The following is a 57671-nucleotide window of genomic DNA, read 5'->3' on the forward strand; positions in this document are numbered from 1 at the left end:
CACGAAAGAATAACAGTCAGACATATGTAAAGGAGAATGGCTGTATGAATCGTTTGTTTCTTGTAATTGTCGCAATCGGTGTTCCGCTATCGGTGATTGGCAGTTTTCTTCATTTCCCGCAGGTCATCATGTTTGCCGTTTATTGTATCGCCATTATTGGTCTTGCTAGTTTTATGGGAAGAGCCACAGAAAGTCTTGCCATCATTGCGGGACCTAGAATTGGCGGACTTTTAAACGCCACATTCGGAAATGCAGTGGAATTAATCATATCGTTTTTTGCCTTAAAGCAAGGACTGACGGCCATCGTACTTGCTTCTTTAACAGGATCAGTCATCGGAAATTTACTGCTTGTGGCGGGGCTGTCTTTTTTTGTTGGCGGATTAAAATATAAGCGCCAAGTGTTCAATGTCCATGATGCAAGGCACAATTCAGGCTTGCTCATGTTTGCCATCATTGTAGCGTTTGTCGTTCCAGAAGTGTTTTCGGTGGAGATGGCAGAGAATAAACAGTTTGTTTTAAGCATTGGGATCAGCATTGTGATGATTTTGCTTTATGTTGCGGCGCTGTATTTCAAACTAGTCAGCCACCGCGGTGTCTATGTTGCCAAGCAGGAGAGCGGGCAAGGTGAAGCGGAGACGGAAGAAGAAACACCTGAATGGTCTGGGAAATTTGCCACCGTAATTTTGCTGCTTTCGACGATCGCAGTTGCGTACATTTCAGAGCGCCTTGTTCATACATTTGATACGGTAGGAGAACAGTTTGGCTGGAGTGAGCTGTTTATCGGTGTCATTATTGTGGCCATCGTCGGCAACGCCGCAGAACATGCCTCAGCTGTCATCATGGCGTATAAAAACAAAATGGATGTAGCAGTGGAAATTGCCTTTGGCTCCACACTTCAGGTTGCCATGATGGTCGCGCCAATCCTTGTCATCAGCTCGCTATTTTTTGATAAGCAGATGCCGCTCATTTTCTCCTTGCCAGAGCTCATTGCAATGGCATCCTCTGTGCTGCTCACGGTGATTTTATCAAATGATGGGGATACAAACTGGTTTGAAGGCGCCACATTACTCGCTGCCTATTTTATTATGGCGATTGGATTTTTCCTTTTATAATCTTTTGTGGATAAGGGACGTCTTTGCGGAAAATACTATGGAAAAATGAATGAGAAAGAGTGATGATATGAAAAAGATGCTCCGCATCATGTTTGTTGTTCTCTTATCCTTAAGTTTTCTATACAGCTTTCCTGCGGAGGCGGCAAAGCCATTTAAAGTGCCATCCTCTGTCGCCAGTATCTCCAAGGAGAATACGTATCCAAACGCGTCACAGGATCAGCCGCTGCTCCAGCCGAGCGAGCTGACGGCTGAATTGTTCAAAACAACAAGTGTACCGATCGAGAATACTCATTTGATTAAAATGCTGAATGAATCCAGCATTTCAGGGACGCCATTAGCTGTTGGATACCGTGCGACCATTTTCCTCGGGAGATGGGCGCTGAGCTACGATTCAAACGAAACGGTCGCCAACTGGGAATACAAAAAAGTGAATACGAACCACATTGATAACAGAGGCGGCAACAAAACAGCCATTGGAAAATATGTTCAAAAGCAGCAAGTGAAGGTAAGCGGCGGGCTCACAGCAAAAGTGCCGAACCCAGAAGATGTGAAAACATTGATGATGCAAAAAGCGATTCAAAAAACAAAGCTGCCCCTCGCTTTTGACACCGTGATTGGTGCAGGAACAAAACGAGATCAGTCATACCACGTCTCTCCGAAAAAAGCAGCATCGCTTCATGCCTATGCACCAGCGATTAACGAAAAAGGTAAGGTCACATACGGTGAAGTGTACCTTGTGCTAAAAGGAAATAAACGAAAACTCGTCGTAAAAAACGTGACCTCACAAGGAATCGGCGCTTGGATACCTGTTCAGGATCACCTGACGTTTGGGTTTCAAGGGATGAATTAAACAAACAAAGCCTCTTTCATGATGAAAGAGGCTTTGTTTATAAATTGTTAATATTTATTTTACTCCTCATTGAAATAGCTAAAGTCAATTTTTTTTAAAATAAATTTCTCCCTTAGATTAACACCTATATCGTAATCAATCATTAATTTTGCTAATCGTTCACCATCAATTAGGATAATTTTTTTACTTTGTAGTCTATCTGCATAATCAATTGCATTTTTAGTAAAATGAGAAGTAGTTATAAAAACACCTTTTTTTGCGCCCATGTCATCCAGAGCACCTGAAAAGCTTTGAACAAGTTCTCTACCTATAGAATTATCCCATCGTTTTGCTTGTAAATAAATATTATCTAAGCCAAGTTTGTCTTCTTTTATAACACCATCAATACCACCATCGTTAGTTTTACCAGTAATTTTCCCGTCGCCATAACCCATAGCCATAAGTAGTTCAACTATTATATATTCGAGCTTTCTCCAATGTGCTTTTTTAATCTGTTGCAAGAGTGATTGTGCCAGTTCTTTCCTTAACTCACCTGACTTTTCTGACATAATTTCAAATGGATCAATTACTTCTTCAATGTCTTCTAATTCTTCTTCCATTTCTTTTTGATTATCATCTAACAAATCTAAACCTGTTGATGTTATTTGGTATGTAGCTTGACTAATTTCTTCTATATAGTTTGAATTTTTAAGACTGTATCTAGCACTACGTATTCTTGTAATAAAAATTGAATCTTTACTGTTTTCGTAGGATCGAGATCTTTGTTCTTCAGTTAAATTAAACAACTTAGTTAATTCATCTGTTATATAACTAGAGGTATAGGGTTTACGATCTTTTATTACGTTAAGAAATGTTATGATGATTTTTTTAGTAGATGGAATATCATTTGTACTAGAACTAAAACTATTAATTAAATCTTTAATATCTGTATCCTTCTTAGGAAAGCCTTTATCAATAAATAATTCTTGCATTTCTTTCATTGAAAATATTTCACTGAGTTGCTTAATTCTTTTTAAAGCGTCCACTGATTGTTGAGTGAAAGAAATTGAATTACCTCGTTTGACACTTGGAATATATTCTTGGAAAAAATTAATCCAACGTCTTCCGCCACTTTCTGACCAGCCTACAGCTTCGGATAACTTCGTTTTCGTTAAATATTCCATTAAGCACCTCGTTGTTTATTTTTATTAAAATTATACATTATTTCCTTTAATTTCTGTTATTTATTTTAAAAAAACAGACCTTTAAAAGGTCTGTCTCAATTTCCTTATTCCCCTAAATCCACATTATGATAAACCTGCTGCACGTCTTCAAGCTCTTCTAAAACATCGATCAGCTTTTCAAATTGTGCTTTTGATTCATCATCTAATGTCACTTCGTTTTGAGGGAGCATTGTGATTTCAGCGACAGTGAATTCTTCTACGCCGGCTTGTTTGAATGCTTCTTGTACTTGATGGAATTGATCTGGTTCAGCGTACACGATCACCGTTTCATCTTCTTCCATGATGTCACGTACATCAACGTCTGCTTCCATTAAAAGCTCAAGCGTTTCTTCTTCACTTTTTCCTTCGACACCGATGACAGCTGTTTCGTCGAACATGTAGGCAACAGAGCCGCTTACGCCCATGTTTCCACCGTTTTTCCCAAATGCTGCTCGAACATCTGAAGCTGTACGGTTTACGTTATTGGTGAGGGCATCAACGATGACCATTGATCCGTTTGGACCAAATCCTTCGTAGCGCAGCTCATCGAAGTTCTCTTCCGCACCGCCTTTGGCTTTTTCAATGGCACGGTCCACAATATGTTTTGGGACACTATATGTTTTTGCACGTTCTAGGACAAAACGAAGTGCTTGGTTTGATTCTGGATTTGGCTCACCTTGTTTGGCAGCCACATAGATTTCACGCCCGAATTTTGCGTAAATACGACTTGTACTAGCATCCTTTGATGCTTTCTTTTCTTTAATGTTGTTCCACTTACGACCCATCTTATTCACTCTCTTTCACTTAGAAAATACACAGTATGAGGGTCCCCATGCTGCATGAAATCATTCTGCTATCTATTATACATGAATCAGTCAAGAGGATAGAAGTAAGAGGGCTGAAATGAAAAGAATTGTTAGCGAATGTTCAAGTGTTCCAAGTTTCTCGCAAGCCCGAGTCAGCCCGGCAACTTGTATATAAAAAAATAACCCCATCATAAATGAGGTTATTTTGCAGGCTGAGGGTAAGCGAGATCCTCAAGCAATTTGACATCATGCTGATAAAGTTGTTTGATCATTTCTTTTCGCACAGCAAGGGCGGCTTCGAAGTATTTTTCGTCTTCGACCATTCCCTTTACTGTGATTTCAATCCCGCGATTCAGCTTATTCAAGCCCATAATTCCATGAACCTGAAAGGGTTCAATGGCGTTTTGGAATTCATCTTTTTTAAGAAAATCATGATGCATTTGATTTAAATTGTCACATGCTGATTCAAGTGCTTGAAAGGCGATATCAGGGTTTTGATTCGCGCTAATTAACACAGATTCCGTAATCCGCATGTAGTGCATGTTATAGTTTTGGATTTGACGGATATCTCCGTTAGAAATGGTTAACAGCTTGCCGCTCCATTCTCTAATTTGCAGAGAGCGGAGACCAATCTCTTCAATGGTTCCATTAAAGAGGTTATTCACCGTCACATAATCCCCTTTATGAATCTGACGTTCATAGATAAGAAAAACGCCTGCTAAAATATCACGAATCAGCGTCTGTGCGCCAAAACCGATGACGATCCCAGCGACACCAGCACCCGCAAGAATTTTCCCAAAGTCATGAAAGAACAGAGAAATGACATAGAGCACAAAGCAAATCGAAGCGGTGTATTGCGTGACCGATTTGACCAAGCTCTCGATCGTTTTCTTCTTCTTGTCCTCTATAAACTCAGTTCGTTTAAAGAAAATTTGAAGGGCTTTGTTAATCATAAAGACGGCAAGCCAAAGAACGAGTCCAACAAGGAGAATTTCAATATATTTATTTTTGACCACTGTCAGAAATGTATCGTCCATCTATCGGTTACCCCCTGGCTGTACGAGAAGTAAAATCAACATCTTGATAATAGCTGTTTTTCACTAGAACATTCGGACCGAGGCACTGCACGCTTGGGCAATGACAATTCAGTTCTTTTGCTAATTTTGTGTTCATCCAGCGTGTATAGGCTGATTGCAATGTATCAGTTGCAATGTTTCCAAGCGGCGGTGTATCGCCAAAGTCTGTCACAATAATATTCCCATCAAAAATATTCACATTCAACCGTGAACGTCCATCAGGGTCATTTCGTACCGTGACATTTTTCTCCTGGCGCAATCGGTTGAGGAGTCGCTGGTCTTCTTCATCTGTGCTGCATGAATAAAACGGCAGGGTGCCAAACAGCATCCAGGTGTTTTGATCACGAATATCAAGCAGCTGATGAATCGCATCCCGCATTTGCGGAAGCGTCAATGATTCAAGGGCGCTGGCGAAATCGCTTGGATACATCGGGTGAACTTCGTGGCGCTGGCATTTCATTTCCTCGACGATTTGCCGGTGGATGTGTTCGATATATGGAAGCGTACGCTTATTCAGCATGGTTTCAGCGGATACGGTTACGCCCGCTTTGACAAGTGCCTGACTATTTTCAATCATGCGGTTAAATAATTTCTCGCGCTGCTCAAAGGTTGGTTTTCGATCCATCATGGCAAAGCCGACTGTTGCAAACTCTTCGACAGTGCCCCAGTTATGTGAAATGTGAAGGACATCTAAGTATGGAATAATTTCTTCATACCGGGCCAAATCAAGGGTTAAATTTGAATTGATCTGTGTACGGACGCCGCGTTCATGGGCATACTTTAATAAAGGGACGACATATTCCCGTACAGATTTAAGAGAAAGCATGGGCTCTCCGCCTGTAATACTAAGTGAGCGCAGAAGCGGAACTTCATCTAAACGGCGAAGTAACAAATCAATCGGCAGCGCATTCGGATCCTTAGGCTGTAAGGTATAGCCGACCGCACAATGCTCGCATCTCATGTTACACAGTGTTGTTGTCGTAAATTCAATATTTGTCAGCTTCATTTCTCCGTAATCCTGCACATCGAGATAGGCTTCCCAGGGGTCGTATGCAGGTGTAATCGGACGAAGTGCTGTTTTTTGGTTCATGGTATCTATCTCCTTTTCATTCGGGCAAACGTAGACCCGCCAACAGTTAATTTTAAGCCTCATCACGGTTATACGCAAGGGGGACACAATTGATTTGCAAGGGAAAAAAAGATAAGCTATAAACAAATGCTAAAGGGAGTGTATCGATGGGTAAGGCAGCAGACAGCAAAGAGCAGCAGGTTGATTATTTAAAGAACCGATTAGATATGTTTATGAATGTGATTGATTCATTAGATCCCGAATCAACAGACGTTGAGGATATAGACAGACTGCTCCAGATGATTGATGACCTGGAAGCGAAATATGAACGGTTTAAAAACGATTGGAAGGAAGAATAGCTCGCGCGATGCGGGCTTTTTTCTTTAAATTGGCAGGTGAATCGGTGTATGAGTCTTGGTCTTATTCTGCACAATAGAAGAAAAACCGGGAAGTGACGTAAATGAAAAAATACATGCTGATCTGTTTATGTGCGCTTTTTGTTTCCATGCCTCTCTCAGAAGCGGAAGCCGTGTCTAATAAGCCCATCCACTGGGGATTTGCGAAAAGTAAAGAGCACAGGCCGCCAGATGCGGGCAAAGAATTAACGGCACTCTTAAAAAAGTATGATGCGTTCTATTTAGGCAACACGAAAAAGAAAGAGATTTATTTTACCTTTGACAATGGCTATGAAAATGGGTACACGCCCAAGATCTTAGACGTGCTGAAAAAACATCAAGTACCAGGCACCTTTTTTGTGACAGGTCACTTTGTAAAGGACCAGCCCGGGCTTGTCAAACGTATGGCAGAAGAAGGTCATATCATTGGCAACCATTCCTATCATCATCCAGATTTAACAACAAAGAGCACGAAAGAAATCAAAGAAGAACTGGACCGTGTCAATGAAGCTGTGTACAAAATCACAGGAAAACAAGATAACCTCTATCTTCGTCCGCCGCGCGGTGTGTTCAGTGAACGGGTATTAAAAGAAACAAAACAGCTCGGCTACCAAACCGTTTTCTGGTCAGTGGCGTTTGTGGACTGGCATATCCATCATCAAAAAGGAAAACAGTATGCTTACGATCAAATGATGAAGCAGGCGCACCCAGGAGCCATTTACTTACTTCATACCGTCTCAAGAGACAATGCCGAAGCGCTGGATGATGCCATCACCGCTCTGAAAAAACAAGGATATTCCTTTAAAAGTCTAGACGATCTCATGCTTGAAAAAGTATGGCATCTGCCACAGCTATAGAAAGAAGCCTGCAGAAGACCTGCAGGCTTTTTAATTATCCCTCTCTGATTTTACGCTGAAACAAAAGAGGATGATGACGTGAAAAAGAGTCAATCAAGCCCTCCCCGAAAACTGTGATGCTTTGCTCCCAAGGATGTCCTAGCAGTCCCCAATCCATTTCTTTTGATAAAAAGAAATAGTAATCCCCATTAGGGAGAACAGGAATTTTCCATTCTCCAAATTCATCTTTTTCAAACAAGCCATATGGTGTGATCCAGGGTAGCATTCGTGCTGCCAATCAAGTGCCAGCATATATTCGTCCGTTCCGGTGATATTCTCCTGAAAAGAGAGCAGTGCCTTTTTTTCAAGATCTTCATCTGTATGTAGAAGAGAAGAGTCCTCAAAATAAGCAGAGATATCATATGTGATGTAAGGAGAGGGTGCTTGAAAAGCAGGAAAGCGAGAGATGCTTGGTTTAAATTTGAACTCTCGAGCAAATGTCTTCCAGGCGAATTTTAATTCTTTGTCTTTCAGTGGAATCCAGTTTTCCATATGATCTTCCTCCCAAGCACTTCTCTCAAAACACTATTTAAAAATCCTAAACCACCCTTTATGTTTAAACCACAAAAGCATCCCCGAGACGAGGAGACCCATGAAAATCAGCACGCCAAAATAGCCATATTTCCAATGTAATTCAGGCATGTTGTCAAAGTTCATTCCGTACACCCCAACAATAAAGGTCAGTGGAATAAAAATGGTCGACACAATGGTCAATGTCATCATGATCGCATTCATCCGGTTGGAATTCAGCGTCTGATAGCTGTCTCGTAAATCGGCTGTCATATCACGGTTTGACTCAACAATTTCGGTTAGTTTTAATAGATGATCATAAATATCATTAAAATACGCTTGACGGTTTGTATCGCTCTTCATCATATTCGTGTTCACAATACGATATAAAAGGTCCCTCATCGGGATAATCGTTCTTCGCAGTTTGAGTAAATCTGAACGAATCCCGAATACTTCGTTCATCAACGTGCCATACGTTTTATGCCCTTCTTCATCCTCAATTTCATTCAGCCTGTCTTCAATTTGATAAATAATAGGGAAATAATCATCAACAAGCTGATCAATCAGCATGTAGGCAATATGCTCAGGTCCGCTGTTTCTCGCTTTATCAGACCCTTTGAGCTTTCGAATCACACGTTCAACGTACGGCGCTTCCTTCAAATGAAAGGTCACGATATAGTTTTCACCAACAAACAGATCGACTTCCTCAGAACGAAGCGTTTTTTGATTAAGGGCATGCAGCACGAAAAACAAATACCCTTCATAAAAATCAAGCTTGGGCCGCTGTAAATAATGAAAACAATCTTCAATCGCAAGCGGATGGAAATGAAAATATTCCTTTAAAAGCGCTGCTTCCTTTTCCGTTGGCGCATGAAAATCAATCCAATACCAGGCGATATCGGGGCTTGAAAGCTGCTGCAATGTTGCATGTTCAATCAAGTCGCCGTTTTTTGTCACTGCAAGTTTTCTCAGCATGTGCACCCCTCCAGACTTGCATTATATCATGAAGCAGCACCGGTGAACTTATACGTTTTCTTCATAAAAAAAGCCGATCTCATTTTTGAGATCGGTTCAATGTGCGTGTATGATTGATGGATAAAACCGAGAATTAAGGACGACGGAAGTTGACGAAACCACCATTACGGTCGAACCAGCCTCTAAATGCCCAGTTGATGTAGCCGCCGTCACCTTTGTTTGTGAAAGATCCATTTTCGAATACCCAGACTCCGTACGTAATACTTCCGTATTTCACAGTAGCAAACGTTTTGACGCCGTTGAAACGAGTCTCATAACCTTGGCTTAAGTTAAATACCATGACATTGTATTTTGCGCCAGCAGCATAGAAAGCAGACTCCATTAATCCTTTGACAAAGCCTTCACGGTTTGTGTTAGCATTTGCAGCATTGATTAATGCATTTGCAATACCAAGTACATCAAAGTTAATATTAACGTTTCCTGCAGTTGTAGATGCTTTACCTTCAGCAGCTTTGTTTAAGACAGTTTGCTGAAGTGTAGTAGAAACAGGTGCTGAAGTTTTTGGCTCAGCAGCGTCAGCGAATACTGGCAGTGTCGAAGAAACAGCAGTGGCAAGGGCAACAGAAAGAATTGTTTTTTTCATTGGTCGGATCTCCTTTGTTTTTAAATTTTGGGTCTTCTTTTTTGTAAAATGTGAAACTAAGTGAAGCCGGTCATCAATGAGGTAAATATGTTCCTGCAAGATAAAACAAATGATTGCCTAATCCGCTAATTTCTTTGTTCACCTCCTTGATATGTCATAATTATACAAATATTTCTGGAATGGAAGATATCACCCAGAGGTTCTATTTCTAATTTAAGGAAAATGAGCCTAAAATGTTGAAGGATGCTGTCGAATTTTAGCTGAATTCGACTAAAAACTTTCATCTATCCAAAAGGAGAATGACCACAAATAAGGAAGATATAACTGATAAATTCTTGTACTCTTTATGTTTAAAAGTATTCAATCTAGAGAATCATTCATGCAAAATGAAACAATCACATCTGCGTATGTTTGCAGAAAGGAAGAGAACATGTATGTGGGAAAAACAGCTTGCAGTAGAGCCGCCGTATCATTTCGATCAAGTGCTTAGACGCTTATCAAGTGATCCATTAAAAGCAGTCGATTTGAGTCAAAGAGAAATCAAAGTGTCGATCAGATTAGAGCAAAAACCGTACGTGGTCATCGTTCAAGCTACTGGAACAAAGGATGCGCCTATGTTTCGGGTGCGGGCAAACGGCCCAGAGGAACCCCTTCTTTCTGAGGTGAAACGGATATTTGGCATGGAGCATCAATTACACATGATTCAAGACCATTTTTCTCAAACCAATCTAGCGCCCATTTTTGAGCAGCATATCGGAACGCCGCTCATGCTGGATTTTCATTTATATCATTGTTTAATGAAATGTATCATTCATCAGCAGCTTAATCTTTCGTTTGCTTACGAGCTCACGAAACGATTTGTCCATACGTACGGCGAGCAAATAGAAGGTGTATGGTTTGATCCTTTACCAGAAACCATTGCCTCTCTTGAAACAGATGATTTGAGAAAGCTTCAATTTAGTCAGCGAAAAGCAGAATATGTCATCGATGTATCGAAACGAATTGTGAGCGGCTCACTTTGTTTGGAGGAATTACACGATTTATCTGATTTGGAGGTGGAAGAGCGATTGCTTCCGATTAGAGGGATTGGACCTTGGACAGTTCAAAATGTGCTTATGAATGGGCTTGGAAGACCAAATCTTTTTCCGATGGCAGATATCGGCATTCAAAACGCAATCAAACGTCACTTTGACCTGCCTGAAAAACCGACAAAAGAAGAGATGGCAGCGCTAAGCAAGGAATGGACCCCATATTTAAGCTACGCTTCTTTATATTTATGGAGAAGCATTGAGACAGATAAATAAATGAAAGGCATTTTCTCTCTTTGTCTAAGACGTGGTATACTAATGAGATGGAATAAAATGAAGACAACCTATTAAGGTTTTAAATAGAACGGAGAGAATAAAGTGAAAGAAAAACAGCAAGGTGCCCTTTTGCAAAAGGGACAGCAGTTCCCACTTACCATTAAACGCCTTGGCATTAATGGTGAAGGGGTCGGTTATTTTAAAAAGCAAGTGGTCTTTGTTCCAGGTGCGCTTCCAGGTGAGGAAGTGGTGGTTGAAGCAACGAATGTCCAAGCAAAATATGCAGAAGGTACAGTGAGGAAAGTGCGAAAGCGCTCCGAGCATCGAGTCAAACCGCCATGCCCAGTATACGAACAGTGCGGCGGCTGTCAGCTTCAGCATTTGGCGTATGAGCAGCAGCTAAATGAAAAGCGTGATATTGTCATTCAATCAATGGAGCGCCATACAAAGCTAGCGGTTGAAAAGCTTGATATTCGGCCAACGATCGGTATGGAAGATCCGTGGCATTACCGAAACAAAAGTCAGTTCCAAGTAGGACGTTCTCACAGCGGAGACATCATTGCAGGACTTTATGGACTAAATTCCCATAAGCTTGTACCGATCAAGGAATGTATCGTGCAGCATCCAAAAACGAACAAAACAACAGGCGTTGTCCGCAAAATTTTAGAGAAATTCGGCGTATCGGTCTACAATGAACGGACAAGAAAAGGTGACGTACGCTCGATTGTCGTGCGTGTCGGCTTTGAAACAGGTGAAGTACAAGTCGTTCTTGTCACATCAAAACCTGAATTTCCAAAGAAAAAAGAAATCGCAGAAGCCATTCAAAAACGTCTGCCTGAAGTGACGTCCATTATGCACAATATCAATGGAGAAAAAACATCAGTCATCTTCGGCCATAAAACATCTCACCTAGCTGGCAATATGGTCATTCAAGAATTTTTAGGAGACGTCTCCTTTGAATTGAGTGCTCGTGCTTTCTTCCAATTGAATCCAAAGCAGACGCTAAAGCTTTACGATGAAGCGAAAAAAGCGGCCAAACTGACTGGAAAAGAAAAGGTTGTCGATGCGTATTGCGGTGTTGGGACCATTGGGATGTGGCTCTCAGATGGCGCCAAAGAAGTACGAGGAATGGATGTCATCAAAGAATCGATTGATGATGCCAAGAAAAATGCCAAAAAACACGGCATGAAAAACGCGACCTATGTGACAGGAACAGCTGAACATTGGCTGCCAAAATGGGTCAAAGAAGGCTTCCGTCCTGACGTCATCGTCGTCGACCCGCCAAGAACAGGCTGCGAACGCACCTTCTTAGACACCGTCAAACAAGTCAAACCAAAACGCTTTGTCTACGTCTCTTGCAACCCATCCACACTAGCAAAAGACCTTCAATACATGTCAAAAGACTACAAGATCGAATACATGCAGCCAGTTGATATGTTTCCGCATACCGCGCATGTGGAGTGTGTGGTGTCTTTATCTCTTAAATAAAAAGGAAATAACAGCTATGATGGACCGAAACCAGCAATAGAAAAGGCAGTATCTAAATGATAAAAACCCTTCCAACAGGAGGGGTTTTACTTTAACTAACAATCTATTTTTCCTATTCGGGTTCTTATTGTACTTAGTTCTCTATAGTGAGACACCCATCATGTACTCTCGATTCTCAAAACAACTTATGTCTCACGCAATTATCAGCTGGATGAATATAAAATCAAGGTCTTCGGCAAGGTGCTCTTTAAATATAATTTTAAGTATTTTAATGGGAGTGATTCAATATGAGACTGAAAGAACATGAAAAATAACAACTTTATACATTCGTAAGAGGCCCGCCAAATATTTAATCATTAAACTCAAAATGATAATTGGAGGGATTATGATGAATGCCAAACAGTTTTCTTCATTTATAAAACAAGCAGATGAACCTTTTGTTGGGTGGGATTTCTCATTCATATCTGAAACTGGAAGAATGAAAAGTGAGCTGCTTTCATGGTCATATGGTAGTATAGCTACTTCTCTTGTTCAAAATGCAAAATCAATGCTGGACATGGGAACAGGTGGTGGAGAGTTTTTATCAAAATTAAGACCTTTTCCAACGTCAGTTTATGCTACAGAAGGTTACTTGCCTAATGTACCTATCGCAAAAGAACGATTAACACCCTTAGGAGTGAAGGTAGTTCAAATTTCTAATGATGGAAATCTTCCGTTTGAGACTGGAAAATTTGATCTTATCATCAATCAACATGAGTCATTTTCATCTAAAGAGGTGAGAAGAATTATCTCGAAAGAAGGTATTTTTCTAACTCAACAAGTCGGTGGACTCGATTGCATAGAGATTAATGAGAATCTAAGGGTACCAATAAATAAAGATTTTATTGATTGGAACTTAAAGAAAGCTTTAAACGAAATACAGGAGAATCATTTTGAGGTGTTGAAAAGTGCAGAAGAGTTCCCTATTCAAAGATTTTATGATATCGGAGCATTGGTGTATTATCTGAAAGCAATTTCTTGGCAAGTGCCAGGTTTTGAAATAAGTAATTTCAAGGATGAATTATACACCATTCATAAAATCATTGAACAAAAGGGTTATTTTGACGCAAAACAACACAGATTTATTATATTAGCTAAAGCAGTTTAGTTGGAAATGGAGCCTTTGATATATTTGAAGGCTCCAGCCTAATTTTGAATAGATGCCACCATGAAACAAAAGATGAAAAATAATAAAACGTACGATTCAGTTGATCATATGTTTCCTTTTATTATTGTCGGGCTTGAAAGCATTCTAAAAATAGAGGAGGATAACGATGAGCCAATTTGATAGTCTAACAAAATACATACCGATGCTCCGCGAGGATCATATCGGAGAATGGGTGATCGATCAAGAAAATGATGGAACAGCTGAACGCCCAATCCAGATGCCTTTTGTGCATTATTCCGAAACGGTCCAACGCTTTATCGAAGATATCTATACCTTTGCAGAACAACATCAAGAGCTGGAGCTTATCCGCTACAGAGAAATCCTCAAAGAAAATGGCATTGAAGGTGGATTGAACGAAATCGAGAATGTGGACCTCTCACATTTAAATGCGCAGTGTGTATTTGCTCTCATCATGGGAGTGGTGAGTGCTGAGCGGTTTTGCGATGGTGCCATATTCGATTCTTTTAAAAGTGGAGCCATCTTAAAATGGATTGAAAGATTGAAAAACCTAGATGTATGACATCTAGGTTTTTTTATTTTTGAAACGAGATTACGAGCATGTGAATTGCTCCACTTCTTGACGAAATAGATCAAGCAGCAGCTGCTTGGTGTTTTCCAGAGAGAGATGGCGTTCCTTATGAGTTAAGATTCCTATTGGGATAAAAGGGTCTTCCATTTCAATTGGAACTTTCACAAATTCGTCTGACAATAGAGTAGAAGAAAGAACAACTCCGACAGAGGGGAATTTTTTTAGAAATGATGGAATCGCTGAAATCTGGCTGATGGTGTAAGTGAACGGCTCCACATTTATTCTTGAGAGTTCCTTTTGTAATTTTATGTGATATAAACAACTTTCCCCGCCAATAATCAAAGGCTGTTCATAAAGATCCTTGATCAATGAAATCGGTCCAACTTGATCTGCCTGCTGTTTTGCGATAATAAAAGACATTTCCTCCTTGTACAACTCCTCAAACGGAAGTGTATTCATCACTGGTTCCCCTGAAATGGCAAAATCGAGCTCTCCCTTGAGCAGAAGCTTGTGAAGAAAGTCTGTATTACCAATGATAAAGTGGCATGTGATATTCGGTTTTTGCCTCCTGAATGTTTGAAGGACGGAAGGAAGAATAGTAGCAGCAATTGGTTCTATGACGCCTATATTCAAGGTTCCGATTTCTTCTTTTTGGAGTTTTTGTGATTGCTCTAATACAAAATGCCAATGGAGTATCAGCTGATCAATCTCTTTGGCAAACAATTGTCCTGAAGGGGTTAATTCAGCCTCCCATCCTCTTACAAACAATTGAAATCCTAACTCCTTCTCTAATCGTTTGATCTGATTCGTTATGGTTGACTGTGCATAATTCAATTTTTGAGCGGCTTTTGAGAATGTCCCTTCCTGAATGATGGCTTGAAATGCTTTTAACTCTTTTAAGTCCATTTCTAATAATCTCCATTCATTTTATGAATACAATTTTATATATTATTCAATTATATAAAACAAGTATTAGGATGTAAAATGAATGTAGATAGAAAAAAGGAGATGACATTCATGCCATTTGTAAAAGTCAGCTATATGGAAAATGCGTACGATACAGAAAGCTTAGCTTCTGTTAGTCAAACGATCATGAAGGCTCTGATGAAAGAATTTCAAGTTCCTAAAAAAGACTACTTTCAGGTATTCAGTTCACATAAGAAAGAAGAATTTTTTTATGATCCCCATTATCTTCTTCGTCATGAAAGAGATCATCGTCTTTTATATATCCAAATTACATGTGGTGCAGGAAGAACCGAGGAGCAGAAGCAGTCTTTATATAAGGAAATAGCTGAACAGTTGTATTGCCAGCTTCATATCCCGAAAGAAAATGTATTCATTATGCTGTATGAGACAGGGGTGGAGAATTGGTCCTTTGGAGAAGGACTTGCGCAGATGATCAAGTAACAGAACGAATGAAAGGGGAAATAGCTATGCATCAACCAATCAAGCCAACTGTAAAATTCACTCTCGGAGATTTTGCCCCAGCATTTGTTGAGTATTCAGAAAAAGTTCTCTTTGGAGATTTGTGGAGAAGAGAGGAACTTTCTCTTAGAGATCGCAGTATGATTACAGTCTCAGCTTTAGTAAGTACGGGCAGCCTGAATCAGCTGGAATACCATTTACATCTTGCCAAAGAAAATGGTGTCACGAAGAACGAATTGATTGAAGTCATCACTCATCTTAGTTTTTATATCGGATGGCCTAAAGCAGCTTCAGCACTAGAAGCGGCTAAACATATTTTGGAGGACGAATAAAGTTCATCAAACAACGTGCCCTATTTGAAATAGGGCTTTTTATATGCAATAAATTGAATTTTAAAATCTTCTGTTGACTTTCCCCTTTACTGAAAGGTTTATACTTTGATCAGATTAACAAATCGGAGGAGATGCAGGATGTTCAAAATCGGTGATTTTTCTATGTTAAGTAAAGTCCCTGTCAAAACCTTAAGGTATTATGACCAGATTGATTTATTAAAGCCTAAGCAGATCGATCAAGATTCCGGATACCGGTATTATTCAGCTGAGCAGCTGCTTGAGGTTAATCGAATTTTTCTGTACAAGGAATTAGGTTTTACGTTAAAGCAAATGGGTCAGCTTTTTCGTGAAGATATTTCTGTCGAGCAGATTCAGGGGATGTTTCTCTTGAAAGAGAGTGAGATTCAGCAATTGATCGAGAGAGAACAGCAGAAATTAGCCCGTATTAAGGAGCGAATGCACCTCATCAAACGAGAGGGGTGTGTTGAAAAAGCGCAGGAGGTCATCATCAAATCGGTTGAAAGCAAACGCATCATGTCTTTTCAATCCAACGGAACTGTTGACGAAATCCCAACATTCTTTCAAACGTTTCATCATTTGTTACATAAACATCCGCAAGACTTGAACTCGGAGCCGCAAATCTTGCTGTGGAGGGAATCACCTGCTCAAGAAAGTGAGTTCGAATTTGAGGTTGGGTATTCCGCGAAAGCGATAAGGGGCTCTCTGCCTCAGGGCATCACAATACGCACATTACCAGCTGAAGAAACCATGGCGACGCTCTTATTTCATTCAGATTCTCCATTTGCACAATCTGCTTGTGTTGATCTGGCGACATGGATCGAACATAACGGATACCGCGTGAAAGAAGATCAGCCGGGCAGAGAGATTTATTACCCATTGTCTGAAAATGAAGAAGGAAGACTCATTGAAATTCAAATTCCTATAAAAAATGAAGTCAAATCGTAAACAATGCCCAAAGGAGAAACGTCACGATGAAAAATAAAGCCGTTGTCTATTTACTTGCTTTAGCAGCCTTTTTAATTGGAACGATCGAATATATCATTACAGGCATTATTCAAATGGTCGCAGATGATTTACAGGTCACGACATCTGCTGCTGGTTTATTGGTCACATCATTAGCGCTCTCAGCAGCAATCGGCGCGCCGATTGTCATTGCACTGACCATCAATATCGACCGCAGAAAAATATTATCATGGATGCTGATCATTTTTACTTTAAGTAATATCATCACAAGTGTCAGCCATTCGTTTGAAATGGTGCTGATGACTAGGGTTTTACAAGGAATTAGTGGGGGAACGGCTATTGTGGTGGCAATGGCTGTGGCTACTCGTCTTGTCGAACGAGAAAAAAGAGGAACAGCGATTGGCATCATCTTAATGGGATTAAGCAGTTCCTTAGTTTTAGGTGTGCCAATCGGGACATTTCTAAGCAGTATGATTGGATGGAAAGCATTATTTGCAGCCATTGGATTGATCACGCTCATTCCGCTGATAGTTGTGTATAGGCGCATCCCTTCTATGAAAGAACAAGAACCGGTGACGCTAGGTATGCAATTATCGATATTAAAAGATAAGAGAATTTTGCTTGCAGTGGCAGTTACACTCTTTTATGTAGGCGGATATTCCACTTTATTTACCTATTTAACGCCATTCCTGCAAGAATCAGCAAACCTTAGCATCACAGAAATCAGCGGCATTTTATTGCTAGCGGGAATATGCAGCTTTTTGGGCTCCAGTCTTGGAGGGGTTGCAGCAGATAAAAAAGGCCCAATATTCACGATTTTCTCCGGAATTATTCTGCAAATCATCATGCTGATGCTGCTGGCATTTGTGTCAGGGAATCTCGTGGTCATGGTGGCGGTGATCATGATATGGATGATTGCTACATGGAGCACATCGCCAGCTCAGCAGCTGTATCTCGTCACACTTGTACCCAAATCTCCTGATATCGCATTAAGTGTCAATACATCGTTTATTCAATTCGGATTTGCTTTAGGCTCGGGTTTAGGAGGTCTTGTATTGAGCAGGACATCTATACTGCACCTGAGCTGGATCAGCGCTGGAACGGTTCTTCTCGCTTTACTCATGACCATCTTGATGGTGGCGTTTGACCGAATCTCTCAGCAGAAGAGTTTGAAGGTGATGGAGCAAGGAAGGTAACATGATTCGGTTCACTAGTAATCACACAAATTCAGTTTTGTATTGTGGGAACTACTTATTTAGGGTAGTTCCTTGGCCCATTTCGTGGGCTTTTTTTTATAAAAATTCTTATCTCTGCACTTCTGCTTTATTACTTCTGTAAATACCTGATCTCCTTGTCATACTTTTGAATGAAATTGACTCGATAGAATTGACGCAAGCACCATGAATAGGTGAAGATGATATAAACTGTAAGATAAAGGGAGACGAATAATGATACATATCATATTTGGGGCGGCAGCTGCGGGTAGTTTAAAACAAGCAATACGTGAAATGAAGCAAGATCAAATAGATGATATCATCGCTTATGATGATATTTATTCGATTGGACCACTTCTACATTTACACGAACATAAAGGACAAGCGAACCGTATAGAGTGGCTGCGTAACGTGATGTCAAATGAATTTGGCTATTTTGATGACATGGTCAACGATCAGTACAGAATGCTTCAGCAAATTAAAGAAATAAAAGCTGGCAGTCGTATTCTCATCTGGACAGGCAGTAATGCACATGAGCAAATTGGTTTGCGATATGCCGTCTATTTATTAAAAGAAAAAAGGGTTGAATTGTCTGTAATCAATATAACGACAGCATTTGATCAGCTGTTCAATACAAATACAAGAAGAATGATCCTTCGACATTCCGGAGAAATCGCTTCTGAAAAATTTAAAATTTTGTATGAGAGTAAAGAGCATATTCACCCAGTGACAAAAGAAGAGAGAGAAAGATTACAAAATGAATGGCTTTCACTTGCTAAAGAAAATCATACGCTGCGGATATGGAAAAAAGGACAAACGATCAGCGTACCAGAAGATGAATTTGATGCTTATTTAGTGAAAATGGCTAAGCGGCTTCATCAGTCCGCGCCAGAAGAGGAGTACATCGTAACTCCACGCTTAATAGGAGAAGTCATTGGTCATTTAGATCAGTATATCGGCGATGATTTTATTGAATATCGACTGAAGACATTAATTGATCAAGGGATTTTTGACATGAAAGGAAAACGAACTTCCATGCGTTATTACTCGTTTAAACTGACAGAGTTCGGTCAGAACTTCAAAAAATGGGTGTGCTGTCAAGAGTTTGTGGATCATCCCTTTGTGAAAATTGAAGGAGATTACGGTGGTGAACCTTTTTATTGCGGGCATTGTCAATGTCATTTAGAAAGAGATGATGTACCAGTAAGCGATACCCTTTTCTCAAAGATTTGGAATTGGAATATACAGTATGGCCGCTGGTTTGACGAAGAGACCGATGATTTGCTGCCAAATGGTGTAGACATGGAAAGGAAGTTCAATCAAGAAGGAGAGCGTATCACTGAAGAAGTGAAACGAGCCTTATCTCCTGCGTTTCAAATTGAATACAGCCCAAGTGAATACGCTCAATATTATATTTAAAGAATGAATTTTCTTATCACTGCACAAAATAAAGCTTTACACAATCCATCATCATCATGTAAGATATGGAGAAATTAAAAGCGAAGAAAAGGACATGAGCAATTTTTACTGGTTACCAGAGAGGGAAGTCACGCTGAAATCTTCCTAACGCAGGAAAGTTGTCTTACCACCTTTGAGCTGTATTGGGGAAATTACAGTATCCAATATCGTCTACGCCACGTTACGGCACCAGAGCCATAAAGCGAATACGCATTATGGGAATTTGGGTGGAACCACGGATCACACATTCGTCCCTCTATGAGGGATGGGTGTGTTTTTTTGTACACTCATATAGGATTATTGCTTTGAAAAGGACATGAGCAGCTTTTATCGGTTACCAGAGAGGGAAGTCACGCTGAAATCTTCCTAACGCAGAAAAGCTGTCTTACCACCTTTGAGCTGTATTGGGGAAAATTGCAGTATCCAATACCGTCAATGCCACGTTACGGCACCAGAGCCATAAAGCGAATACGCGTTATGGGAACTTGGGTGGAACCACGGATTACACATTCGTCCCTTTACGCGGGATGGATGTGTTTTTTTATTTCAAAAAATAGGAAAGGTGTGTCGGTTATGAGAGAAAACATGGTGAAGATTCAATTTCCGGATGGAAAGATAAAGGAGTTTCCCGCAGGTACGACTGTCGCAGATGTTGCCTCCCATATTAGTCCGAGCTTAAGAAAAAAAGCAGTGGCGGGTAAGATCAATGATCAAATGGTTGATTTAAGTGAAAAGCTATACAGCGATGCTCGGCTGTCTATTGTCACACTTGATTCAAAAGAAGGGCTTGAAGTGATGCGCCATACATCTGCCCACGTATTAGCCCAGGCTGTGAAAAGGTTATATGACAATGTCACATTGGGGATCGGACCGGTCATTGAAAACGGATTTTACTATGATATGAAGCTCGATCAATCATTAAGCGTAGAGGATTTAGCAGAAATTGAAAAAGAGATGAAAAACATCATAAATGAGAATCATCCTATCCAAAGAAAAGAAGTCTCTTACAAAGAAGCTGAAGCGCTGTTTGCACATGATCCATATAAGCTGGATATTTTAAAAGATTTACCCTCTCAAGAAGCCATCACAGTTTATCAGCAAGGAGAATTTGTAGATTTATGCCGCGGGCCGCATGTACCTTCTACAGGGTACTTAAAGGCATTTAAACTAACACGTGTTGCAGGGGCTTATTGGCGGGGAGACAGTCATCAGGATGTCTTGCAGCGAGTGTATGGTGTAGCGTTTCAGCATCCAAATCATCTAGCTGATTATCTTCATTTCATGGAAGAAGCAAATAAACGTGATCACCGGAAATTAGGGAAACAGTTATCCCTCTTTATGTTTTCAGAAGAAGCGCCAGGCATGCCGTTTTATTTACCAAAAGGTCAGATTGTCAGAAATGAATTAATGGCCTTTTCAAGAGAAGTGCGAGGAAAAGCGCAATACGAAGAAGTGAGTACACCGTTTATGATGAACCAGGAGCTTTGGGAAAAGTCAGGGCACTGGGATCATTATCATGAAAATATGTATTTCTCAGAAGTAGACCATACAAGCTTCGCTTTAAAACCGATGAACTGTCCAGGGCATATGCTCATGTTTAAAAACAGCTTATATTCCTACAGAGACCTTCCGATTAGAATGGCTGAGTTTGGTCAGGTGCATCGTCATGAATTTAGCGGAGCGTTAAATGGTTTGTTCAGGGTCAGAACATTTTGCCAAGATGATGCTCACATTTTTTTAAGAGAAGATCAAATCGAAGCTGAAATCAAACGGATTTTCCAATTAGTTGATCATGTGTATCGGACATTTGGGTTTGAGTATTCCGTCGAGCTATCCACTCGTCCAGAAAAAGCCTTAGGGGATGATGCCATTTGGGAAATATCCGAAACAGCACTAAAAAATGTGCTTGATCGTCTAAAGGTCGACTACCAGCTAAATGAAGGAGATGGGGCATTTTATGGCCCGAAGATCGATTTTCATATTAAAGATGCCCTGCAGCGGAGCCATCAGTGCGCCACAATTCAGCTGGATTTTCAAATGCCTGAGAAATTTGATTTAACATATATCAATGAAAAAAATGAAAAGGTACGGCCAGTTGTGATTCACAGCGCCATTTTTGGTTCTCTAGATCGTTTCCTAGGTATTCTCATCGAGCATTTTGCAGGCGCTTTCCCATTATGGCTAGCACCAGTACAAGTACAAATCATCCCTGTCTCAACTGTTCACCTTGATCACTGCTTAGAGGTGCAGCAGCAATTAAGGAGTATCGGAATAAGAGCCACAATCGATGAGCGGGATGAAAAACTTGGCTATAAAATGAGAGAAGCACAAATGCAAAAAATCCCTTATATTGCAGTCATCGGCGATAAAGAAAGGCAAGAAAAAACACTGAATATTAGACAGCACGGAGAAAAGACGTCAAAAAAGCTGTCTATTGAGGACTTTAAACACATGGCAGCTCAGCAAATCAAAGACAGATCGGCTGCTCAGATATGATGTGATGATTTTATGAAGAAGGATCAGACGTTCATTGAATGATGGGCGTCTTTTCATTTGCGAAAAAAGCCGAATTGACAGTAGAAAGGGAAAATATTGAAACATTTCTTTGTTAAAACCGTAATAAAGATAGGCGTTCAACAGAAACCTTTAAAACGGAGAGGAGTATAGCATGGAACAAGCAGCACTGAAAAAGATGAGATCGAAACAAGTAGTTACCTCTAATTTACTATTCGGCATGGTGATCTTGATTTTTTTTATTTTGATTCAAAATGTTGAAATTCAATTTACATATTTCTTTCTTTGTTTAGGAATCTTCATGCTCCTTCAAGGTATTTACGGCTTGATTAAAAAAGGATCAACAAAGTCTATCATTCCCATATTTGAGCAGGTAGCCATTTATGAAAAAGAGAAATTGGGAAAAGAGTGGGAGAAAGAACAAAGAGTGGAGAATATTTGGAAATTGATATTGAGCGGGCTAATGTTCTTCCAATCATTTAGTTTTCAAACGATGCAAGATCCATTTTTTCATATAGAACCTAATTTTCTCATTTTCTTATTTGTTATGGCTCTAGCCATTATCAATATAAGCATGCTTTTTCGCTTTAGAAAAATTGACCGGTCGACTGAAGGCGAATTAACAGGCTATACAAAAGAGTCAAATATAATGGCAATAGCTTTAGGGTTCTTAACTGTAATCAGCATCTTCATCTTTATCGTCATTTTTCTTCTTCCATAAAACATCATCATTTTGAGGTGAAACAAATGAATGCAAACATTCAACAATTGATCGATCAGACAAAGACGAAATTTGGTTTAGATCTTTACTATCTAAAAAGACACAGTTTTTATCGCTACGTCAATATGTTCAATGAAACGGTTTATACATTGAATATGGAATGGTTTCCCTCTCATGAAGCTGAACCCGAGGATGATGATTTAAATCCGGACGGCACAGCTGTGATTGACGTGAACTTGAATACAGGACAGGTTGAAACGGTTATTTTTGTCATGGACAAAACCTTCGCGAAGAATGGTGTCACGTTTGAACGCCCTTATCCAGCTCATGTCATTCAATGGATCGAACAAGAAACAGGGTTGATCTGTGGTGAGCATTTTCACATGCATGAGAAGGAAAAAGGGGAACTTTTTTTCGAAGAAGCAATAGATGGTGTGAAAGTGACGCCTTCAGGCAGAATCGAAGTGAAATGGGATGAACATGGGCATCTCATTCACTTTACACATCATAGGCCATTTATGGCAAAAAAACGACTTAGAGCTGAAGAATATGTGCTTTCCATTGATAGGATCGAGAATTTAGCCCAGCAGCAAGTGCAGCGGTTTGATTGGCCTGCCTTTGAGCAGAATCGAATCCGCCCGATTTATGCGTTAGAAGAAATCTATGTAAAAAACGATGGAACAGGAACGATACCGTTTGAAATTGGGCGTGAAGAAACGAATAGTATACACATGCACCAGGTCATGGAGTGGAATGAACCGTTAAACAAAGCCTTTGAAAAAAAGGAAATTGATATAAACGAGGACATTACTGCTGAACAAGCCTTCTCACTGGAGCCTTCACCAGATACATTCCCGATCTCAAAAGAAGAGCAGGCTGATTGTATCAAAGCGGTTCGAACCTTTTTGGCGCAAAAATATTCAAAGGATACAGGGAAGTGGGTGCTAAAAACACTCCACCGCGATCATGGCTACATCGAAGCGATATTAAAAACGAATGAGCAAGAAGGCTGTGGTTTTATGGATAAGATCAAGGTCTTCATTGATGCCAGCACTTTTGAAGCCATTAATTACATAGATAAAAAAGAGATGTTTCAAGTATGCGGGATACTCAATCCATCTCAAACAGCTAGTGAAATCACCATATCTCAGAAAGAAGCCTTTGAAACATTGAGAGAACGCCTCGAACTTACACCCATCTACGTCTATGACGATGTGCAAAAACAATATGTTTTATGCGGAAAGCTCGACTGTCATGAAGGTGTTGATGCAGTGAGCGGTGAAGTGTTCTCTTTGACAGACCTTTCATAACTTCTAAAAGAACAGTGAGCAGCTGTTCTTTTTTGCTCCATCTACCTCTTTTTTGAAGAAAAATGGAATTTTGTAGAAGGAAGTTGTCGTTTCATCACGAAAGAAACAGATAAGAATATGATCATAGGTCCATCGGTTGAAATTCGTATTTCATATAGTAAACGTCATACATAATGAAAAACCATTGCAGTAAAGTTGATCTACAAATCTTTTAGAAGAAAAAATGAAATCATGTCTCTAGTAGTAAGCGAAACTAGACGGACTAAGATCATAGGATGAGTTGAACATGTTTTTTTTAGGTAAGCTTAAAGCCATAAATAGAAGAAAGTGAGGATATCTACCTTGAGTACATTGGAAGTGTTTCGTCAGTTTTTGGTTGACCATTATCCTGCGTTACAAGATGAGCTTTGGCTAAAAGATGTTGATACCCTTCGAATCTCTCCTATTCTTCATCCTTTTCTGAAAAGCAAGCTGCCAGAAGGAATCGAAAAATTCACTTGTGTTCTATTCACGCAGCAGACAGATCAAACCGCTGCACCGCTCAAAGTCTACCTTTTATTAGATGAATATGAGCAATCGCTTTACGCCATTGATTTGATGAATGAACAAATAGCGCTTCATTAATACAGAAGCAAAAAAGCTGCTTGAGAGCTCCTCAGCAGCTTTTCTTGTGAATATTAGTTTGTCATATCAACCAATCTTGAGTGCAAGTTGTCCACTTCTTTCTTTGTTGGAAAAGAGCTGATCAGCAGCGTAGACCGTCCTAATTGATTAGGAAGTTCAGTATCGGTCACAACCATATCAATCCCAAGTTGATCCATTGTCAGTTCATTTAATGTATTTTCTGGACTTGTGAAAATATGAATGAGAGGAGGCAATCTTAATTTAATTAAATCCGCAATAAACAAACTATGATTATAACCTAATGTTGAAATGACAAAAATGTTCAACACGTTTCTCCGATCCATTTCCAAATGAACAAGCCCCCTCCAGTTAGAAGTAATGATACGAATCAATTCTCGTTCATTTTTCACAAAAGACGCAAGTATATCGTCTGTTTTTAACTCTTGGATGATATGAGTAATCCTCGAATAGAAGTAAGGAAGCTGTTTTTTTACCTCTGATAAATACCTCGATTTCTTTTTGAAAAGGAATCCATCTCTTACGGTAATTTCCCTAGAATACACATAATATTGGAGCAGAATCAGTGTCATCGCCTTGCGATTAGCCACCTCTTGATGAAAAATCAACTCCAATTGATTGATAAAGGAATGAATGGCTTCGAAGAGGTGTGGTGTATGCGATTGAAAGAACGTCAATTTTTCTTCGACAGTTTCAATTGATTTATAATGGCCAATAGCTGGCTCAATCAATAGTAAAAAGACAAATTCGTGACGATCCAACGTAACACCAAAAGTGTCCTTTGTCATTTGGCAAACGTGTTCTTCTAAGTTTTTGATTTGTTTATAGATACCTTTAGCTGTAGATGTTTGTTTTTCCTGATCCATTGAGTACCTATAATTGCGTCGTATGGTAAAATTTTTCCTCACTCGGTGTATGGAAACGGCGAGCCATAGGCAAAATTTATCTATAGCCACATCAGGAAGATTGACTTCGAGCACCTGAAATAGCTTTTGTAAAAAATCAACTGCATCTTGCTTTTGAATATCTTCGAATGGCCAAAGCCTGCTTCCATACACTTCAAACAAAAATTCCACAAAAAATTGACGAATCTCCTTCTCATTTCCATGGAACTGCATACTATCTGGTCGTAACTCAATGTCATACGAGATAAGAAGCGAATTGATTTTATGAATGGTGTTATACAATGTGGATCTACTGATATTCAGCGTGTCCATCCATTCATAGAAAGACCTGTTTTGTTCAAAGAAAACGCCGTCAATCAATCGAATTTCAATCGTATCTTTTAGAATTTCTTTGATATAGTAGTCGACTCGTATCGTCTGTGTATAACAAATGGATATGCCTTGTCTTGGCTTTATGTGGATTAACGGCTCTCCGTTCTCTGTTTGGAACGACTTCATTTGTTCTAAATCGCTTTGAATGGCACGAACGGAACCGATATTTTCATTCGATATCTCTTGAAGGCTCCACCACTTATCTTTTGATACAAGCAGTTTTAAAATTTTTATCCATCTCTTTGATTTATTATCAATGAGCTCCATTAAACAACTAACTCCTTCCCTTGGCTTGCCTCTATATGATGAAGTTCACTTAAAGAACATTTGATTTTCTAAATAGGCATAAAATGATTTTAATGTTTAGGCTAAATCGTTTTGTCTTCACTTTTCATGATAAAAGAGAAAAAAATTAGACGAAAACAAATGTTATTCCCTGATTCTCCATATATTTCTTTTAAAAGGTGATAAGTAAGCCATGAATCCTATAAAAATGGATCATTTTAGATATTTAAGTTTATTTTTTTGCTGATGAAACGGTAAATGTAAGAATAAAACGCAGCAGCTTTTTGATTACCATATGAAAGGGAGTAGAAAGGAAGGCGATTTATATAATGCTGAACTGACGCACCTTACATACGATATGATACATGCTTGTTTCATATGAACGAACCATATGTGAATACATGCTTATATATGCATGTACACATCATTTATTGTTCATTCCAGTATAAATATAAAAATTCACATTTAATCTTTTCACGATCCTCTCACTATTCCCCATTTCTATAGACCCCAATCCAGTTACTCAATCCACTACTCATGATGACCTTTCAAGCTCATGATTGATCAACTCATTTTATTCATAGGGTCTTAAGGTGCAATTTTTAGAAAATATTGATCAGAAGCGGAGTGATTGATCTGACAGTATACAAATGATTTTTTTATCGTTGTTGAAAATTAATTTTAGAAAAGGGTGGATGTATTGAAAAGAATATTGTCGCTGGCACTCATTACAGTGCTAGTCATACAGTCTAGTATATTAGGAGTCTTGCCTTTAGCAGGGGCACAAGCAAAAGAAATTCAAGAAAACATTTATGGGGATATTGAATTTGCTGATAGCGAAGGCAATAAGTTATCAAGCATGGAAGATCAGCAAGTAAGAAAGGCCACTGTGCATTGGTCTATAAAAGGAATTGATCTAAAAAAACAATATCCGTATGTTCTCACTCTTCCTTCAGCCATCCAGGTAGAGAAGGAGCAGAAGGAACCCATTACTGTGGGTGACATACCTGTTGGCGAGTATACCGTTTCAAAACAAAATGAAGTGACGGTGAAATTTAAAGAAGATGTTGAGATCGATCCAAATTTAGAAGGATCAATTGACATCGATGTCACCAGTATAACTCAGCAAGAAGAGAAAACAAAGCAAAATGAGGGTGAAGAAAGCCTTCCAAAAGATGACTCAATCTCATCTGAGAAAGATAAAGCTTCTAACAATCAAGAAGCCGCTCAAACGAAACAAAACGATGAAGATGAATTACTAAAAAACAAAGTGAGCGTGTCTAAGCGTGCAGGGCTGCAAAGTGTTTCAAAACAAATGCAGATACAAGAAAATCTCCTCACTGATGCGAAATTAATCTTTGAAGATCAGGAAGGAAATTCAGTTGAAAAGCCTGATATTAACTCGCTGATTTCCATTAACTATGAGTGGGCCATCCCGAACGGTCATAGCTATAATGGCGGGGATGAATTCCATTTCAAGGTTCCAGAGGAATTAGTGATTTATGAAAAAATCGATCGTCTTGAGATGAAATTTAATCAGGCAACCATTGGTTATTTTTCTGTAGATGAAAGCGGAAATGCCTCCATCGAGTTCACCGATTTTATTAAACAATATTCAAATATTCATGGAACACTTCAAGTGTGGACGCAATTAGATAAAAAAACTGTCATTACTGAAGAAAAAGAAGTGGTCATTACCCCGATTGAAGGAAAGGATAAAATATCAATCCCGATTCAATACATTCCAAATGGCCCAAACGTCTCTAAAAAGGGAGAACCAAATCGATCTTACAATGCTGAAACCATTCAATGGACAGTAGATTTTAATATGGATTTAGAAGATGTGAAACAAGCGAAACTGTTAGATCCGATTCAAGAAGGTCAAGCGTTAAAAAAAGATTCAATCAAGCTTTATCGTATTGATACAAAGCTAAATGGTGAAACATCGATTGGTCAGCTGCTTGACGAAAACCACTACACAATTGGCCAAACAGCAGATGGTCAAGATTTCACGATTGAATTTAAAGATGACGTGCATCTAGCTTACCGTTTAATGTATGAAACGGATATTACGAATCAGGATCAATCTGCGTTTCGTAATAAAGCGTCCCTTGTTTCTGGTGATAAAGTGATCAGTTCAGCAGAAGGAACAGTGAATGTGACAAGAGGCAGTCCTTTAAATAAAAAAGCCGCGCAATACGACCCAGTCACACAAACAATTACATGGGAAATTCGTTATAACTATAACGAAAAAAAGCTGGCTCAAAAGGATGCTTTGTTAGAAGACTTCTTTAACGGCACACAGGCGCTGATATCTGATTCCATTCAAGTCAAAGAAGTCACAATTGATCAAAATGGCAACGAAGCAGGAACAAAAGCGTTTGAAAATTATGTGGTTCAACCTCAAAAAAAGGATGAACAAAACGGGTTTACCTTGCAATTCAATCAAGATATTCAATCGGCTTATCTCATCACCTATCAAACAAAAGCAACCGAGCGGATTTTTGAAGCTGAAGAGATTATCAATACGGTAACAGCTGGCAAAGAGAGCAAACAAGGGAAGCAAACAATTGACCAGCAAATCCTAACGAAAAATCATGGAACACCGAATTACAAGACCAAGACCATTCCATGGCGTATCACCTTCAACAAAGATCAACAAACGATGAACAATGTGATATTAAAAGATACGTTTACAAACGAAGGATTGACGCTGCAAAAAGATAGTTTAAAAGTGACGACAGGTAATACAGTGCTTGAAGAAGGCACAGATTATCAAATCGTTGAACATGCAAATGGATTTGATATTCAATTTACGAAAGAAATAAAGACAGAACATACCGTCACATATACAACGTCTTTTGATTATGAAAAAAGAGCAGATAAAGACCAAAAGAACCTGCGTAATCATGTAAAGCTCGAATGGGTAAATGAAGATGGCAAGGATTTGACGAAGGAAAATCAGTCTGTCTTCACGCCTGACACATACACGCAGTCAAATGGCTTCAAAAACGGAACTTATAATGCAAAGAAAAAAGAGATCACATGGAATATCGGTGTGAACTATAACTTGAAACATCTAGAAGAGGCGAGAATCGAGGATTTCATTCAAGGAAACCAGCGTTTGCTTAAAGATTCAATCATCGTCTATTCGCTTGATTTACAAGGCGGGGAAAATGGAGCAGAAGAAAAAGAGGTATTAGCGAAAGAACATTATGACGTCAAATTCCTTGAAAATGAAAAGGGAGAAACAGGCTTCGAAGTGATTTTCAAAAAAGCCATTGATTCTCCATACAAAATCACGTATCAAACAAGTGTTGAAGGAATGGATTTAGTACAGAAAACTTACGAAAATAAAGCGACCCTTTATGATGGGCAGACAAAAGAATCTGATGTGAATGCAGTGGTGTCCATTCCAAATGGGGGGAAATACACGAGCAAATCAGGAAATCAGCAAGGGAAAGTCATTGATTGGAAACTGAATATCAATTTTGGTCAATCAACAGTCCAAGATGCGACGATTATAGATCATCCAAGCAGTAACCAAGCCATAATAGAAAACTCATTTCATCTCTATTCGACGACAATAGATGAAAAGGGGCAAGTGACAAAAGCAGAAGAGCTGGAAAATGGGAAGGATTATGAGCTAGACCTTGAATTTGATCCAGATTCTTTTCAAATTAAATTTAAAGAAGAAATCACAAGACCATATATTTTAGAATACCAATCTCTCATTTTAGATAAAGTGGGAAGTACACTTCAAAACGAAGTAACGTTTAGAGGTGAAAATGTAAAAGAAATCAAAAAGGAATCCGAAGCTTCAATTGTGGTGAAACGCACCGCTGGCATGGGAGATGGCGCAGGATCGATTGGTGCTTTAACCGTTAAAAAGGTAGATGCGAGTAGTGGAAAAGCGCTAAAAGGAGCAAGCTTCTCTCTGACAGATGCTGCGAGCGGCATCGTCATTGGTACAAAGACAACAGATGAAGAAGGATCTCTTCGATTTGATCGTCTTCTGTATGGTGATTATATCGTGACAGAAGAGAAAGCACCTGATGGTTATATTAAAACGAAGGATCCGATCCATGTAACGATTGATCAGCCTTACGAATCTGGAGATCAAGCGAAAACAGGAAATAGCATGACGGTGCAGAACCAAGAAATCCGCCAGCATGTCAAGTTAACGAAAAAAGACAAAGAGACGGGTGCAGCATTAGAGAATGCAGAATTTGAACTGAAAAATGAATCTGGAGAGACCGTCCAAACCGATTTGAAAACAGACGAAAAAGGAGAAATCCTTTTCAAACATCTTGAGCCAGGTTCCTATTATTTTGTTGAGACAAACGCACCGAAAGGTTATCAATTAAATCAGCAAAAATGGCCGTTCACCATTAAAGAAAATCAAACAGAAACAACGACTGTCACCGCAGTAAATGACATCATCAAAGGCTCAGCAGAATTGAGCAAAATAGGTGAAGGCGGAGAGCGACTAGAAGGTGCACAGTTCAAGCTCTTAGATCAAGACGGGCATGAGTTAAAAGATTCGCTTGTCACAGGAGAAAATGGCAAGATCACGATAAACGAACTAAGGCCGGGTACGTATCAGCTCGTTGAAACAAAAGCACCAGATGGTTATGTATTAGATGAAACGCCAATCAAATTTGAAGTACCACTTGATCCAAAGGAACCAGTCGTCATTTCGCAAAAGAACCTATATGAGACAAGTGCATTAGAAGTGTTAAAAGAAGGGGAAGATGGCAAGAAGCTTCAAGGTGTTCGATTTGAAGTCTTGGATCAAAATGACGAAGTTGTGCGTAAAGATTTGACAACAGATGAAGATGGGAAGATTTTGGTCGACAACCTCAAACCGGGCAAATATCAGCTCGTGGAGACAGAGAGTGTTGATGGTTACCAAAAGAATAATAAACCTTATCCTTTTACCATCGAAGTCGCACAAAAAACACCAGCAGAGATCAAAGTGATCAATGATCTCAAAACTGGAGATGTCCAGCTCACGAAGCTCGGTGAAAAGAATGAAGTGCTTGAAGGAGCAGAATTTAAGCTTGTAGATGCAAATGGAAAAGAGATAAAAACAGGTCTCGTCACTGATCAGAACGGGAAGATCATCGTCAACGATCTGAAACCTGGAACCTATCAGTTTGTTGAAACGAAGGCTCCATTCGGTCATGAGCTCGACGAAACACCTGTCACTTTTGCTATTCCATTTAATCCTGAGAAGCTGGTTAGTGTGACAAAAGAAAATAGTCGCACTACAGGCGGAGTGCTGTTGCACAAAAAAGGCGAAGATGGGAAATCATTAGAAGGGGTTGTCTTTGATCTATCTGATGATAAAGGAAAGATAGTGGCAGGAGGAGAAGGAATCACAACCAATCAGGATGGAAAGATCACCTTCACAGGGCTAAAACCTGGAACCTATCAATTTGTTGAAAGAAAGAGTCTTGAAGGCTATGAATTGAGTGCGAAACCACTTGTCTTTGAAGTTGAATTAGGTCAAAAAGAGTTGATTCAAGTGGAGGCAATCAATCAGCTTAAGAAAGGTTCTGTAGAACTCACAAAAATAGGGGAAGAAAAAGAAAGATTGAAAGGCGCAGAATTTACCCTTTTCAATGACGATGGTAAAGAATTGATGTCAGGTTTAACAACCAACGAGAAAGGCATCATCACTGTCAACGATTTGAAACCAGGCGCTTACCAATTGGTTGAAACGAAGGCTCCTTTTGGACATAAACTAGATGCAGAACCAGTAGACTTTAAGATTGATTTCAATCCAAAACAACTGGTGAAAGTGACAAAAGAAAATATTCGGACGACAAGTGCTGTGCAGCTTCAGAAAAAAGGAGAAGATGGTCAGTTACTCCATGGAGTGACCTTCGATCTGCTTGATGAGCACGATCAACGTATAAAGAAAGACTTAAAGACAGACAAAAATGGTCAACTAACAGTCGATCAACTGAAGCCAGGAACCTATCAATTTGTCGAAACAGCAAGCATTGCCGGCTATGAACTGGATCAGACACCTGTCTCATTTAGGATTCGTTTAGGTCAAGACAAACCAGCAAAAGTAGAAATGATTAACAAACAGACGCCGGGAGCAGTGGAACTGACCAAAGTGGATGATGAGGGACATACGCTGGAAAATGCAGAGTTTGCTCTTCTGAGTAAAGAAGGGAAAACGTTGAAGAAATCACTTGTAACGGATCAAAAAGGAAAGCTTCTCATCAATGATTTAAAACCGGGACAATATCAATTCGTTGAAACGAAAGCACCTCATGGCTATCAATTGGATGATAAGCCGATCCTGTTCACAATTGAGAAAAATCAGCAGAAGCCGCTTCAATTAACAGCGAAGAATCACTTGATCTTAGGAAGTCTGCGTATCATAAAGGTAGACCAGCAGACAGATAGAACCTTAAAAGGGGCATCCTTTGACATTCGTACAAAAGCCGGGAAAACCATAAAATCTGTGACAACAGGAAAAGACGGAGAAGCCATTGTCAAAGGGCTTAAACCTGGAGAGTATCTACTCACAGAGACGAAAGCACCGGATGGTTATGTAGCTTTAAAGAAGCCGCTCGCTTTTACAATTCAAATGGGCGAAGTGGAGATCAAGACAATGATTGTGAAAAATGCACCAGTGAAGAATGAAGAGGACCACACGAATCCTCCAGCCTCAGATAAAGGGGATCAGCATCCGCCTCATGGCTCAAACGGTGAGCTGCCAAAGACTGGTGAAGAATGGCTGCGTTATTTGATGTATGCAGGGATTTTACTAGTAGCTTCTGGAACTGTTCTTCTTGTTGTCAGAAGAAGAACCATTCAGTAAAAGGAAGGAACGAGTGTATTGATGAAAAAAAGAACCTTATTAGGCAGCTTTTTGGTGGTCACGGGGCTGATGCTCATCTCCGTTCCTTTTCTATATGAGTGGCGAACTTCTCAAGAGACAGCAGCAATGGAACAGGCATTAAAGATGATTAAAGAAAATGACAGTGATGCCCTATCTTCTATTCCACATTTAACTGTGTCAGAAGAAGACCTGCGAGATGTGATGGAGCTAGAGATCCCGTCAATTGATTTAAACGAAAAAGTGCTTCCTGTTACATCAAAAGAAAATTTAGGTATAGCACTGACTCAAATTAAATCTCATCAAATGCCAGGTGAAGGGAATTTCACGATTGCAGGGCATAGAGGGTATAGAGGCGATCGTCTTTTCCGTCAGCTGCCAGAGGTGCCTAAAGGAGAAAAAGTTGTCTTACATCATCAAGCTGAAACATACGAATATAAAATTGTCAGCTCAGCTACGATTGAACCGACAGATGTGGATGTACTAAAGGATCGCGGGAAAAATGAACTGACATTGATCACCTGTACACTTGATGGTCAGAAACGATTTGTCTTAAAAGGAATACGAATCAACGCTTCAAAGGGTGAGCAGCCATCGGATGTATAACACCAACATAATAAATGATGGATGCGATGGAAAAGCAGCGCTCACGACCGATATGTTACACCAATTGTTATCAGAGCATTATCCAACTTTAAAAAACGAACGTTGGGAAGTTGATGTAGATACAATTCGGGCTTCACCTATTCTTCACCCTTTATTAAAAAGAAAGCTGCCAGTTGGTATTGAAAAATTCACCTGTGTTTTGTTCACGCAGCAGACAGCAGCTTTTGGAGAGCCTTTGATTGTGTACTTTTTATTGGATGAGAAGAGCGAATCGATTTACGCAATGGATCTCTTGCTCGAGCAGCAAGACACCCATTAAACGAGAAATAAATTAGCGGGTTCGATTTTAAGGTGGAAAAATAAAATCAGTTATATCATGAGGACTCTAATTCGTATATGAATTAGAGTTGTTTTATTTGTTTATATATAGTCGTTTTACTAACTTTATTATCTACTAAGAAGTCCGCTGCCCAGCAGATAATCTCCAATGTTTAGATGATAAAGATTTTATAAAATGGATTGAAAACAGAGGTCATAATCACGATTGGCGACCAAAGAAGATCATCTAGTTTTTATCCTTTCCCTGTTTCTTCAGAAGGAATATCAGAAAGTGCTAAAGATAATCATGTGTTGACTCCAAAATACTGATAAAATTTATTTAGATATTCCTTAATTATAGGTGTGGAGGTAAAAGCTTGCGAAAAGAAGACCCCCAATATATTTTTCATCATGATAAACGACCAGAAGTTGTTCATGATTTAGCCGATGTAGATGAAAATTCCACTGAGTTGTTAATCACAGGAAAAACAAAAAATATTGAAAGGTTGAAATCTTTTTCTAACCTGACGAAATTGTGGATTTACAAAGTGAACCAAAAGGAGTTCAATACGATCTTAAGCTTAGTTAATCCCAAAATGCTCTTTGTGCATGAACTGAGAGTAGAAGATTTATCAATCATCAGTTCTGTTAAAGATGTTGAGGTATTGGCACTTGAATGGAATACAAAGGCACAAAGTTTATGGGATTTATCAAAAAACACGTTTTTAAAATCTTTATCCATAACAGATTTTTCAAAGTTGAATGACATAGCCCCTTTGCAAAAAAATACTGGTTTAGAATTTCTACAATTGTCAGGCGGGATTTGGAATACATTAAATATAAATACTCTTCAACCTTTAAGATACCTCAAGAATTTAACATATCTGTGCTTATCAAATATAAAAGTGAAGGACGAGTCTTTAGAGCCGATATCGGAATTAGAGGGACTCAAGGAACTTGAAATTTCGAACCAATTCCCGACAGAAGAATATGCCAGGTTATCCGTAACTCTCCCAAATACGAAGTGTGATCGTTTTGCACCATACATCTTTTTATCAAGTCCTATTGTAGATAAAGATGTGATGGTGATTGGAAAGCGAAAACCGAAATTAAATTCAAAAGTTGATGGGGAAAAGTTGCAAAAATACGAAGAACAATTTAAAGCGTACCAAGAAAAGTTTATAAAATAACTTAAAAAGCAATGGAAAATCAATTCCATTGCTTTTTGTAGGGCTAATACCATCATAAACTTTTTCTATCTTGTGATTCAATTATGCAAACAACTTCAGCCCAACCACACCAATCACAATCAGCAGCAAGCTGAGTATACGAATCATGTTTTTCGGCTCTTTAAATAGAATCATATTAAACAAGACAGAGCCCGCAGTTCCAAGCCCGATCCAGACCGTATAGGCGACGGATACTTGAACGGATGAGAACGAGGCGTATAAAAACAAAAAGGATAAGGAAAACCCGCCGACAAATAAAATGCCTGTCGTGATTTGCTTTTTCTTACTAAACATATTGAGGCCTATGGTTCCGCCGATTTCGCAGGCAGAGGCCAACAGTACAAAAAACCAGCCCATTTATACCGCTTCTCCTTTCTGCTCATGGGCATCTCCATCAGACACTTTCAGTCCAATAATCCCGAGAATTAAAATACCCATAAATAAGAGCTTTTCTAATGAAAACGAACCGCCGAACAGCGCATAATCCATCAAAGATGTCCCTATCGTTCCAACTCCGGCAAACACGGCGTACACGGTCCCTGTCGGCAGCTTCTCGCAGGCCTTCATTAAAAAATAAAAATCAACTGGGATCAGGCAGATAATGATCGCCCATTCCCACAGAGCATCGGCTCTATTTAAACCAAACACCCAAAGTAATTCGAATAAACAAGTGAGTGCAACATACATCCAGCTTTTTTTCATCGTATTTCCTCCTAAAACTTAAAAATGACGATTCGTCATTTTGAAACCAAAAAAGAGCGTACAGCGAGTGCTGTACTCAGATTGTCGACAAAGGGCTAAAATGAACTTTATTTTAGCCCTTTGTCTTCTTTTCAGCGTGATAGAAAACCTTTGAAGTCTAGGAAAGACGGCTACTTTTGCGGAGCGAATTTGACATTCGTGAGCACCAGCGCGCAGGACTGACAAAGAATGCGAGGGTTTGTCTACACGCTGCGTACAGCAAGTGCTGTACTAAGTTAAGGTGTCTCTATGCCAAGCGCGTAAAGAAGAAATTGCTTCACCTCTCGCTTTTGAATCAGAACCTCTTCTGTATCTGTTTCGGTAAACAAGTACATTTGCTCAGCAGACGATTCGAGTAAACCGATAATGAATTTAGCTGCATATTGACAGTTCAAATTCGCACGGACTCTTTTGTCCTGCTTTGCTTTTTCTAGAAAAGCAGCGACCCATTTGTAAATCGGCTCATAAATATCTTCCCATTCCTTTAAATGCTCGGTGGCGGCTAAGCCTGAGTAGGTCAGGGCAAGGACATCACGGTATTGTCTTGTAAAAGCAAAGATGAATTCAACAAGCGCATCTGCTTGATCGAGAACATCTGCATGCTGAGTTAATTCCTTTTCGATTGCAGGCACCATCTGTGCGATAAGATGTTCTGCGATTGCAGGCATGACGGAAAGCTTTGAAGGAAAATATAAATAAAACGTTCCTTGCGCTACTCCTGCTGCTTTCACAATATCCGAAATGGTCGTCTTTTCGATGCCTTTTTCTTTAAACGCATCAATCGCAGCAAGCATAATCTTTTCTCGTTTCGACATATCATCACCGACCTTAAATGACTGAATGTCATTCATTTTAGCGGGGGAATGACGATTTGTCAATATGGTTTTCTCTTCATTGAATGTGAGAATAAGTGATGAATAGATGCGGGCAAGCCTGAATAAGCTGTAAATATGGTCAAGCATCATCATGTGAGAAAGGGGCAGCTCTCTGTATGACTTCCAGTGCTATGTTTTCCATTGCTTATTTTCTCCTGCTCGTCCCGCTCTATTTACATATGAGGTACAGACAGGCAAAAAAGCACAATCGTTTTATCTATTTGCGGACAGAATTGGTCTTAGCCATTCTGTTTATTTATACGAATGTTTTATTATATTTGACGGTCTTTCCAAATCGTTTTTCCGCCCCAAGAGATCAGGTGAGTGTCAACCTCATACCTTTGCAGTCCATTTATCAAAATCTTCACGCCTACCATCACGGCTATCCAAATCTTGTCTTTTTAAACTTAGCAGGCAACATATTGTTATTTGTACCACTCGGGTTTTTTCTCTATCAAGCCTTTCGAACCATGCGCTGGCAAAAGGCGGTTCTTGGGGGCTTTCTCCTGTCAACCATAATCGAATTGCTCCAATGGATGTTCTCGCAATCTGGTATCATTACAAGAAGCAGCGATATTGATGATATTCTTTTAAATACGCTTGGCACAGCGCTAGGCTGTATCATGTATCAGATCTATCGAAAAAGGAAGGAGAAATTTGAGTGAAGCGAGTTTGTATCATTCCATGTGGCGCGAAGAAAATTTGGGATGTCGATCCAGAAGCAGGGAGCCAGCCAGCGAACCATGTCTATTTAAGTCCCCTGCATCAGCGTACGAAAAGCTATGCTCAAACGTTCTTTTCAGACTGGATGATCTTATCAGCGAAGCACGGCTTCTTAAAGGCAGATGATATCATTCACGAAAATTATGATGTGGCTTTTGGTACACCGAATGCTGACCAGATCACACGAGAAGAACTGAGCCAGCAATTTCATCAAAAAAATCTTTTCGCATATGATGAACTGGTGGTACTAGGTGGAAAGAAATATCGAAAAGTGATCGATCCTTTATTACAGCCTCATCAAAAAGCAAATTATCCGCTGGCTCCATATAAAGGAATTGGCTATATGCTTCAGGCGTTACATCAAGCAGTGGAATCAAAAATAGAACTTCCGCCGCATATTTAACACATTCACATCTACCGGTAAGCAGGGTTTTGATCATTAAAAAGAGAATAATTGAAATAGCGATGCTGATTGTTTCATATCTTTTCAGCAGCCACTAGCATGTCCGTATCGCTCGGGTGAAGTGGCTCAATGAAAAAGGGAGGCGTATGAACATGACAACCATCTATTTAGCTGGTGATTCGACCGTTTCATCTTATCCAGATCGTCCTGTTCAAGGAGGATGGGGAGAGTTTTTACACCGCTATACAGCGCACGGCACGAGCGTCGAGAACCGTGCCATTGGTGGAAGAAGCTCAAAAACATTCATTGAAGAAGGACGCCTTGATGACATATTGGCTGACATTCAGCCAGGAGACTGGCTTTTCACACAAATGGGGCACAATGATGCTTCCAAGGAAAAGCCTGAGCGGCATACAGATCCTTTCACGACGTATAAAAGCTACCTGTCTCAATATATTCATGGAGCAAGAGCAAAAGGGGCAACACCACTTTTATTAACGCCAGTCGGACGTTTTCATGAAAAAGACGGAGAATTTATCAATGATTTTCCTGATTACTGTGCCGCTATGAAAGAATTAGCCGATGAAGAAGAAGTTCTTCTCGTCGATTTAAATACCGCAAGCCTTCAGTTTTATCAAATTTCCGGTATAGAGAAAACGACCTCTTACTTTATGCTGTCAACAGGCATTGAGGATCGCACGCATTTTACAAAAGAAGGCGCAGATGCGATTGCAAGACTTGTTTCTCTTGAATTAAAAGACCTTGGTTTAACCATTGTGTGATGGATGACAGGACGAGTGAGCGCTCGTCCTGTTCTTTTTTTGAAGAAAGCTATTGATTCCCTTCACTAGAGTAGACTACAATAGGTATATATGATAATGAGAATCAATATCACTGAAAAATAGATCATTCGATGGAAAACTGGAGGGACTCAAATGACAGATCAGCTTGAATTGTTTGACGTCACCATTATTGGCGGCGGGCCAGCAGGCATGTACACCGCCTTTTATAGTGGGATGCGGGACTTAAAGACGAAGGTACTTGAGTACAACGAAAGCCTTGGCGGGAAAATCCTTCTGTATCCTGAAAAGGTCATTTGGGATGTCGGCGGTTTGCCGCCAACAAGAGGAGAACAGCTGATACAGCAGCTGGAAACACAGGCGAAAACATTTGAACCAGAGATTGCACTGAATCAAAAAATCACGTCATTTGAGCGAGATGAACATAATCACATCATACTGACGGCTGAAAATGGTGATCGTCATTTGACAAAGACCCTCATATTAGCGATGGGTCACGGCATTCCAGTTCAGCGGAAACTTGAAATCGAGGATGCAGACCGCTATGAAGTGACAAACCTTTATTACACTGTCCAGGAGCTTAAGACATTTGCAGGGAAGCGGGTTGTGATTTCTGGAGGCGGCGACTCAGCGGTTGACTGGGCCAATGCCCTTGCACCAATTGCTGAAAGTGTCACCGTCGTGCATCGCCGTGACATGTTTGGCGGACATGAGAAAAACGTCGCCAACATGAAGGCAACTTGCAAACGAATTTTAACCCCGCATGAACTAACAGAGCTGCATGGTCAAGGCGACAAAATTGATGCTGTCACCATTCAAAACATAGAGACAGGAGAAAAAGAACGAATCGAAACAGATGCTGTGATTGTCAATCACGGGATGAAAGGCGATTTAAGCGTGTTATCAGAATGGGGCCTCAAGCAAGGTGAATGGGGACTGATCGAGGTCAATGAAAAAATGGAAACCAATTTACCGGGCGTCTATGCGGTAGGCGACTTGTGTACACATAAAAGCAAGGTCCGCTTAATTGCCGGCACGTTTGTTGATGGAGTCAATGCACTGAATAGCGCAAAGCTTTACATCGAACCAGAAGCTGAAAAAGTGGCATACGTTTCCTCTCATAACGAACGCTTTAAGGAGAAAAACAAAGAATTGCAAACGGCTGGAGCTCGTTGAAGCATTCAAATAACATAGCAAAGTGCTGCCCGTATGTGGCAGCACTTTTTATATGGGTCCATTAATTGCGAGGCGCAAATAACATCACACTGACTCCAGCCAAACAGATCAAAGCCCCCATCCAGTCATATAGATCAGGTGTTTTTCGATCGACCCACCAGCCCCACAATACAGCAAGAATGACAAAAACACCGCCATAGGCAGCATAAACCCGTCCGAAAGTCGGGAACTGCTGGAAGGTTGGAATGACGCCATATGCAACCAAGATGAGGCTGCCGGCGATCCCGAAGCTGACAGGTTTTGCTTCACGCAGCCAAAGCCATACCAAATAGCCGCCGCCAATTTCTGCTAAGCCTGCTAATAAAAAAAGAACAATCGTCACCATCATATACGGACACTCCAATTTCTCCAATTTACACCCTATTATGACATGGGGAAAGAATGCGTTCTACCTCAATTAAATTGAGAGGGAGATGAGAGTTTACTAAAATCAACTGATGAGAGAGTGGTCACACATGGATTCGGTGATCCAAATGGTCTGTTATGTCGTAAAGTAAGTACATTCTCATGAGGAGCACACTTCCTATTTCAACGCTCTTTTTTTCTCCTTGAAAAAAGAGTAAAGTACAAGGTAGGCTTATTTCAGCAAATCGAGTGATAAGCAATACGTGAAGGATTTCATGATGGATGCGCATGCTCTTTCTCATGAAAAAGGAAGGAGATGACCATGGACACATTGCAAGATTTTGAGCTGTATCACAAGATCAAATATGATCGTCACAAGCCCTCGCTTGAAGTGCTGTACGATCGCTATGAACGTGTGCTATATTCGTTTATTTATAAAATGACTGGCAACCGTGAGCTCGCGGAGGAAGTACTTCAAGAGGTCTTCATCAAGCTCTGGCGCGGCATAGGAGAATATCATACGGATAAAGGGAAGTTCTCCTCGTGGTTATTCATGATGTCACGCAACACGGCCATTGATCTCATAAGAAAGAACCGGAATGAAACGGCTTTGGAAGATGAGCATATTGAATATTTAGCCGATCATCAAGAAGATGTATCAAAAGAAGTGGAATGGAACGAGGAAAAACAGAACATACGTGAAGCAGTATCTACATTGTCAAAAGAACAGCAAACCATTATAGAAGATGTTTATTTTAAAGGGATGACACAAAAGAGCATCGCCGAAAAGCTGGGCATCCCTATTGGTACGGTAAAGGGAAGGGTTCGATTGTCACTGAAGCATTTGCGATCGAAACTGTCGCGCGGTGGAAAGGAGGAAGAGGCTTGAATCAGTGTAAACATCAAGTAATTGATTATTTTAATGGGCATTTACAAGGAGAAGAAAAAACGCAATTTGAAGCGCACATCAAGCACTGCTCAGCTTGCAAAGAAGAGCTTGAAGAATTGACATCGCTCATGTCTGACATTCCATTTCTAGCCGAAGACCAAATACCTCCGGCAGGGATGAAAGACCGTATTTTATCCCAGGTGTTTGAAGAAGAGACAGTCGAAGAAAAGAATAGCCATATAAAAGAGCTCAAGGCTGCACCTGAGCCAAACGAAATCAAACCGCTGCAAAAGAAACGAAACCAGTGGCTCTTACCGCTCGTTGCGGCACTGCTTCTCATATCTGCAGCTGGAAATGTGTATTTCTTATCGAATGGAAAAGAACAGGCGGAAGAACCTGTCAGGGTTGTTGCCACAAAATCACTGGCATCGGCCGCATCACCAAAAACGACGGGTGCTTTTTCAGTGATAGAGCATAACGGCAAAAAAGAACTTGTGGTGAGTGCAGACGGCTTAAAGGGTCAGCTTGATTCATCTGCTGTTTATCAAGTGTGGCTCATTAAAGGAGATCAGCCGGTTCCAGCCGGTGCCTTTAAAACAGATAACAAAGGGGAAGGAACCGTCACCTATGCGTTATCTGAAAAAGAAGCAAGCGAATCATGGGATACCGTGGCTGTGACCCTTGAACCAAAAAAGGATAACAAGCTCCCACAAGGTCCTGTCGTACTAAGCGCTGCTTTTTAAGCTTGATTCATGAAAAGGATGCCTTCTTGGGGCATCCTTTTTTTGATAGCGAAGGGGAACATTTTGGCAATTAAAACGTAGTACATATGGAGGTGAAACAGATGAAAACATCTATAGAAAAAGACCTATTTCTCTTATCAGTCAGACACGCATTGATTGCCTGTTATTTTTTAGTGTTTCCGTTCGTTGCACAAGTCCTTTATACCCCGTCACCTTTATTGACGGCCCTCATCGCTCTTTTTATGATTCATAACATAACAGAAAGTATCATTTGGCTCTACAAATCGAGAAAGATTAGAAAGCACCAGTCTGGTGATTTATCAAAACGCGGGCATGTCTTTAGCCAGCTCGTGCAAAGAGTTGAACAGCTCCTTATCCTCAGTTTTGTCATTGTATTGATCAATGAATGGATACAAGGAAGGGCGGATCTATCTACACTCTCATTCACTCTTTTTCTATTGATCATCGTTTTTCTACAGCACGTCCAGTTTTACTACGTTCAGCTATTTTTTAAATCCAACAGCTGGTTCACTTATGTTCCTTCTTTGCAAAAAGCACGTCCTTCCTACATGGCGAGGGAGCGAAAGGCCCTGAAAAGGTTATAAATGTGCCATCACTCGTTTGATCCAGCCATAAACATCAGAAAATTATGATAAAATGTGGAAAGAAAGAATAGAGAAAGGGAGTGCGAGCGAGTGAAAGCAGTTGGACTATTGGAGTATTTGCCGATTGAGCATGAGCAAAGCCTGATGGATCAGGAGGTCGAAAAGCCTAAGGCGTCTGGAAGGGATGTACTCGTGAAGATAGAGGCTGTGTCAGTGAATCCAGTTGATACAAAGGTGAGATCACCGAAGGATCAGAAGGAAGAAAAACTGAAAATTCTTGGCTTCGATGCAAGCGGTACGGTTGTTGAAGTGGGCGAAGCGTGTACATTGTTTCAGCCAGGTGATCACGTATACTATGCGGGAGATATTACGCGTCAAGGGTCGAATAGTGAATATCAGCTTGTGGATGAACGTATTGTGGCGAAAAAGCCTGCCAATCTGTCCTTTGCAGAAGCAGCCGCGATGCCCCTTACAACAATTACGGCTTATGAGGCTTTATTTGACCGGATGCATATGAAGCGGAATGCTGAAGGTTCAACCTTGCTGATCATTGGTGGTGCAGGCGGTGTTGGGTCTATCGCCATTCAACTAGCCAAATTAGCGAAGGCAAACGTGATCGCTACCGCATCAAGACCAGAAACAAAAGAGTGGTGTCTGTCATTAGGTGCCGATCATATCATTGATCATCACCAGCCGCTTTTAGCGCAGCTCGAGGAAAAAGGAATCGGCGAAGTGGATTTTATTTTATGCTTAAATGATACAGATGGACATTTCAAAGGCATGGCAGAAGCGATAAAACCGCAAGGCACGATCTGTACCATTGTCGAAAACGAACACAACCTAGACATTCAATTACTCAAAAATAAAAGTGCGGCATTTGTATGGGAATTCATGTTCACACGCCCTATGTATGAAACAGCGGACATGATCAAACAGCATGAGCTTTTGACAGAGGCGGGTGAGTTATTTGAGCAGGGAAAAATAACGCATACCTTAACAAAGGTTCTCAGTCCGATCAATGCTGCTAACTTAAAGCAGGCACATCAAACGCTTGAGCAAGGAAAGATGATTGGAAAATTTGTACTTGAAGGATTTGAGAGAGGAGAGAGCGTATGACGTCATTACAATATCCGATTGGCTTATATGAACCGGTTGAAACAAAAACGAAAGCACAGCTTGAAGCATGGATTGATGAGCTGGCTGCAATCCCCGAAGAGTATGAAGCGGTGACCGCACCGCTGACAGATGCTCAGCTTGATACACCTTATCGGCCGGGAGGATGGACTGTTCGTCAGCTCATTCACCACGTAGCAGACAGCCATCTAAATGCATACTTACGATTCAAGCTTGCTCTCACAGAAGATACACCTGACATACGTCCATATGATCAGGAGGGATTTGCCTCACTTCCTGACAGCAAGGCGCCCATCAGTTTATCCCAGCCTTTGATCAGCAGTTTGCATCGCAGGTGGGTCACTTTACTGCGGGGAATGTCAGAGGATGACTTCAACGCTTCTTATTATCATCCATCCGATCAACAAACGGTATCCTTATATGATGCAGCAGGAATGTACGTCTGGCATTCAAAGCATCACCTTGCCCATATCACGGAATTAATCAAAAGAAATCAGTGGAATTAAAGGAGTAAACGCATGTCTGGAAGAAGAATTGTCGGCGCCATGTTTATCTGTATGGCGGCATTGTTTTATATAGCGAAATATGCTCTTTTGGAGATACGCTATAGTAACAGCTTAGGCTCAGAAAGAACGATTGAGGAACTTGAACAGCTGATTCCTGGCGGTACGTGGATCATCATTTTTTTCCTCATCATTGGCTTAGCCTATCTTTTATGGGATGACAGGGAAGTCATTCGTAAAAATCTTTTCACACCAGATCGACAAGTAGAAGAAACAAAAAAGACGGACAACAAGTGACCGTCTTTTTCCCTTTTCATGTTTAGCCGCGTTCAGGACGCAGTGCTTTTTCTAAGATAGCAAGGCCTTCATTGACTTTTTCTTTTTCCTCGTCATTGAGCCGCTGCAGGGAATTTTTGATTTTTTCGTGTCCTTTTTGATAAATACTTCTGAAAATATTTTTCGCTTCCTCTGTCAGTTCTACGACAATGATTCTCCGGTCACGCTCAGAGTGCTTTCGCACGACAAAGTTAGACTGTTCTAACCGGTCAAGCAGACCTGTCATATTGGACAAAGAAGCGCCCATTTTTTCAGCGATTTCGGATACTTTGAGAGAGCCATGGTTATTGAGCAGCATGAGCACCTTCATTTGAGGCATACTCATATCAAGCTTCATCCATTCAGAAACATCTCCAAGACCTGCAGCTGTGAGCACTTTCATATAAAGAACCCATGTCTTTTTTTCTTCTGGAGATAGAATCTCTTCTTTTAATACGGTGGTGTCATGAATATTATATTCCACGCTTGTTCACTTCCTTTAAGCGGCTCTTTTTCTTTATATTACTGATTTTTACTTCTAATTGAAAGGTTCGTCAAGCTTTTGAATGTTAAACTGCATGAATCAAGTGGTATTTGTTGTATAATAATGTTCAGTTGAAATAATGAAGCAACCTAGAAAGTTGGGAAAAACATGTGGAACAAAAAAACGGGTATGACGATCTTAAAAATGCTTTTTCCGATCGTCATTATCCTTGTCTTGATTTTTGTCGCGAAGCAGGAGCTGAGCGGACTTTCCATTAAAAAGACGTTTTATATTATTGACAGCTTGAACCGAATGGACTTGTTTATTCTTGTCTTTCTTGGACTTGTCGCGGTTTTATCGATGTCCTTATACGATTTTATTTTACGAAAAAGCCTTGATATGCCCATCAGCGGCTGGAAAACGATACGCATTTCATGGATTGCGAACTCCTTTAACAGTGTTCTTGGATTTGGCGGTCTATCAGGAGCAGGGCTTAGAACGCTTCTCTATAAGGAGTACATAACAGATACGAAAAAATTGCTGAAAGGCATTGCCCTTTTGACTTCCTCTGTCCTTTTGGGCTTATCTATTTTCAGTGATTTGATCTTGGTCAGGGTGCTTCCTGTTGAAAGTATTATCAGCCAGGAGCCGTGGCTATGGGCATTTGTCATTATCTTTGCCTGTATTGTACCGATTTATATCGTCATGGCATCCATTCGAAAAAGCTCGATCGAGAGCGGTGAAAATGGACTAAAGCATCCAATTTACGCTTATATCGGTGCATCGTTTTTAGAATGGCTGGCAGCTGGACTTGTCATGTACATGGCTGTCGTCTCTATGGGGATGAATGTCGATGTCCGAATAGTCTTAGGTGTATTTGCGATTGCGTCAATCGGCGGTTTAATCAGTATGGTTCCGGGCGGATTTGGTTCGTTTGACCTTATCTTTTTACTGAGCATGCAATACATTGGTTTTGATAAAGAGATGGTGCTGACGGCGCTCGTCTTGTACCGCTTCGTGTACTCGATTTTCCCGTTTATCTTAGGGCTTTGTCTAGCTGCTTACGATTTAACGGGAACGACGCTTAGACGTCTTGAAGGCAATCCGAAAATGGCACCTGCCATTGAAACGACGAACGTTTTAATTGTTTTGCACCGTGCTTTATTAATCCGTTTATTGTACGGATCTTTATCGATTTTAACCTTTGGAAGCGGCTTGCTTATCATGGCATCTGTTGTGCTTCCAGTCGATCGATTAGGTGTGATTACCAGCATTCCACGCTTTCTGTTATCAGGATTTAATGGTCTTTCTTTAATGTTCGGAATCATTCTGATGATTTTGTCCATTGAAGTGTATAAAAGAACGAAAAGATCATACGTGCTGACAATGATCTCTTTAGCAGGCGGTTTTGTGTTTACTTTGTTAAAGGGGTTTAACCTCAGTTTGATTTTTATTTTGCCAGTCATCATGGCTGTGTTTTTCTCTCTTCGAAATCAATTTGTAAAGCAGCAGGCACCTTATTCCTTGTATCAGTTTGTGGCGGCTGCCGCTGGTTATTTATTCGTGCTCTTTAACTATAATGTTATTGGCAACTTTATTTGGACAAAAATTGGGCATTTCTTGAGTAAGGATTACTTGGTGCATAATGAACGGCATATCACGATGACAAGCATGATCGCTCTCATCGGTGTCCCGCTTTTCTTCTTCATTAGTAAACTGATCTTTAATAAGAAAGCATTTCCGATTGGAGAAAAAGCAGATGAGGAAAAACTAAAAACGTTTTTAGAAGAAAAGGGCGGAAATGCCCTCAGTCATCTTGGCTTTTTAGGCGACAAAAAACTATTTTTCTCAAGTGATGGAGAAGCAATGCTTCAGTTTGGGCGAATTGGCCGCTGCGTCATTGTGCTCGGAGATCCATCTGGACGTGAGGCGTCTTATCCGCTTGTACTTGAAGAGTTTTTACAGGAGACAGAAAAAGCCGGCTACCGCGTCGCTTTTTATCAAGTAGAACGAGAAGGGATGGCTCTTTATCATGACTTAGGCTTTCACTTCTTTAAGCTTGGGGAAGAAGCCATGGTCGATTTAGAAACGTTTACTCTGTCAGGTAAGAAAAAATCAAATTTACGAGCTGTGGCGAATAAATTTGAACGAGAAGGCTACACCTTTGAAATGCTGGAACCTCCCTTTTCAAATGAGTTGATCTCAACCTTAAAGCAGATTTCTGACAGCTGGCTCGGAAAGAAAAAAGAAAAAGGATTTTCGCTCGGTTATTTTCAAGAAGACTATCTTCAAAAAGCACCGATTGCGATTCTAAAGGATGAGCAAGGGCAGATCATTTCCTTTGTATCATTGATGCCGATGTATCAAGAAGGGGAGATTTCCATCGATTTAATGCGTCATATGCATGATGCACCGAATGGGATGATGGATGCGCTGTTTATCCACCTATTTCAATGGGCGAAAGAAAGAGGCTACAAATCGTTTAACATGGGAATGGCACCTTTATCGAATGTGGGGACGTTCCATCAGTCCTTTCTTACGGAGCGTTTGGCGAGTGTTATTTTCAACAATGTCAGATACATGTACAGCTTCAGCGGTTTACGGTCATTTAAACAGAAATATAAGCCTGAATGGCGCGGGAAATATTTAGCGTATAAAAAGAATACGTCACTGCCTGTCACAATGGTACTTGTCACCAAGCTGATCGGGATGGACCCAAATCGAAAGCGCCGTCCATAAACCAAAAGACCTTTACCTTTCACTAGGTGAAGGTTTTTTTAGACAAAAGAATAGCAAAAGTGGTAAAGTTGAAGGGTAAGGGGGATGTTCATATGACATTAAATGAATGGTTTACAAAGGGATTAGCTGAACGTACATATGTACACAACATGGAGAAAAACCGGGAAAATCTGCTCACGGTGTACAACCAGTATGCAATTCATCAAAAAGAAAAAGAGCTGCTCCAAAAGCTGCAAAAGAAAAAGCTCAGAGCACTTGTCATCACAGCGGATTGGTGCGGAGATGCGATGGTCAATGTTCCAATTTTCATGCGTATTGCAAATGAAGCACTCATTGATGCGCGCTATTTCATTCGAGATGAGCATCTAGACCTGATGGATCAGTATTTAACGAACGGGACCGCAAGATCGATTCCGATTATCGTCATCATTGATCAGGAGGGGAATGAAGTGGGCAAATGGGGACCTCGCTCAGCAGAGGCGCAGCGCTTTGTCGACGAGAAAAAACCGGACAAAGATGCACCTGATTATGAAGAAGCTTTTCAAGTATTTGCGAAAGAAGCCGCACATCACTATACGACAGACCGCTACTTATGGAAAGATATTGAGAAAGAAATAGTAGAAGTTTTGGCAAAAATATAAACCAAAAGACTACTTCGCCGCAATGGGAAGTAGTCTTTTTTTATCTTGTTTTTGCGTTTTACCTACAAAACCACCGCATAAAGATGTAGAAAACCGCAGAATTCTATCAAATACCGCAGAAAACCGCAAAGCACCACGATTTTCCCAACCACTTTTAGTTGAAAAACCTCATATTATGCTATGAAATCAATGATTTTGCCCTTATCCAAAGGCTCATATAACGCACAACGGTTGGCTTTTTCCCAATACAAGAGGCCCAGCAACTATAGTAATCTAGTTGTAATCTCCTTTGAACGAACTAAAAAAATGATGGAAAAGGACAGGCGATCAATTTATGAAAAAAATTATTTATCTCGATCAAGAAAAAAAGAAGCTCGCTGAATCGAAAAAAAGAGAACAGCGTTCCATTAAATCACTGAGGCTGCTTGTGTTTTATGACGGACAAAGCCCTGCATGTGCAAAAACGATTGATGTGTTAAGATCACTCGATTGGAAAAATCGGATTCACTTTGAATCCTTTAGACACTCGCAGCTGCTCAGGCTGAATAAAATCAGTGAAGAGAAGGCGGAAAAACGAATTGTGTCTATTTCCCTAGCCAAAAATCAAAAGAATTCAGGGATTTATACTTGGCTGCGTATGGCCTGCCATATCCCTGCTTTATGGGGAACGGTCCCATTCATCGTGCTCAGCATCTGGCTTGGCTTTGGACAGCATGCGTACGATTTCTTTGCAAAAAGACGGTATATTCATTCTGTCAAACGGGTGAACCATCATGACACAGATCAACAAGAGACCATTTAATAAATAGAAAAAGCATGACCTTCGATCGGCAGAAGGTCATGCTTTTTTGTAATAGGGAAGATATACTGTTAAATGATCGAGCAATTTCTTTGTATAGGACTTATAGGCCTGCTCATCAAGCTCAGCACCTGCATAGGTAAGTAAGGTCCTAAGAGCAAACAAATATTCACTGTGCAGCTCATTGTGTTCAAAGTAAGGAAGGGCTGCTTCGACCAAATAGGTTTTCAAATCAAGTGGGTTTTCCTCAATCATCAATTTATAGATTTTGATCATATATAAACAGTTTGGCTGAATACGAGGCTGTTTTAACAGCTCGTGTATGTAGGGAAGTGCTTTTTTGCGGTCATATTCAGCGTATAGTGTCGCAATTTCATATAGCGTTTCACAGTAACGGTCTTCTATCTGTTCTTGATTAAAGTAATTGAGTGAATCTAGTAAATAAGGCACAGCTGAAGAGAAATCACCTTCACGTTTTAAGAGCACCCCGTAATAAAAATAAGCGGACATTTTAATATAGGCATCAGGATGAAGGGACGTGTGCAAAATCACTTCCTTTATATATTTCTTCGCAGTTTGATAGGCTTTTAGTTCAAGTGAGATCACGCCGTGAATGAGTGTACAGTGAATAATCCGCTTGAAATTGTTCTTTTGTCTATATAAATCCATTGCTTGATGTGTCGCTTCAAGCGCATCACCCAGCTGTCCCATGTTTCCAAGTGCTTTTGCATAGTGATAATACAAATCACTTTGTTCGACTGAAGCGTAGGAAAAGCAGCTTTCAAGCTTTTTGAGCCCATCTTCAAGCTGACCAATTTTAATTTGATGAATGCCGTCAAGATATTCAAAAATTTCTTTTTCCGTTTCAATAAAGGTTTTTTCGAATTTTTTGAGCACGCGGTGTGTTTTTAAGGCAAGCGGCTGTTTATCCGTTAATAAATAAAATTGAAATAAGGACAAATGATACTGAATACCTAAATCGAGCGAAAAGAACTGCTCCTCGTGCTGAATGATCATTTCTGCATTTTGTTCAGCCTGATCGAGAGCATAGAAATACATATTCATTTGAAACTCATCCAAAAGTGACAGCAGATGACGCGCCTTTTGTGACAGCTTTTCTTGGCTGATGCCAAGCCGTTCAAGCAGCAAATTGATCGTATCTTGATTGGCCTCCTTTGAGCCATTTTCAATTTTACTTAAATGAGAGACAGAACAAATTCCTTCTGCCAATTCAGATTGGGTCATATTTTGTTTATAACGGTAGAGTTTAATGATTTGTCCAATATTGATTTTCATTCCATCCAGAAGCCTCCCTTCCAATCATGGTTGAAAGCCTTTTGACAAAAAAACCAGATCAGACAAAATGGGAATACTTGAAAATCATTTCATCATCTTGGCTTTTTTCTCAAAATTTGTTTAAAACGTAATATGATTGTAACATTACTTGAAAAAGTCAAACAACTATTTAGACGGGGAGGAGGGATACTTGATTTGCAACTGCACGAGATGACGTTTATAATGTGAATGAGAATCAATTTCAATTAAGTTGATTGAAAGGATGACATATATGCCAGAAACGAAACAACAAACAGAAGCGTTAACAGTTCGAGACGCTGTCAGATATAGACGATCGATTCGAAAATTCAAAGACATACCGGTGACGATTGAGCAGCTTCAGCCGCTATTAGAGGATGCAGTTTATGCACCGAACCATAAAATCACGGAGCCGTGGCGCTTTTTATATGCGGTGACGGATGAAGCGAAAGCGACTTTTGTAGAGCGCTTTATTGCTTTCTTTCAGCGCAACAACCCAGATGCAAAAGAAGAAAAAATCAATCATTACAGAGATTACTTCTCCAAGGTCCCAGCGCTTTTACTTGTCGTACTAAAAGAAGACGAGAACCCTGTGGTGAGAAATGATGATTTTGCCGCCGTCAGCGCGCTTATTCAAAATCTTCAGCTGCTTGCGTGGGATCAAGGGATCGGTATGGTATGGAAGAGCGGACGCATTTTATACGATAAAGGCTTTCAACAAGACATGGGATTAAAGGAAAACGAACGGTTTGCTGCGATCCTTCATATAGGTTATCCAGAAGAGGTACCTGAGGAAAAATCACGCCAGAAAGCATCAAGTCTTCTTACTGAAATCAAATAAAAGAAAAGCAGACCGCTGAATAAGGTCTGCTTTTTTACTTATTGTTTTTTGGCGCGCTGATCGGCCGCTTTCATACGTGCCATTGCTTTTACGTCATTCGGATCTGCAAGTTCTTTGGAAAATTCAACATATTCGCCATCCGTCTCTTGTGCCGCGAGCTCGTGGTTGGATTTTTTGTGTTGGTCTTTTTTCAAAGCCTTTCCCTCCTTTACAAGATCACTTTAGTTATGTGCTTGTTGGAGGGGAATATCCGTCTTATTTGTTTCTTTTTTCTGCTGCTCTTTCCGCTTTTTTGAATTCCTGCTGATACAGGACTTCCTGGGTTTTCTTCAACTTCGAAGTTGGCTGGTGTTCTTTTTTCTTCATCAAAATCGCCCCCTCATATCATTTCTAATAGGATGGGTGTTTTTGACAACATTTATTCCTTAGAATGCAAAATCGCTTCTTTTAGTTCAGGATGCAAAAAGTCATAAGAAGAAAGCAGTGCCTTTTTCGGAAGAGCACGCTGGCCTTCTAAAACAAGTAATGACATTTCGCCAAGTACCGTTTTCATCGCAAAAGATGGGACCTTCAGCCAATGAGGACGGTGAAGGACAGAGGCGATGGTTTGTCCGAGCTGCTTCATTTGAACAGGATTCGGAGACGTGACATTAAGTGGTCCTGAAATGTCGTCGTTTTGAATGGCATATTGAATGAGGTGTGCAACATCCTCGACATGTACCCATGAAACCCATTGTGTGCCAGAGCCCATGGTTCCGCCGGCAAACAGCTTATATGGCAGTGCCATCAGTGGCAATGTCCCTTTTTCGCCTAACACGACGCCAAAGCGGGTGTAGACTGTACGAATGCCGAGTGCTTCAATTTTTTGCGCCTCAGCTTCCCAAAGTTTTGATGTATGACTTAAGAAATCAGTATCTGCAGGAGGTGACTCCTCCGTAAAATCTCCTGTTTGAGATGTGCCATAAATTCCGACAGCACTTGCTTGAATCAGCACAGATGGCTTTGATTCCTGCGCTTCTATAATGCGTCTTACCTCTTGTGTTGATTTGAGACGGCTGGAGAGGATGCCTTCTTTTGCCTTGTCTGTCCAGCGTGTAAAAATGGATTTTCCAGCAAGGTTAATCCATACATCGATGGCAGGCAATTCATGCTCAGGCGCAGCACCTTCAGTCAGCCACTGCACATAATGTAAATGATTTTGTTCGGATTCCTTTGGATTTCTTGTTAAAATATATAGATGATGTCCCTCAGCAGCGAGCACTTTTGTGACATGCTGGCCGATAAAACCGGTTCCTCCGGTAATGGCGATATTCAATTGACATCTCTCCTCTCATATACATACCTATATCTTTCACGATTTTGAATCAGAAGAAACATCCTGACTGTTTTGGAAAAGGAGTGATCACAGGATGCCCTATATTACAAAAATTTCTGCTCAGAAAAACAATACCGAGCGGGTCAACATCTTTCTTGATGAAAAATACGCCTTTAGCGTTGATTTAGATGTGCTCGTCCAGCACGATTTGAAAAAAGGAAAAGAGCTGGACGAAGCAGATATCATTGAGATTCAATTCGGTGATTCAGTGAAAAAAGGATTTCAGCAGGCCGTTGATTATTTATCCTACCGCATGAGATCAGTGAAAGAAGTCACCGATTATTTAACGAAAAAAGAAATCCCTGCACCTGCTATTAGTGAAATTATACACAAATTGAAGCATTATAAGTATGTAAATGATCTTGAATTTGCAGAAGCCTATGTCAGCACCCACCGGAAAACGAACAGCAAAGGACCGTCCGTCCTAAAAAAAGAATTGAAGCTCAAGGGGATAGATGATGACACGATTGAACAGGCGCTATCGCAATACCCTGATGACCTACAGCTCGAGGAAGCTGTAAAGCAGGTTCTCAAGCTTGTCAAAAAAGAAAAAAATCGTTCTGCAAAAGAGATCGAGCAGCGCATCAAGCTGCAGCTGCAGCGAAAAGGATTTTCGTTTGAGATCATTGATAAAGCCCTTCAAGAAGCCTATGATGGACAAGAAGAGGAAAAGGAAGAAGAAGCCCTCCTTTATATGCTGGAGAAGGCAAAACGCAAGGTAGGGTATGACGGATCATTTGAAAAGAAGATGAAAGTAAAGCAATTTTTATTCAGAAAAGGCTTTGATCTTGATACAATTGATCACGTTTTAGACAAAGGGGAATGACAGATGGAAAAACGCTATAGTGAGATGACAGAATACGAATTGAAGCAGGAGATTGCCGCCCTTTCTGAAAAAGCACGAAAGGCTGAACAGCTTGGCATTGTGAATGAATACGCAGTTTTAGAACGGAAAATCGATATGGCGAAAGCCTATTTATTAGATCCAGCTTCGATTCAAACGAAAACAACTTATCAAATCAAAGACACAGAAGAAGAGTTTTATGTAGAATATTTAAATGGCGTTTTTGCGTGGGGATACAGAGTATCGGCTCCAAATAAGGAAGATGCCCTGCCGATTTCAATGCTGACGCAAAAGGACTGATCCAAAGAGATCAGTCCTTTTCTTTACTTAGAACGCTGTTTACGGACGTTGTTCTGAAGTACGATGTCGTGCTGCGTTTGCTGCGTTTCTCCGTTGACCTGAGAGGCAGAATGCTTTGCATTTGCCCATGGTTGAGGGTAAGCGGTTGTCCTTAATTGAACAAAGTCTGCCATATACGATTTCCCATTTGAACTCATATCTCAAGCACTCCCTTTGGAAAAATTAGCGTTTCCCTGATGCCCTCATACGTTCCTGTGGACGTGTATTCGTTTCACCATTCGGCCGTTTAGACGCATAAGCATCTGTAGCGCCTGGTTCGCCTTCAAACTTGTGATTTACCTGATTTGGAAAGCCTTTTGCTTTATTACGCATATCGATTCCCTCCAAACAATACAAATCATTTGCGTCTTTTGAAGACGTAAGGGTAGTATATGAAAAAAGAAGTTTTTTTAAAAAGGCACTTTCTGCTAGATGAAGGAGGAACAAGCATGGAACAATACTTTGAGCGACTAACAGAACAACTCATGGAAAAAAACAATATGCTGACATATGACGAAGCACGTACATGGGTAGAGCTGCTTTGGAGTGATTTTGAAACGACTTATGCAAAGGCTGGCCGCAAGTATAAAGGACAGGAAACAACAGAACGAATTGTCCAAGAGTGGATCGAGAGCTACGGAGCGCAGCTGCATTTATTTCAAAATAAACAATCAAAGGCAAACGAGCATCTGCAACAAAACAATCGAGGGCTGCTTCATTAAAAGGTTGCCCTTTTACTTCCATTCATCTTTTTCAATAATAAGGAAAATATACAAATGACTAAATAACTTTATGAAACAATACCCAGTCTGTGATCGAAATTACAGGCTTTTTACAATGATTAAACTTAAAATTACATTAAATTCATCCTGCTGAAAATCACTGGAAATAAAACTCTGATATAATGAAACGATTGAAGAGACATGTAATTTATGGATAATAAAAAAGGGTTTCGTTTTCTGACAAAAAAGGAATAATGAACATATCAGACTATGTGAAAAAAGTGAAGAGAAGGTGCGATATGGAACGGGAACTGCTCTCTGTTATAATTCCTTCTTACAATGAAGGTGAAAACATCAGACGAATCTTTGAGGCACTCGAGGAAGAGTTTCGCGATTTTCATTATGACTTTGAAATCATCTTTGTAAATGATGGAAGCAAAGACAACACGCTTCAATACATGAGAGAGCTCTCTCGCAAAAGTGCAAAGGTTAAATATATTTCCTTTTCGCGTAACTTTGGAAAGGAAGCCGCTATTTTGGCAGGTCTTGAACATGCAAAAGGAGCAGCTGCGATTATTATGGACGCCGATCTGCAGCACCCGACGTATTTAATTCAGGACTTTGTCAGAGGGTATGAAGAAGGCTATCATCAAGTCATTGCCAAACGGAATCGTAAAGGTGACAGCAAGCTGCGCTCTTACCTGTCATCCATGTATTATAAGGTGATGAACAAGGTAGTAGAAGTGGACTTGCGTGATGGCGTCGGGGATTTCCGTTTAATTTCACGCCAAGCCATCGATGCACTTCTCCAGCTGAAAGAGGGAAATCGTTTTTCGAAAGGGCTTTTTTGCTGGATTGGGTTTGAAGAAAAGGTCATCTATTATGAAAATGTAGAAAGACAGCATGGTGATACAAAATGGTCACTGAAGAAATTATTTAACTATGGCATAGATGGCGTCATTTCCTTTAACAACCGCCCGCTGCGAATTTGTTTTTATACTGGCATACTGATCTTATTTCTCTCATTGATTTACATCGTAGCCACCTTTATTCAAATCGTCAGAACAGGCATTATGGTGCCGGGTTATTTTACTTTAATATCGGCTGTGCTGTTCCTCGGAGGTGTCCAGCTTTTGAGTCTAGGCGTGATTGGAGAATATATTGGCCGTATTTATTATGAAACGAAAAAGAGGCCGCATTATTTAATCCAGGAATCAAATGTGATGGAACAAGAGACAAGCTCAAAGGAACAAGACCGAGTGTTAACACAGTTATTTAAATAACGTGGAGTCAAATAACCGGCAAGCACGAATCGCTTGCTGGGTTGTTTTGTTTCAAAGAACAGTGGATCTTTTGTGGAAAGGATTTAGATGATGAAACGTAGATGGATAATGATAGGAATGTGCCTCATTCTCGCTTTATTAGGACACTCCTTTTTCTTATATGAATATACGCAAGGCCGGTATATGACAGGAGATGGAGACGGGATCTCACAAATGCTCCCATTTAAAAAGCTGCTGTACGATGAATACGTCAAAGGGAACTTCTTTTATTCCTATCAATTCGGGCTGGGCGGCGGTACATATACGCAATTAGGTTATTATTTCACAACGTCGACTGTCTTTATGGTCACAGTCGCTGTCGTCTGGCTGATGAATGCACTTCATCTTATCCAGTCAACGGACATCCATTTCTGGGCAAATGCCGTCATTTGGCTGAGTGTGATCAAGCTGACGCTCATTCTGTTCATCGCTTACCGTGTGCTTCTTTCAATGGTTCAGCATAGGCTGAGCGCATTAACAGGAGCCGCAATTTACGGATTGTCTATTGTGTATTTTCGGCATCAAACGTTTTGGGAGTTTTTCACCGACAGTATGATGTGGCTCCCGCTGCTTGTACTTGGGGTTGAACGGATTTTCAAAACAGGTAAACCGGCTTGGTTTATTGCGGCGTGCAGCCTGATGCTCATCAACAATTTTTACTTTGCTTATATTCATTTTATCTTTTTAGCGATCTATCTTGTCTTCAGATATATCATCAAGCTTCGAAGTGAGGAGAACGGGTGGAAGGTGTTCTGGACGCTGGCGGTCTCTACGCTGTTATCCTTTGGAATCAGTGCAGCCTTTTTTGTCCCGTCTGTCTATGGATTTCTTCATAATATAAGACCGCCATATGATCAATCTATACCTTGGTTTGATCTGCATGATCATCTGCTGTTTACAAGCAGGGTGTATTTATTACCTGTGATCTTTCTCATTTGTATGTTCCTCGTTCCGCTTTACCAGAACAGGTGGTTTTTCATGTTTACATCGATCAGCGTTCTGCTCATTGTTTTTCACTACAGTCCAAAGATGGCGAGCGTGTTTAATGGTTTTTCAGCACCGCAGTACAGGTTTGAATACATTCTTGCCTTTACAGTTGGGGCGGTCGTAGCCATCACCATCAAGCATTTCTCGCAAATCGAGTGGAAGTGGAAAAAGCGTGCGGTCTTAGGCGCTTGGATCGTATTTCTTCTCGCAGTCATTTTATCAGAACGAGCAAAGGGAAATATGGATGTTGTTGTATTTACAGGCATAGGACTGCTTGTGATCAGCTTGTTTTTCCTTGTGATTCATGCGGAAAAACGCCAGCACTTTCGTCTCTTTTCAGCTGTGCTCATCGTTGTTAGCTTACTGACAGCAGGCGTGTACCAGCAGGGCTATTTATCTGAAAGAAGCAATATTAAGAGCGTATCAGATACGTATCTGAATAGTGAGGCGTATGCTGGACATGAGCAAATGAAGCTCATTCAGCAGATTCAAAGCCGCTCCTCAAAAGATCCGCTTGCCCGGATTGATTGGATGAACGGCGTGCGCAACAATACCCCGTTATTTGAAGACTTTCAAGGCATGAGTGCGTATTCAAGTATATTAAATAAACATTTGCTCAATTTTTATTGGAATGACCTGCAAATCGATATGGGACGTGAAAGTGTCAGCCGTTATGCAACAATGGGGGACAGGGCGAATTTATACAGCCTGAC

The 57671-nt window shown here is 40.4% G+C and carries 59 protein-coding genes and 1 pseudogene (1 of these 60 running past the window's edge); 40 read left to right on the forward strand and 20 right to left on the reverse strand.

All coding sequences use genetic code 11. The annotated features are described in order from the left end of the window. Positions 1-44: 44 nt before the first annotated feature. On the forward strand, positions 45-1112 hold the full coding sequence (gene cax / locus ASE42_RS14785; protein WP_034623163.1) for a calcium/proton exchanger: 1068 nt from the start codon (positions 45-47) through the stop codon (positions 1110-1112). Positions 1113-1179: 67 nt separating this feature from the next. After that, positions 1180-1962: a YfkD famly protein gene (locus ASE42_RS14790; protein WP_024425268.1), complete on the forward strand. Its 783-nt coding sequence runs from the start codon at positions 1180-1182 to the stop codon at positions 1960-1962. Between the two features lie 59 nt (positions 1963-2021). Here the strand turns inward: ASE42_RS14790 and ASE42_RS14795 are convergent, their stop codons facing one another. The 4 genes from ASE42_RS14795 to yfkAB form a co-directional block, all read right to left on the reverse strand. After that, complete coding sequence (locus ASE42_RS14795) at positions 2022-3125, reverse strand: restriction endonuclease (RefSeq protein WP_052470330.1); 1104 nt, start codon at positions 3123-3125, stop codon at positions 2022-2024. Positions 3126-3229: 104 nt separating this feature from the next. Then, on the reverse strand, positions 3230-3949 hold the full coding sequence (locus ASE42_RS14800; protein ID WP_024425262.1) for a YebC/PmpR family DNA-binding transcriptional regulator: 720 nt from the start codon (positions 3947-3949) through the stop codon (positions 3230-3232). A gap of 221 nt (positions 3950-4170) precedes the next feature. Continuing rightward, positions 4171-5007 (reverse strand): mechanosensitive ion channel family protein, encoded by an 837-nt coding sequence (locus ASE42_RS14805; protein WP_056767706.1) that lies wholly within the window; start codon positions 5005-5007, stop codon positions 4171-4173. A gap of 7 nt (positions 5008-5014) precedes the next feature. After that, positions 5015-6136: a radical SAM/CxCxxxxC motif protein YfkAB gene (yfkAB, locus tag ASE42_RS14810; RefSeq protein ID WP_024425845.1), complete on the reverse strand. Its 1122-nt coding sequence runs from the start codon at positions 6134-6136 to the stop codon at positions 5015-5017. Between the two features lie 146 nt (positions 6137-6282). Here yfkAB and ASE42_RS14815 point away from each other — a divergent pair, with 146 nt between their 5' ends. After that, a complete protein-coding gene (locus tag ASE42_RS14815; RefSeq protein ID WP_056767709.1) occupies positions 6283-6474 on the forward strand; it encodes an SE1561 family protein in 192 nt (63 codons plus the stop codon). Between the two features lie 101 nt (positions 6475-6575). Then, the gene (gene pdaA, locus ASE42_RS14820; RefSeq protein WP_024425259.1) at positions 6576-7367 is read left to right on the forward strand and encodes a delta-lactam-biosynthetic de-N-acetylase; all 792 of its coding nucleotides are present in this window, start codon (positions 6576-6578) and stop codon (positions 7365-7367) included. Positions 7368-7401: 34 nt separating this feature from the next. On the opposite strand, the pseudogene ASE42_RS14825 reads toward pdaA, so the two are convergent. The 3 genes and pseudogenes from ASE42_RS14825 to ASE42_RS14835 all read right to left on the reverse strand — a co-directional run bounded on the left by ASE42_RS14825 (position 7402) and on the right by ASE42_RS14835 (position 9534). Continuing rightward, positions 7402-7898, reverse strand: a pseudogene (locus tag ASE42_RS14825) (DUF2716 domain-containing protein). A gap of 33 nt (positions 7899-7931) precedes the next feature. Continuing rightward, entirely contained in the window at positions 7932-8891 is a 960-nt protein-coding gene (gene corA, locus ASE42_RS14830) for a magnesium/cobalt transporter CorA (RefSeq protein ID WP_025093503.1), read from the reverse strand. A 133-nt stretch (positions 8892-9024) separates the two neighbouring features. Beyond that, a complete protein-coding gene (locus ASE42_RS14835) occupies positions 9025-9534 on the reverse strand; it encodes a hypothetical protein (RefSeq protein WP_024425256.1) in 510 nt (169 codons plus the stop codon). Positions 9535-9968: 434 nt separating this feature from the next. Here ASE42_RS14835 and ASE42_RS14840 point away from each other — a divergent pair, with 434 nt between their 5' ends. From ASE42_RS14840 to ASE42_RS14855, 4 genes are all read left to right on the forward strand, one after another. Further along, positions 9969-10838 (forward strand): DNA-3-methyladenine glycosylase family protein, encoded by an 870-nt coding sequence (locus tag ASE42_RS14840; protein ID WP_056767712.1) that lies wholly within the window; start codon positions 9969-9971, stop codon positions 10836-10838. Between the two features lie 102 nt (positions 10839-10940). Beyond that, positions 10941-12326, forward strand: a complete 1386-nt coding sequence (gene rlmD, locus ASE42_RS14845; protein ID WP_025093501.1) for a 23S rRNA (uracil(1939)-C(5))-methyltransferase RlmD — start codon at positions 10941-10943, stop codon at positions 12324-12326. A 388-nt stretch (positions 12327-12714) separates the two neighbouring features. Further along, complete coding sequence (locus ASE42_RS14850) at positions 12715-13473, forward strand: methyltransferase domain-containing protein (RefSeq protein ID WP_034623173.1); 759 nt, start codon at positions 12715-12717, stop codon at positions 13471-13473. Positions 13474-13639: 166 nt separating this feature from the next. Further along, on the forward strand, positions 13640-14053 hold the full coding sequence (locus ASE42_RS14855) for a DUF6508 domain-containing protein (protein WP_056767715.1): 414 nt from the start codon (positions 13640-13642) through the stop codon (positions 14051-14053). A gap of 30 nt (positions 14054-14083) precedes the next feature. Here ASE42_RS14855 and ASE42_RS14860 read toward each other — a convergent pair whose 3' ends face one another. After that, a complete protein-coding gene (locus ASE42_RS14860) occupies positions 14084-14968 on the reverse strand; it encodes a LysR family transcriptional regulator (RefSeq protein WP_034623179.1) in 885 nt (294 codons plus the stop codon). 111 nt (positions 14969-15079) lie between these two features. Here ASE42_RS14860 and ASE42_RS14865 point away from each other — a divergent pair, with 111 nt between their 5' ends. The 9 genes from ASE42_RS14865 (at position 15080) to ASE42_RS14905 (ending at position 24644) form a co-directional block, all read left to right on the forward strand. Further along, positions 15080-15469, forward strand: coding sequence for a tautomerase family protein (locus tag ASE42_RS14865; RefSeq protein WP_056767718.1), 390 nt, complete (start codon positions 15080-15082; stop codon positions 15467-15469). Positions 15470-15495: 26 nt separating this feature from the next. Beyond that, complete coding sequence (locus ASE42_RS14870) at positions 15496-15819, forward strand: carboxymuconolactone decarboxylase family protein (protein ID WP_056767722.1); 324 nt, start codon at positions 15496-15498, stop codon at positions 15817-15819. Positions 15820-15957: 138 nt separating this feature from the next. Beyond that, complete coding sequence (locus ASE42_RS14875; RefSeq protein WP_056767726.1) at positions 15958-16785, forward strand: MerR family transcriptional regulator; 828 nt, start codon at positions 15958-15960, stop codon at positions 16783-16785. Positions 16786-16811: 26 nt separating this feature from the next. Further along, a complete protein-coding gene (locus ASE42_RS14880; protein ID WP_056767729.1) occupies positions 16812-17999 on the forward strand; it encodes an MFS transporter in 1188 nt (395 codons plus the stop codon). A gap of 252 nt (positions 18000-18251) precedes the next feature. Beyond that, the gene (locus ASE42_RS14885; protein ID WP_056767732.1) at positions 18252-19436 is read left to right on the forward strand and encodes a DUF1835 domain-containing protein; all 1185 of its coding nucleotides are present in this window, start codon (positions 18252-18254) and stop codon (positions 19434-19436) included. A 612-nt stretch (positions 19437-20048) separates the two neighbouring features. Continuing rightward, positions 20049-21971, forward strand: coding sequence for a threonine--tRNA ligase (gene thrS, locus ASE42_RS14890; protein ID WP_082580772.1), 1923 nt, complete (start codon positions 20049-20051; stop codon positions 21969-21971). A gap of 172 nt (positions 21972-22143) precedes the next feature. Next, on the forward strand, positions 22144-22710 hold the full coding sequence (locus tag ASE42_RS14895) for a hypothetical protein (RefSeq protein WP_056767735.1): 567 nt from the start codon (positions 22144-22146) through the stop codon (positions 22708-22710). A 26-nt stretch (positions 22711-22736) separates the two neighbouring features. Next, positions 22737-24020 carry a hypothetical protein gene (locus ASE42_RS14900; RefSeq protein WP_056767739.1) on the forward strand — a complete coding sequence of 428 codons (1284 nt, stop codon included), beginning with the start codon at positions 22737-22739 and terminating at the stop codon, positions 24018-24020. A 342-nt stretch (positions 24021-24362) separates the two neighbouring features. Next, on the forward strand, positions 24363-24644 hold the full coding sequence (locus tag ASE42_RS14905; RefSeq protein ID WP_024425245.1) for a hypothetical protein: 282 nt from the start codon (positions 24363-24365) through the stop codon (positions 24642-24644). Between the two features lie 53 nt (positions 24645-24697). Here ASE42_RS14905 and ASE42_RS14910 read toward each other — a convergent pair whose 3' ends face one another. Further along, a complete protein-coding gene (locus ASE42_RS14910; RefSeq protein ID WP_056767742.1) occupies positions 24698-26206 on the reverse strand; it encodes a helix-turn-helix domain-containing protein in 1509 nt (502 codons plus the stop codon). Between the two features lie 709 nt (positions 26207-26915). On the opposite strand from ASE42_RS14910, the gene ASE42_RS14915 reads away from it, so the two are divergent. The 4 genes from ASE42_RS14915 (at position 26916) to ASE42_RS14930 (ending at position 35200) form a co-directional block, all read left to right on the forward strand. Beyond that, positions 26916-33068 carry a SpaA isopeptide-forming pilin-related protein gene (locus ASE42_RS14915; protein WP_235566804.1) on the forward strand — a complete coding sequence of 2051 codons (6153 nt, stop codon included), beginning with the start codon at positions 26916-26918 and terminating at the stop codon, positions 33066-33068. A 21-nt stretch (positions 33069-33089) separates the two neighbouring features. After that, positions 33090-33692, forward strand: coding sequence for a class D sortase (locus tag ASE42_RS14920; RefSeq protein ID WP_034623213.1), 603 nt, complete (start codon positions 33090-33092; stop codon positions 33690-33692). Then, positions 33685-34011, forward strand: a complete 327-nt coding sequence (locus ASE42_RS14925; protein ID WP_056767749.1) for a hypothetical protein — start codon at positions 33685-33687, stop codon at positions 34009-34011. The genes ASE42_RS14920 and ASE42_RS14925 overlap by 8 nt, the downstream gene beginning before the upstream one ends. Before the next feature lie 376 nt (positions 34012-34387). Then, entirely contained in the window at positions 34388-35200 is an 813-nt protein-coding gene (locus ASE42_RS14930; protein ID WP_056767753.1) for a leucine-rich repeat domain-containing protein, read from the forward strand. A gap of 81 nt (positions 35201-35281) precedes the next feature. On the opposite strand, the gene ASE42_RS14935 is transcribed toward ASE42_RS14930, so the two are convergent. The 3 genes from ASE42_RS14935 to ASE42_RS14945 form a co-directional block, all read right to left on the reverse strand. Then, the gene (locus tag ASE42_RS14935) at positions 35282-35596 is read right to left on the reverse strand and encodes a DMT family transporter (protein WP_056767755.1); all 315 of its coding nucleotides are present in this window, start codon (positions 35594-35596) and stop codon (positions 35282-35284) included. Further along, positions 35597-35941: a DMT family transporter gene (locus ASE42_RS14940; RefSeq protein WP_024425239.1), complete on the reverse strand. Its 345-nt coding sequence runs from the start codon at positions 35939-35941 to the stop codon at positions 35597-35599. Positions 35942-36216: 275 nt separating this feature from the next. After that, positions 36217-36795 (reverse strand): TetR family transcriptional regulator, encoded by a 579-nt coding sequence (locus ASE42_RS14945; RefSeq protein ID WP_024425822.1) that lies wholly within the window; start codon positions 36793-36795, stop codon positions 36217-36219. A 176-nt stretch (positions 36796-36971) separates the two neighbouring features. On the opposite strand from ASE42_RS14945, the gene ASE42_RS14950 reads away from it, so the two are divergent. From ASE42_RS14950 to ASE42_RS14965, 4 genes are all read left to right on the forward strand, one after another. Continuing rightward, positions 36972-37520 carry a VanZ family protein gene (locus tag ASE42_RS14950; protein ID WP_056767758.1) on the forward strand — a complete coding sequence of 183 codons (549 nt, stop codon included), beginning with the start codon at positions 36972-36974 and terminating at the stop codon, positions 37518-37520. After that, on the forward strand, positions 37517-37981 hold the full coding sequence (locus ASE42_RS14955; RefSeq protein ID WP_056767760.1) for a DUF6884 domain-containing protein: 465 nt from the start codon (positions 37517-37519) through the stop codon (positions 37979-37981). The genes ASE42_RS14950 and ASE42_RS14955 overlap by 4 nt, the downstream gene beginning before the upstream one ends. Positions 37982-38133: 152 nt before the next feature. Then, positions 38134-38763 (forward strand): rhamnogalacturonan acetylesterase, encoded by a 630-nt coding sequence (locus tag ASE42_RS14960; protein WP_056767763.1) that lies wholly within the window; start codon positions 38134-38136, stop codon positions 38761-38763. Positions 38764-38916: 153 nt separating this feature from the next. Continuing rightward, complete coding sequence (locus ASE42_RS14965; RefSeq protein ID WP_056767766.1) at positions 38917-39957, forward strand: NAD(P)/FAD-dependent oxidoreductase; 1041 nt, start codon at positions 38917-38919, stop codon at positions 39955-39957. A gap of 61 nt (positions 39958-40018) precedes the next feature. On the opposite strand, the gene ASE42_RS14970 is transcribed toward ASE42_RS14965, so the two are convergent. After that, positions 40019-40345: a YnfA family protein gene (locus ASE42_RS14970; protein ID WP_024425235.1), complete on the reverse strand. Its 327-nt coding sequence runs from the start codon at positions 40343-40345 to the stop codon at positions 40019-40021. Positions 40346-40684: 339 nt separating this feature from the next. On the opposite strand from ASE42_RS14970, the gene ASE42_RS14975 reads away from it, so the two are divergent. From ASE42_RS14975 to ASE42_RS15000, 6 genes are all read left to right on the forward strand, one after another. Next, positions 40685-41251, forward strand: a complete 567-nt coding sequence (locus tag ASE42_RS14975; RefSeq protein ID WP_056767771.1) for an RNA polymerase sigma factor — start codon at positions 40685-40687, stop codon at positions 41249-41251. Continuing rightward, positions 41248-41994, forward strand: a complete 747-nt coding sequence (locus ASE42_RS14980) for an anti-sigma factor (RefSeq protein WP_056767774.1) — start codon at positions 41248-41250, stop codon at positions 41992-41994. Before ASE42_RS14975 ends, ASE42_RS14980 begins: the two co-directional genes overlap by 4 nt. 101 nt (positions 41995-42095) lie before the next feature. After that, positions 42096-42599 (forward strand): hypothetical protein, encoded by a 504-nt coding sequence (locus ASE42_RS14985; RefSeq protein WP_056767777.1) that lies wholly within the window; start codon positions 42096-42098, stop codon positions 42597-42599. A gap of 90 nt (positions 42600-42689) precedes the next feature. Beyond that, entirely contained in the window at positions 42690-43715 is a 1026-nt protein-coding gene (locus tag ASE42_RS14990) for a zinc-binding alcohol dehydrogenase family protein (protein WP_056767781.1), read from the forward strand. Continuing rightward, complete coding sequence (locus tag ASE42_RS14995) at positions 43712-44239, forward strand: YfiT family bacillithiol transferase (RefSeq protein WP_056767784.1); 528 nt, start codon at positions 43712-43714, stop codon at positions 44237-44239. The genes ASE42_RS14990 and ASE42_RS14995 overlap by 4 nt, the downstream gene beginning before the upstream one ends. 12 nt (positions 44240-44251) lie before the next feature. Continuing rightward, complete coding sequence (locus tag ASE42_RS15000; RefSeq protein ID WP_056767788.1) at positions 44252-44533, forward strand: hypothetical protein; 282 nt, start codon at positions 44252-44254, stop codon at positions 44531-44533. Between the two features lie 22 nt (positions 44534-44555). On the opposite strand, the gene ASE42_RS15005 is transcribed toward ASE42_RS15000, so the two are convergent. Beyond that, positions 44556-45035, reverse strand: coding sequence for a MarR family transcriptional regulator (locus ASE42_RS15005; RefSeq protein WP_024425228.1), 480 nt, complete (start codon positions 45033-45035; stop codon positions 44556-44558). 168 nt (positions 45036-45203) lie between these two features. Here ASE42_RS15005 and mprF point away from each other — a divergent pair, with 168 nt between their 5' ends. The 3 genes from mprF to ASE42_RS15020 all read left to right on the forward strand — a co-directional run bounded on the left by mprF (position 45204) and on the right by ASE42_RS15020 (position 49217). Continuing rightward, positions 45204-47774 (forward strand): bifunctional lysylphosphatidylglycerol flippase/synthetase MprF, encoded by a 2571-nt coding sequence (gene mprF, locus ASE42_RS15010; protein WP_025093478.1) that lies wholly within the window; start codon positions 45204-45206, stop codon positions 47772-47774. 92 nt (positions 47775-47866) lie between these two features. Then, on the forward strand, positions 47867-48415 hold the full coding sequence (locus tag ASE42_RS15015; RefSeq protein WP_056767792.1) for a thioredoxin family protein: 549 nt from the start codon (positions 47867-47869) through the stop codon (positions 48413-48415). Between the two features lie 334 nt (positions 48416-48749). Then, entirely contained in the window at positions 48750-49217 is a 468-nt protein-coding gene (locus tag ASE42_RS15020) for a thiol-disulfide oxidoreductase DCC family protein (RefSeq protein ID WP_024425226.1), read from the forward strand. A gap of 36 nt (positions 49218-49253) precedes the next feature. Here the strand turns inward: ASE42_RS15020 and ASE42_RS15025 are convergent, their stop codons facing one another. Next, positions 49254-50510, reverse strand: a complete 1257-nt coding sequence (locus ASE42_RS15025) for a transcriptional regulator (protein WP_024425225.1) — start codon at positions 50508-50510, stop codon at positions 49254-49256. 271 nt (positions 50511-50781) lie between these two features. Here ASE42_RS15025 and ASE42_RS15030 point away from each other — a divergent pair, with 271 nt between their 5' ends. Then, positions 50782-51369 carry a nitroreductase gene (locus tag ASE42_RS15030; RefSeq protein WP_024425811.1) on the forward strand — a complete coding sequence of 196 codons (588 nt, stop codon included), beginning with the start codon at positions 50782-50784 and terminating at the stop codon, positions 51367-51369. 38 nt (positions 51370-51407) lie between these two features. Here the strand turns inward: ASE42_RS15030 and ASE42_RS15035 are convergent, their stop codons facing one another. The 3 genes from ASE42_RS15035 to ASE42_RS15040 form a co-directional block, all read right to left on the reverse strand. Then, positions 51408-51563, reverse strand: a complete 156-nt coding sequence (locus tag ASE42_RS15035; RefSeq protein ID WP_024425223.1) for a YfhD family protein — start codon at positions 51561-51563, stop codon at positions 51408-51410. A 61-nt stretch (positions 51564-51624) separates the two neighbouring features. Next, positions 51625-51735 (reverse strand): YfhE family protein, encoded by a 111-nt coding sequence (locus ASE42_RS18785; RefSeq protein WP_017358836.1) that lies wholly within the window; start codon positions 51733-51735, stop codon positions 51625-51627. Positions 51736-51787: 52 nt separating this feature from the next. Next, positions 51788-52684 carry a TIGR01777 family oxidoreductase gene (locus tag ASE42_RS15040; RefSeq protein ID WP_056767794.1) on the reverse strand — a complete coding sequence of 299 codons (897 nt, stop codon included), beginning with the start codon at positions 52682-52684 and terminating at the stop codon, positions 51788-51790. 94 nt (positions 52685-52778) lie between these two features. On the opposite strand from ASE42_RS15040, the gene recX reads away from it, so the two are divergent. Further along, positions 52779-53570, forward strand: coding sequence for a recombination regulator RecX (recX, locus tag ASE42_RS15045; protein ID WP_024425808.1), 792 nt, complete (start codon positions 52779-52781; stop codon positions 53568-53570). 3 nt (positions 53571-53573) lie between these two features. Beyond that, the gene (locus ASE42_RS15050) at positions 53574-53888 is read left to right on the forward strand and encodes a YfhH family protein (RefSeq protein ID WP_041087336.1); all 315 of its coding nucleotides are present in this window, start codon (positions 53574-53576) and stop codon (positions 53886-53888) included. 23 nt (positions 53889-53911) lie between these two features. Here the strand turns inward: ASE42_RS15050 and ASE42_RS18790 are convergent, their stop codons facing one another. Together ASE42_RS18790 and ASE42_RS15055 are read right to left on the reverse strand one after the other, a co-directional pair. Next, the gene (locus ASE42_RS18790) at positions 53912-54085 is read right to left on the reverse strand and encodes a YpzG family protein (protein WP_008360604.1); all 174 of its coding nucleotides are present in this window, start codon (positions 54083-54085) and stop codon (positions 53912-53914) included. 25 nt (positions 54086-54110) lie between these two features. Then, on the reverse strand, positions 54111-54260 hold the full coding sequence (locus ASE42_RS15055) for a small, acid-soluble spore protein K (protein ID WP_003217849.1): 150 nt from the start codon (positions 54258-54260) through the stop codon (positions 54111-54113). A 116-nt stretch (positions 54261-54376) separates the two neighbouring features. Between ASE42_RS15055 and ASE42_RS15060 the strand changes: the two genes are divergently transcribed. From ASE42_RS15060 to ASE42_RS15070, 3 genes are all read left to right on the forward strand, one after another. Then, positions 54377-54649, forward strand: a complete 273-nt coding sequence (locus tag ASE42_RS15060) for a YfhJ family protein (protein WP_024425219.1) — start codon at positions 54377-54379, stop codon at positions 54647-54649. Between the two features lie 299 nt (positions 54650-54948). Further along, on the forward strand, positions 54949-55932 hold the full coding sequence (locus ASE42_RS15065) for a glycosyltransferase family 2 protein (protein WP_024425218.1): 984 nt from the start codon (positions 54949-54951) through the stop codon (positions 55930-55932). A gap of 87 nt (positions 55933-56019) precedes the next feature. Then, positions 56020-57671: the 5' portion of a YfhO family protein gene (locus ASE42_RS15070; RefSeq protein WP_056767797.1), read on the forward strand. It continues 943 nt past the right edge of the window; only the first 1652 of its 2595 coding nucleotides appear in the window; its start codon is at positions 56020-56022; the stop codon falls past the right edge of the window.

This window comes from Bacillus sp. Root920, assembly GCF_001429445.1.
GTDB classification, from domain to species: Bacteria; Bacillota; Bacilli; order Bacillales; family Bacillaceae; genus Bacillus; species Bacillus safensis.

Coding starts and splice junctions, on each gene's coding strand:
- ASE42_RS14975 (WP_056767771.1), top strand. CDS start 40,685: ATGGACACATTGCAAGATTTTGAGCTGTATCACAAGATCAAATATGAT.
- ASE42_RS15055 (WP_003217849.1), bottom strand. CDS start 54,260: ATGCGTAATAAAGCAAAAGGCTTTCCAAATCAGGTAAATCACAAGTTT.
- ASE42_RS14875 (WP_056767726.1), top strand. CDS start 15,958: ATGTTCAAAATCGGTGATTTTTCTATGTTAAGTAAAGTCCCTGTCAAA.
- ASE42_RS14840 (WP_056767712.1), top strand. CDS start 9,969: ATGTGGGAAAAACAGCTTGCAGTAGAGCCGCCGTATCATTTCGATCAA.
- ASE42_RS15060 (WP_024425219.1), top strand. CDS start 54,377: ATGGAACAATACTTTGAGCGACTAACAGAACAACTCATGGAAAAAAAC.
- ASE42_RS14870 (WP_056767722.1), top strand. CDS start 15,496: ATGCATCAACCAATCAAGCCAACTGTAAAATTCACTCTCGGAGATTTT.
- ASE42_RS14935 (WP_056767755.1), bottom strand. CDS start 35,596: ATGGGCTGGTTTTTTGTACTGTTGGCCTCTGCCTGCGAAATCGGCGGA.
- ASE42_RS14880 (WP_056767729.1), top strand. CDS start 16,812: ATGAAAAATAAAGCCGTTGTCTATTTACTTGCTTTAGCAGCCTTTTTA.
- thrS (WP_082580772.1), top strand. CDS start 20,049: ATGAGAGAAAACATGGTGAAGATTCAATTTCCGGATGGAAAGATAAAG.
- ASE42_RS14940 (WP_024425239.1), bottom strand. CDS start 35,941: ATGAAAAAAAGCTGGATGTATGTTGCACTCACTTGTTTATTCGAATTA.
- ASE42_RS14920 (WP_034623213.1), top strand. CDS start 33,090: ATGAAAAAAAGAACCTTATTAGGCAGCTTTTTGGTGGTCACGGGGCTG.
- ASE42_RS14795 (WP_052470330.1), bottom strand. CDS start 3,125: ATGGAATATTTAACGAAAACGAAGTTATCCGAAGCTGTAGGCTGGTCA.
- ASE42_RS14895 (WP_056767735.1), top strand. CDS start 22,144: ATGGAACAAGCAGCACTGAAAAAGATGAGATCGAAACAAGTAGTTACC.
- ASE42_RS15065 (WP_024425218.1), top strand. CDS start 54,949: ATGGAACGGGAACTGCTCTCTGTTATAATTCCTTCTTACAATGAAGGT.
- ASE42_RS14855 (WP_056767715.1), top strand. CDS start 13,640: ATGAGCCAATTTGATAGTCTAACAAAATACATACCGATGCTCCGCGAG.
- ASE42_RS18785 (WP_017358836.1), bottom strand. CDS start 51,735: ATGAAGAAAAAAGAACACCAGCCAACTTCGAAGTTGAAGAAAACCCAG.
- ASE42_RS15050 (WP_041087336.1), top strand. CDS start 53,574: ATGGAAAAACGCTATAGTGAGATGACAGAATACGAATTGAAGCAGGAG.
- ASE42_RS14800 (WP_024425262.1), bottom strand. CDS start 3,949: ATGGGTCGTAAGTGGAACAACATTAAAGAAAAGAAAGCATCAAAGGAT.
- ASE42_RS14910 (WP_056767742.1), bottom strand. CDS start 26,206: ATGGAGCTCATTGATAATAAATCAAAGAGATGGATAAAAATTTTAAAA.
- cax (WP_034623163.1), top strand. CDS start 45: ATGAATCGTTTGTTTCTTGTAATTGTCGCAATCGGTGTTCCGCTATCG.
- ASE42_RS14865 (WP_056767718.1), top strand. CDS start 15,080: ATGCCATTTGTAAAAGTCAGCTATATGGAAAATGCGTACGATACAGAA.
- ASE42_RS15000 (WP_056767788.1), top strand. CDS start 44,252: ATGTCTGGAAGAAGAATTGTCGGCGCCATGTTTATCTGTATGGCGGCA.
- ASE42_RS14835 (WP_024425256.1), bottom strand. CDS start 9,534: ATGAAAAAAACAATTCTTTCTGTTGCCCTTGCCACTGCTGTTTCTTCG.
- yfkAB (WP_024425845.1), bottom strand. CDS start 6,136: ATGAACCAAAAAACAGCACTTCGTCCGATTACACCTGCATACGACCCC.
- ASE42_RS14925 (WP_056767749.1), top strand. CDS start 33,685: ATGTATAACACCAACATAATAAATGATGGATGCGATGGAAAAGCAGCG.
- recX (WP_024425808.1), top strand. CDS start 52,779: ATGCCCTATATTACAAAAATTTCTGCTCAGAAAAACAATACCGAGCGG.
- mprF (WP_025093478.1), top strand. CDS start 45,204: ATGTGGAACAAAAAAACGGGTATGACGATCTTAAAAATGCTTTTTCCG.
- ASE42_RS15030 (WP_024425811.1), top strand. CDS start 50,782: ATGCCAGAAACGAAACAACAAACAGAAGCGTTAACAGTTCGAGACGCT.
- ASE42_RS15015 (WP_056767792.1), top strand. CDS start 47,867: ATGACATTAAATGAATGGTTTACAAAGGGATTAGCTGAACGTACATAT.
- ASE42_RS14950 (WP_056767758.1), top strand. CDS start 36,972: ATGACTTCCAGTGCTATGTTTTCCATTGCTTATTTTCTCCTGCTCGTC.
- ASE42_RS14790 (WP_024425268.1), top strand. CDS start 1,180: ATGAAAAAGATGCTCCGCATCATGTTTGTTGTTCTCTTATCCTTAAGT.
- ASE42_RS14900 (WP_056767739.1), top strand. CDS start 22,737: ATGAATGCAAACATTCAACAATTGATCGATCAGACAAAGACGAAATTT.
- ASE42_RS14815 (WP_056767709.1), top strand. CDS start 6,283: ATGGGTAAGGCAGCAGACAGCAAAGAGCAGCAGGTTGATTATTTAAAG.
- corA (WP_025093503.1), bottom strand. CDS start 8,891: ATGCTGAGAAAACTTGCAGTGACAAAAAACGGCGACTTGATTGAACAT.
- ASE42_RS14970 (WP_024425235.1), bottom strand. CDS start 40,345: ATGATGGTGACGATTGTTCTTTTTTTATTAGCAGGCTTAGCAGAAATT.
- ASE42_RS14805 (WP_056767706.1), bottom strand. CDS start 5,007: ATGGACGATACATTTCTGACAGTGGTCAAAAATAAATATATTGAAATT.
- pdaA (WP_024425259.1), top strand. CDS start 6,576: ATGAAAAAATACATGCTGATCTGTTTATGTGCGCTTTTTGTTTCCATG.
- ASE42_RS14860 (WP_034623179.1), bottom strand. CDS start 14,968: ATGGACTTAAAAGAGTTAAAAGCATTTCAAGCCATCATTCAGGAAGGG.
- ASE42_RS14850 (WP_034623173.1), top strand. CDS start 12,715: ATGAATGCCAAACAGTTTTCTTCATTTATAAAACAAGCAGATGAACCT.
- ASE42_RS14960 (WP_056767763.1), top strand. CDS start 38,134: ATGACAACCATCTATTTAGCTGGTGATTCGACCGTTTCATCTTATCCA.
- ASE42_RS15020 (WP_024425226.1), top strand. CDS start 48,750: ATGAAAAAAATTATTTATCTCGATCAAGAAAAAAAGAAGCTCGCTGAA.
- ASE42_RS15025 (WP_024425225.1), bottom strand. CDS start 50,510: ATGAAAATCAATATTGGACAAATCATTAAACTCTACCGTTATAAACAA.
- ASE42_RS14985 (WP_056767777.1), top strand. CDS start 42,096: ATGAAAACATCTATAGAAAAAGACCTATTTCTCTTATCAGTCAGACAC.
- ASE42_RS14965 (WP_056767766.1), top strand. CDS start 38,917: ATGACAGATCAGCTTGAATTGTTTGACGTCACCATTATTGGCGGCGGG.
- ASE42_RS14885 (WP_056767732.1), top strand. CDS start 18,252: ATGATACATATCATATTTGGGGCGGCAGCTGCGGGTAGTTTAAAACAA.
- ASE42_RS14945 (WP_024425822.1), bottom strand. CDS start 36,795: ATGTCGAAACGAGAAAAGATTATGCTTGCTGCGATTGATGCGTTTAAA.
- ASE42_RS14995 (WP_056767784.1), top strand. CDS start 43,712: ATGACGTCATTACAATATCCGATTGGCTTATATGAACCGGTTGAAACA.
- ASE42_RS18790 (WP_008360604.1), bottom strand. CDS start 54,085: ATGAGTTCAAATGGGAAATCGTATATGGCAGACTTTGTTCAATTAAGG.